46 protein-coding genes (1 of these 46 cut by a window edge) are annotated in these 56,359 nt (G+C 71.9%); 17 read left to right on the forward strand and 29 right to left on the reverse strand.

Features of this window, described 5'->3' with window-relative positions; all coding sequences use genetic code 11:
• Positions 1–31 precede the first annotated feature (31 nt).
• Positions 32–640 carry a pyridoxamine 5'-phosphate oxidase family protein gene (locus tag OV207_RS06435; protein WP_267553506.1) on the reverse strand — a complete coding sequence of 203 codons (609 nt, stop codon included), beginning with the start codon at positions 638–640 and terminating at the stop codon, positions 32–34.
• A 132-nt stretch (positions 641–772) separates the two neighbouring features.
• On the opposite strand from OV207_RS06435, the gene OV207_RS06440 reads away from it, so the two are divergent.
• Positions 773–1,675 (forward strand): LysR family transcriptional regulator, encoded by a 903-nt coding sequence (locus tag OV207_RS06440; RefSeq protein ID WP_267553509.1) that lies wholly within the window; start codon positions 773–775, stop codon positions 1,673–1,675.
• Positions 1,676–1,738: 63 nt separating this feature from the next.
• On the opposite strand, the gene OV207_RS06445 is transcribed toward OV207_RS06440, so the two are convergent.
• The 5 genes from OV207_RS06445 to galU form a co-directional block, all read right to left on the reverse strand.
• On the reverse strand, positions 1,739–1,906 hold the full coding sequence (locus OV207_RS06445) for a hypothetical protein (RefSeq protein ID WP_267553511.1): 168 nt from the start codon (positions 1,904–1,906) through the stop codon (positions 1,739–1,741).
• A gap of 18 nt (positions 1,907–1,924) precedes the next feature.
• A complete protein-coding gene (locus OV207_RS06450; protein ID WP_267553513.1) occupies positions 1,925–2,845 on the reverse strand; it encodes a universal stress protein in 921 nt (306 codons plus the stop codon).
• Positions 2,846–3,032: 187 nt separating this feature from the next.
• Positions 3,033–3,641: a glutathione S-transferase family protein gene (locus OV207_RS06455; protein ID WP_267553515.1), complete on the reverse strand. Its 609-nt coding sequence runs from the start codon at positions 3,639–3,641 to the stop codon at positions 3,033–3,035.
• A gap of 102 nt (positions 3,642–3,743) precedes the next feature.
• Complete coding sequence (locus OV207_RS06460; RefSeq protein WP_193347068.1) at positions 3,744–4,499, reverse strand: hypothetical protein; 756 nt, start codon at positions 4,497–4,499, stop codon at positions 3,744–3,746.
• Positions 4,496–5,398 (reverse strand): UTP--glucose-1-phosphate uridylyltransferase GalU, encoded by a 903-nt coding sequence (galU, locus tag OV207_RS06465; RefSeq protein WP_267553517.1) that lies wholly within the window; start codon positions 5,396–5,398, stop codon positions 4,496–4,498. The genes OV207_RS06460 and galU overlap by 4 nt, the downstream gene beginning before the upstream one ends.
• 60 nt (positions 5,399–5,458) lie before the next feature.
• On the opposite strand from galU, the gene OV207_RS06470 reads away from it, so the two are divergent.
• Positions 5,459–6,322 (forward strand): hypothetical protein, encoded by an 864-nt coding sequence (locus tag OV207_RS06470; protein ID WP_267553519.1) that lies wholly within the window; start codon positions 5,459–5,461, stop codon positions 6,320–6,322.
• Positions 6,323–6,335: 13 nt separating this feature from the next.
• Here the strand turns inward: OV207_RS06470 and OV207_RS06475 are convergent, their stop codons facing one another.
• Positions 6,336–12,479: a hypothetical protein gene (locus tag OV207_RS06475; protein ID WP_267553521.1), complete on the reverse strand. Its 6,144-nt coding sequence runs from the start codon at positions 12,477–12,479 to the stop codon at positions 6,336–6,338.
• Positions 12,480–12,642: 163 nt separating this feature from the next.
• Positions 12,643–13,575, reverse strand: coding sequence for an RluA family pseudouridine synthase (locus OV207_RS06480; RefSeq protein WP_267553523.1), 933 nt, complete (start codon positions 13,573–13,575; stop codon positions 12,643–12,645).
• A gap of 204 nt (positions 13,576–13,779) precedes the next feature.
• Here OV207_RS06480 and OV207_RS06485 point away from each other — a divergent pair, with 204 nt between their 5' ends.
• On the forward strand, positions 13,780–15,300 hold the full coding sequence (locus OV207_RS06485) for a peptidase M3 (protein WP_267553525.1): 1,521 nt from the start codon (positions 13,780–13,782) through the stop codon (positions 15,298–15,300).
• Positions 15,301–15,335: 35 nt separating this feature from the next.
• Here OV207_RS06485 and OV207_RS06490 read toward each other — a convergent pair whose 3' ends face one another.
• The 3 genes from OV207_RS06490 to OV207_RS06500 all read right to left on the reverse strand — a co-directional run bounded on the left by OV207_RS06490 (position 15,336) and on the right by OV207_RS06500 (position 17,617).
• Complete coding sequence (locus tag OV207_RS06490; RefSeq protein WP_193347062.1) at positions 15,336–15,692, reverse strand: hypothetical protein; 357 nt, start codon at positions 15,690–15,692, stop codon at positions 15,336–15,338.
• A 148-nt stretch (positions 15,693–15,840) separates the two neighbouring features.
• Entirely contained in the window at positions 15,841–16,383 is a 543-nt protein-coding gene (locus tag OV207_RS06495) for a hypothetical protein (protein ID WP_267553528.1), read from the reverse strand.
• A 187-nt stretch (positions 16,384–16,570) separates the two neighbouring features.
• A complete protein-coding gene (locus OV207_RS06500) occupies positions 16,571–17,617 on the reverse strand; it encodes a hypothetical protein (RefSeq protein WP_193347060.1) in 1,047 nt (348 codons plus the stop codon).
• 105 nt (positions 17,618–17,722) lie between these two features.
• Here OV207_RS06500 and OV207_RS06505 point away from each other — a divergent pair, with 105 nt between their 5' ends.
• Positions 17,723–18,625, forward strand: coding sequence for a DUF2058 family protein (locus OV207_RS06505; RefSeq protein ID WP_193347059.1), 903 nt, complete (start codon positions 17,723–17,725; stop codon positions 18,623–18,625).
• Positions 18,626–18,698: 73 nt separating this feature from the next.
• Here the strand turns inward: OV207_RS06505 and OV207_RS06510 are convergent, their stop codons facing one another.
• Together OV207_RS06510 and OV207_RS06515 are read right to left on the reverse strand one after the other, a co-directional pair.
• A complete protein-coding gene (locus OV207_RS06510) occupies positions 18,699–19,880 on the reverse strand; it encodes an acyl-CoA dehydrogenase family protein (RefSeq protein WP_267553532.1) in 1,182 nt (393 codons plus the stop codon).
• Positions 19,881–19,933: 53 nt separating this feature from the next.
• Positions 19,934–20,944, reverse strand: a complete 1,011-nt coding sequence (locus OV207_RS06515) for a DUF1028 domain-containing protein (RefSeq protein WP_267553534.1) — start codon at positions 20,942–20,944, stop codon at positions 19,934–19,936.
• Between the two features lie 269 nt (positions 20,945–21,213).
• Between OV207_RS06515 and OV207_RS06520 the strand changes: the two genes are divergently transcribed.
• Positions 21,214–21,978: an SDR family NAD(P)-dependent oxidoreductase gene (locus OV207_RS06520; protein ID WP_193347057.1), complete on the forward strand. Its 765-nt coding sequence runs from the start codon at positions 21,214–21,216 to the stop codon at positions 21,976–21,978.
• Between the two features lie 57 nt (positions 21,979–22,035).
• On the opposite strand, the gene OV207_RS06525 is transcribed toward OV207_RS06520, so the two are convergent.
• Together OV207_RS06525 and OV207_RS06530 are read right to left on the reverse strand one after the other, a co-directional pair.
• A complete protein-coding gene (locus OV207_RS06525) occupies positions 22,036–23,865 on the reverse strand; it encodes a methyl-accepting chemotaxis protein (RefSeq protein ID WP_267553536.1) in 1,830 nt (609 codons plus the stop codon).
• 194 nt (positions 23,866–24,059) lie between these two features.
• Positions 24,060–24,803 (reverse strand): PP2C family protein-serine/threonine phosphatase, encoded by a 744-nt coding sequence (locus tag OV207_RS06530; protein WP_267553538.1) that lies wholly within the window; start codon positions 24,801–24,803, stop codon positions 24,060–24,062.
• Positions 24,804–25,038: 235 nt separating this feature from the next.
• Here OV207_RS06530 and OV207_RS06535 point away from each other — a divergent pair, with 235 nt between their 5' ends.
• Positions 25,039–25,203: a hypothetical protein gene (locus tag OV207_RS06535; protein ID WP_267553540.1), complete on the forward strand. Its 165-nt coding sequence runs from the start codon at positions 25,039–25,041 to the stop codon at positions 25,201–25,203.
• 69 nt (positions 25,204–25,272) lie between these two features.
• Entirely contained in the window at positions 25,273–26,340 is a 1,068-nt protein-coding gene (locus tag OV207_RS06540) for a hypothetical protein (RefSeq protein WP_267553541.1), read from the forward strand.
• A 52-nt stretch (positions 26,341–26,392) separates the two neighbouring features.
• Here OV207_RS06540 and OV207_RS06545 read toward each other — a convergent pair whose 3' ends face one another.
• From OV207_RS06545 to OV207_RS06555, 3 genes are all read right to left on the reverse strand, one after another.
• Positions 26,393–27,691 carry a hypothetical protein gene (locus OV207_RS06545; RefSeq protein WP_267553543.1) on the reverse strand — a complete coding sequence of 433 codons (1,299 nt, stop codon included), beginning with the start codon at positions 27,689–27,691 and terminating at the stop codon, positions 26,393–26,395.
• Between the two features lie 39 nt (positions 27,692–27,730).
• The gene (locus OV207_RS06550; RefSeq protein WP_267553545.1) at positions 27,731–28,615 is read right to left on the reverse strand and encodes a hypothetical protein; all 885 of its coding nucleotides are present in this window, start codon (positions 28,613–28,615) and stop codon (positions 27,731–27,733) included.
• Between the two features lie 161 nt (positions 28,616–28,776).
• Positions 28,777–29,910 (reverse strand): aminotransferase class I/II-fold pyridoxal phosphate-dependent enzyme, encoded by a 1,134-nt coding sequence (locus OV207_RS06555; protein WP_267553547.1) that lies wholly within the window; start codon positions 29,908–29,910, stop codon positions 28,777–28,779.
• Between the two features lie 159 nt (positions 29,911–30,069).
• Here OV207_RS06555 and OV207_RS06560 point away from each other — a divergent pair, with 159 nt between their 5' ends.
• Positions 30,070–30,573, forward strand: a complete 504-nt coding sequence (locus OV207_RS06560) for a peroxiredoxin family protein (RefSeq protein WP_267553549.1) — start codon at positions 30,070–30,072, stop codon at positions 30,571–30,573.
• 43 nt (positions 30,574–30,616) lie between these two features.
• Positions 30,617–31,657 (forward strand): SDR family NAD(P)-dependent oxidoreductase, encoded by a 1,041-nt coding sequence (locus tag OV207_RS06565; RefSeq protein WP_193347048.1) that lies wholly within the window; start codon positions 30,617–30,619, stop codon positions 31,655–31,657.
• Positions 31,658–31,679: 22 nt separating this feature from the next.
• On the opposite strand, the gene OV207_RS06570 is transcribed toward OV207_RS06565, so the two are convergent.
• Positions 31,680–32,789, reverse strand: coding sequence for an MJ1255/VC2487 family glycosyltransferase (locus OV207_RS06570; protein WP_267553550.1), 1,110 nt, complete (start codon positions 32,787–32,789; stop codon positions 31,680–31,682).
• Between the two features lie 71 nt (positions 32,790–32,860).
• On the opposite strand from OV207_RS06570, the gene OV207_RS06575 reads away from it, so the two are divergent.
• On the forward strand, positions 32,861–33,151 hold the full coding sequence (locus OV207_RS06575) for a hypothetical protein (RefSeq protein ID WP_267553552.1): 291 nt from the start codon (positions 32,861–32,863) through the stop codon (positions 33,149–33,151).
• A 125-nt stretch (positions 33,152–33,276) separates the two neighbouring features.
• Positions 33,277–34,176, forward strand: coding sequence for a LysR family transcriptional regulator (locus OV207_RS06580; RefSeq protein WP_267553554.1), 900 nt, complete (start codon positions 33,277–33,279; stop codon positions 34,174–34,176).
• 34 nt (positions 34,177–34,210) lie between these two features.
• Here OV207_RS06580 and rsmB read toward each other — a convergent pair whose 3' ends face one another.
• The 4 genes from rsmB to OV207_RS06600 all read right to left on the reverse strand — a co-directional run bounded on the left by rsmB (position 34,211) and on the right by OV207_RS06600 (position 38,127).
• Positions 34,211–35,527: a 16S rRNA (cytosine(967)-C(5))-methyltransferase RsmB gene (gene rsmB / locus OV207_RS06585; protein ID WP_267553556.1), complete on the reverse strand. Its 1,317-nt coding sequence runs from the start codon at positions 35,525–35,527 to the stop codon at positions 34,211–34,213.
• On the reverse strand, positions 35,524–36,489 hold the full coding sequence (locus OV207_RS06590) for a type II 3-dehydroquinate dehydratase (protein ID WP_267553557.1): 966 nt from the start codon (positions 36,487–36,489) through the stop codon (positions 35,524–35,526). The genes rsmB and OV207_RS06590 overlap by 4 nt, the downstream gene beginning before the upstream one ends.
• A 68-nt stretch (positions 36,490–36,557) precedes the next feature.
• A complete protein-coding gene (gene fmt, locus OV207_RS06595; RefSeq protein ID WP_267553559.1) occupies positions 36,558–37,493 on the reverse strand; it encodes a methionyl-tRNA formyltransferase in 936 nt (311 codons plus the stop codon).
• Positions 37,494–37,536: 43 nt separating this feature from the next.
• The gene (locus OV207_RS06600) at positions 37,537–38,127 is read right to left on the reverse strand and encodes a signal protein (protein WP_193347041.1); all 591 of its coding nucleotides are present in this window, start codon (positions 38,125–38,127) and stop codon (positions 37,537–37,539) included.
• Positions 38,128–38,230: 103 nt separating this feature from the next.
• Between OV207_RS06600 and OV207_RS06605 the strand changes: the two genes are divergently transcribed.
• Positions 38,231–39,826, forward strand: a complete 1,596-nt coding sequence (locus OV207_RS06605; RefSeq protein WP_267553562.1) for a HEAT repeat domain-containing protein — start codon at positions 38,231–38,233, stop codon at positions 39,824–39,826.
• Between the two features lie 24 nt (positions 39,827–39,850).
• Here the strand turns inward: OV207_RS06605 and OV207_RS06610 are convergent, their stop codons facing one another.
• Both OV207_RS06610 and rpsD read right to left on the reverse strand, forming a co-directional pair.
• Entirely contained in the window at positions 39,851–42,049 is a 2,199-nt protein-coding gene (locus OV207_RS06610) for an FUSC family protein (RefSeq protein ID WP_267553563.1), read from the reverse strand.
• A gap of 112 nt (positions 42,050–42,161) precedes the next feature.
• A complete protein-coding gene (gene rpsD, locus OV207_RS06615; protein WP_193347038.1) occupies positions 42,162–42,794 on the reverse strand; it encodes a 30S ribosomal protein S4 in 633 nt (210 codons plus the stop codon).
• Positions 42,795–43,136: 342 nt separating this feature from the next.
• Between rpsD and OV207_RS06620 the strand changes: the two genes are divergently transcribed.
• Entirely contained in the window at positions 43,137–44,945 is a 1,809-nt protein-coding gene (locus OV207_RS06620; RefSeq protein ID WP_267553564.1) for a M4 family metallopeptidase, read from the forward strand.
• 62 nt (positions 44,946–45,007) lie between these two features.
• On the opposite strand, the gene OV207_RS06625 is transcribed toward OV207_RS06620, so the two are convergent.
• Positions 45,008–47,362: an arylsulfatase gene (locus OV207_RS06625; RefSeq protein ID WP_267553566.1), complete on the reverse strand. Its 2,355-nt coding sequence runs from the start codon at positions 47,360–47,362 to the stop codon at positions 45,008–45,010.
• 203 nt (positions 47,363–47,565) lie between these two features.
• On the reverse strand, positions 47,566–48,600 hold the full coding sequence (locus OV207_RS06630) for an aldo/keto reductase (protein ID WP_267553568.1): 1,035 nt from the start codon (positions 48,598–48,600) through the stop codon (positions 47,566–47,568).
• A gap of 175 nt (positions 48,601–48,775) precedes the next feature.
• Between OV207_RS06630 and OV207_RS06635 the strand changes: the two genes are divergently transcribed.
• From OV207_RS06635 to OV207_RS06650, 4 genes are all read left to right on the forward strand, one after another.
• Complete coding sequence (locus OV207_RS06635; RefSeq protein WP_267553569.1) at positions 48,776–50,572, forward strand: ABC transporter ATP-binding protein; 1,797 nt, start codon at positions 48,776–48,778, stop codon at positions 50,570–50,572.
• On the forward strand, positions 50,569–52,380 hold the full coding sequence (locus OV207_RS06640) for an ABC transporter ATP-binding protein (protein ID WP_267553571.1): 1,812 nt from the start codon (positions 50,569–50,571) through the stop codon (positions 52,378–52,380). Before OV207_RS06635 ends, OV207_RS06640 begins: the two co-directional genes overlap by 4 nt.
• A 288-nt stretch (positions 52,381–52,668) precedes the next feature.
• On the forward strand, positions 52,669–53,457 hold the full coding sequence (locus OV207_RS06645) for an SDR family NAD(P)-dependent oxidoreductase (protein ID WP_193347032.1): 789 nt from the start codon (positions 52,669–52,671) through the stop codon (positions 53,455–53,457).
• Between the two features lie 56 nt (positions 53,458–53,513).
• On the forward strand, positions 53,514–54,392 hold the full coding sequence (locus OV207_RS06650; protein ID WP_267553573.1) for an aldo/keto reductase: 879 nt from the start codon (positions 53,514–53,516) through the stop codon (positions 54,390–54,392).
• A gap of 83 nt (positions 54,393–54,475) precedes the next feature.
• Here the strand turns inward: OV207_RS06650 and OV207_RS06655 are convergent, their stop codons facing one another.
• Together OV207_RS06655 and OV207_RS06660 are read right to left on the reverse strand one after the other, a co-directional pair.
• Entirely contained in the window at positions 54,476–54,970 is a 495-nt protein-coding gene (locus OV207_RS06655; protein WP_193347030.1) for a nuclear transport factor 2 family protein, read from the reverse strand.
• A 101-nt stretch (positions 54,971–55,071) separates the two neighbouring features.
• On the reverse strand, positions 55,072–56,359 hold the 3' portion of the coding sequence (locus OV207_RS06660) for an LETM1 domain-containing protein (protein WP_193347029.1). It continues 113 nt past the right edge of the window; the window shows 1,288 of its 1,401 coding nt (coding positions 114–1,401); its start codon lies beyond the right edge, outside the window; it ends in the stop codon at positions 55,072–55,074.

Below are 56,359 nucleotides of genomic sequence, written 5' to 3' on the forward strand. Positions count from 1 at the left end.
GAAGCCGTGCTGCTGGCTTCACATCACTGCGCTAGAGCGTCGCCTTGAGGTCGCGGTTCTCGGCTTCCAGCTCCGCGATGCGCTTCTCCAGCCGCTGAAGCGCCTGGGCCACCTCGGAGGCATCAAGCTTCTGGGGAATGTGCTTCGGGCAGTTCACGTCCCAGGCGCTCACCGTGATGAGGATGATCTGCTCGGGGCGCGCCCGGGGCTCCGTGGGGGTGAACCGGGACAGCAGTGCGTCCGTCGCGGGGACGACGCGCGCCGCGCCCCAAACCTTGACGCGGCGCTGGTGCGCGTAGTCGATGAGGAACAGACATACCCGATCATTCTCCGACAGGTTGCCCGTCGAGACGAACTGGCGGTTGCCCACGAAATCGACGAACCCGAGCGTGTGCTCGTCGAGCGCCTGGATGAAGCCTCGGAGGCCCCCTCGATGCTGGACGTAGGGCTGTCCCTCCGCGCTCGCGGTCGCCAGGAACCCCGTGTCCACCTGCGCCAGGAACGCGCGCAGGCTCTCCGTCACCTCGGTCTCGAAGCCCCCGGCGCGCTCCATCCGGGCATACGCCGCCCTGGAGCCGCGCTCGCCCTGCACCTGCTTCACCGCCGGGGAGAAGGCCACATCACTTGAGCTGGGTTTCATTGACACGAACCTCCAGGCGTCCTGCCGGTGGGGTGGCGGTCGCCAGCACCGTGACCGTGAACCCAAGGTACGGACCTCCCGTTCCGTCAACAATGGCGCATCCGTGGTAACAGTATTCCAGGAGGTGGAACAATGGATCGAGTCGGGGAGTGGCGCCTCTTCGTGTCCGTCGCGAGCCTGGGGAGCTTCATCGAGGCCGCGCACGCCCACTCACGTTCCCCGCAGAGCGTCACCCGCGCCGTCGCCGCGCTGGAGAAGCGGCTGGGCACGCGCCTGCTGAACCGGACCACCCGGTCCGTCTCGCTCACGGGGGAAGGCGAGCGCTACCTTGAGCGCAGCCGCCGGGCGCTGGCGGAGTTCGACCTCCTGGAAGCGCCTTCGGACGCCCGTGCGGAGTTGCACGGCACGCTGTCCGTGACGGCGTCGGTGCTGTTCGGCCAGCTTCACCTCGTGCCCGTGGTGGCGGAGTTCCTGGAGGCCCACCCCCAACTGGACCTGCGACTCACCCTGCTTGATCGCGTGGTGTCACTGGCGGAGGAGGGCATCGACCTGGGCGTGCGCATCGGCGCGCTCTCCGACTCGGCACTGCGGGCCCGCGGGGTCGGCCACGTGCGATCCATCCTCTGCGCGAGTCCGGCGTACCTGAAGCGCGCGGGCGTGCCGAAGGACCCGGAGGCGCTGGCCCGCCACGCCTGCATCGCGTTCACGACCACGACCCCCATCGCGGATCGCTGGTCCTTCCCGAGCGGCGGGAGGCGGGAGCGAGGCGTCGTCGTGCGTCCACGGCTGATCGTCAACACGGCCCAGGCGGCCATCGAAGCCGCGCTGGCCGGCGTGGGGCTCGTGCGGGTCCTGTCCTACCAGGTGGACTCGCTGCTCGCGGACAAGCGGCTGCGCGTGGTGCTTGAGCCGTTCGAGCCACAGCCCGTCCCGGTGCACCTGGTCCACCTGCCGGGCCCCCAGCGTCGGGCAGCGGCGGCCTTCCTGGAGTTCGCGGCCGAGCGACTGCGCAAGCGCATCCACTCGCGAGCATGACGCCCCCACGCCCGCGCTGGATGCCTCCAGGGGCCTGGGGGCTGCGCGTGAAGCCGTGGCGCGTCAGCCTGACGCCGTGATGCCGGGTCGTGCCTTCTGTTCGGTGACGCAGACGCGGGATGCGACGCCGGATACCGCGACGGACTGCCTCGGGGGCGAAGCCACCGTCGCGCCGATGAAGGCCGTGACCCGCGCGGACATGAGGTGGAAGAAGAGGCTGCCTTCAGGCATGGCCGCGGCCTCCCTGCCTCATGGCGGTCCGCCATTTTCCGTGACGGGGGGCCGGACCACGAGGATGTCGCAGCCGGCTTCGCGAACCACGTCCGCCGCCACGCTCCCCAGCAGGACGCGCGACAAGCCGGAGCGGGCCTGGGTGCCGAGCGCGAGCAGGTCCGCCCGGCACCGGCTCGCTTCCTTCAGGATGGTGGAGTACGGGCTGCCGTGCTTGAGGACCTGACGGTAGCGCAGGCCCATGGCGTCCAGGTGCCGGTGAAGCGGACGCAGCTTGCGCAGCGCGGTCTCCTTGAACCGTGCCCGATACCGCGCGCGCTCATCGAGCGTCAGTCCGGAGAGGAACATGTATTCCAGCGGCGACTCGTACGCGTGGATGAGCCGCAGCGAGGTGCGCGGCTCCAGCAGGGCGGCCACGAAACTCGCGGCGTGCAACGACGTCTCCTCGGCATCCACGGCCACCAGGGGACGGCGGTACCTGTCCTCCACGAGCCCGTGGACCACGAGCACCGGAGACAGGCCGTAGCGGATGACGTGCTCGGCGGTGGAGCCCAGGAACAGGTCCCGGAGGGGTCGGCGGCCATGCCGGCCCAGCACGACCAGGTCCGCGCCCATGGACTGGGCCTGGCTCACGAGCGTGGGGGCCGGCTTCCCGAACACGAGCCGCGCCTCGACGGAGGCGCTGGAGCCGGCGGCGTGAAGCGAGGCGTGGAGTTCGTGCGCGACGACCGCCAGTATCCTGCCGGCCCGCTCCCGGGCCTGCTCCACGAACTCCCTGGGCGCCCGTCCCGGAAGCGAGTGCAGCAGGACGACGGCGGCCCCCGGGGCGAGCGGCAGGCGGGCGGTCCGCTCCACGGCGCGCGCCGCGGCAGGCGAAAAGTCGGTGGCAACGAGCACCGTCCGGAGGAGCGACGGGGGCGGCCTTCGCGTGAGGGTCATCCCGTAGGATAGGCCACCGCTGTCCGAACGGCGCCAGGTCGCGTGCCCATCTCCGGGGGGCCTGACGGCCGCTTGTCAGCGCGACCCTCCGGAAGGCAGCAGGGCCCCTTCCACCGCCTGGAGGCGCGCGGAAGAGGCCCTGACGCTGCATTCGGACGACGCGGAGGAAGGGGCCTGCGTGGACGGATTAGCGGCCGGTGGCCTTCTTGAACGAGGGCCGGCTGGACACGCGGTCCCACCAGGCCATCACGTTCTTGTGCTCGGCGAGGGCGGGCTGCTCACCCATGGCGAGGAGGTAGTCCACGTACGGGGCCCAGGTGACCTCCGCGAGCGTGAAGTCGTTGCCCGCGAGGAAGGGCTGCTTCGCCAGCACCGCGTCGATGACCTCCAGCGGCTTCTTCATGCCCTCGCGGCCCTTGGCGACGTTGGCCTCGTCGTTGGTGCCCCGGAAGCGCTCCATGACGATCTTCATCGCGGGGCCGGAGAAGTAGGACTGCTCCACGCCCATGAACTGCTCCATGAGCGCGTAGGCCTTGGCGTCCGTCGGGGTCAGCGACGTGCCCGGCAGGGTGCGGTCCAGGTAGCGGATGATGGCGCGCGACTCGTACATCATGAAGCCGTCGTCCGTCTCCAGCGCGGGCACCACGCCGAAGGGCTGACGCGCGAGGTGCGCGGGCGTCTTCTGCTCGCCCTTCGTGAGGTCGATGTTGATGAACTCGACCTCCCGGTTCTTCTCCGCCAGGACCATCATGACCTTGCGGCTACACGTGCTCATCGGGTTGCCGTAGACCTTCATGTGAATCGCCTCCGCGCAGGGGCCGGGTTCATCCCGGCCCTGGAATGGGCGGGACTCTCACCGCGAGCCCCGCCCTCCGCAAGCGATTCAGCAGGTGACGCGCTACGGCGTGAAGAGCTTGTCCGACACGGCGGAGCGGTTGTCGGCCTTCAGCGCCGTGAAGCGCACCACGCGCTGGCCGGCCCGCCACACCTCCACCGTGCGGGGCATCCAGTCGCCGGTGGCCGGCGCCGTGTAGTCCACGAAGCGCACGTCCCAGGCGGTGCCGGCGGAGTCGGTGTAGCGCACGCGCGCGGGACGGAAGGCGTCCTTGTAGACCCAGAACTGGGGCTTGCCCTCCGTGGGGTCGCCCAGCACGTACGTCACCTCACCGCCGAAGCGCGCCAGCGAGGTCCGCTTCGTGTCCACGCCCAGGCCCTGGAGATAGGCCTCCATCGCGAGCTTGGTGTCCTGCACGCTGCCCGCGTCCTGCGCGAGGATGGCGCACACCTGCGCGACGAGCACGGAGACGGCGGGCAGCTCCTTGCCCTCCACGCGCTTGCGGCCAGAGACCTGCACCGTGGAGACCTTGTTGCTGCTCTCGGGCGTGCTGGCGTCGAAGCGGCAGCGGCCCGGGATCTTCACCGACAGCACGCCGTCGCCCTGGAGGTCCGGGCGTTCGGTGGGGACGTTGAGGGCGGCCCCCGCCTCCGCCACGGCGGTGGAGGAGAAGATGACGGAGCCTTCCACGCGGAAGGCCGACAGGCGCTTCTCCTCACGCGCGGCGGACATGCGCCGCAGGATGGAGCCGCCGGGCAGCACATACGCGCCGGCGGTGAGGGAGGCGAGGACCACGGACACTGCGATGAGACGCTTCACGGCTTCTCCGTCTTGACGACCTCGCGCATGTACTCCAGGAGTCCTCCGCGCAGGTCGGGGCGCTTGAGCGCATAGGCGATGTTCGCCTTCAGGTAACCCAGCTTGTCACCGGCGTCGTAGCGCTGGCCCTGGAACTTGTAGCCCAGCAGACCTTCGGTCCTCTGGAGGGTGGCCAGGCCGTCGGTGAGCTGGATCTCCCCGCCCACGCCGGTGGTCTGCGTCTCCAGGATGGGGAAGATGGACGGCGGCAGCACGTAGCGGCCAATCACGGCCAGGTTCGACGGCGCGGTGCCCTTCTTGGGCTTCTCCACGATGTGGTCGATCTGGATGACGCCGTTGCCCAGGTCCTTGCCCGCGGCGATGCCGTACATGTGCGTCTCGCTGTCGGGCACCTCCATGAGCGCGATGACGGCCTTCTGGTGCTGCTGGTAGACGCGCGCGAGCTGCCCGATGCCGGGATCCTCGGAGTCGATCATGTCGTCGCCCAGCAGGACGCCGAAGGGCTCGTTGCCGATGACGCTCTTGGCGCACAGCACCGCGTGGCCCAGGCCCAGCGGCTCCTTCTGACGGACGCTGACGATGCGCACGAGGTTCGCGATGGCGCGCAGCTTGTCGGCCTCCGCCGTCTTGCCGCGCGCGCGCATCGTGGTCTCCAACTCGAAGCCGATGTCGAAGTGGTCCTCGATGGCGGACTTGCCCCGGCCGTTGATGACGACGACGTCCTCGATGCCGGCGGCGACGGCCTCCTCCACGATGTACTGGAGGGTGGGCGTGTCGACGATGGGCAGCATCTCCTTGGGCACGGCCTTGGTGGCCGGAAGGAAACGGGTGCCCAGGCCAGCGGCGGGGATGACGCACTTGCGGATGAGCTTCGCGGCCTTCGTGTCGGGAGAGGACATGGGGCGGGGAATCTATTGGTGGCCCAGAACCCCAGCAAGCCGGATAGATTCCCCACCGCCATGCCGCTCCGTGCCATCGTCGCCGCCCTGATTTTGACGCTGCCCCTGGTCCCCGCCGTCGTCCGGGCCGCTGAACCGGCGGAGGAGCTGCGCAACCTGGCCAACGCCCGGGCCCTGGGCATGGGCAGCGCCTTCCGGGCCGTGGGACTGGGTGCGGATGCACTCCAGGGCAACCCGGCCGCCATGGCGCTGTTCCCGGCCTACCGCATCGAAGGGACGGGGGCGTACGACCCGCGCAACAAGGAGGGCTTCCTGGGCATCAGCCTGGCGGACTCCAGCAGCGGACGGCTGGCGCTGGGGGTGGACTACCACTGGCTGAGCCTGGGGCGTGGGGGCAGCCGGACGTCGGCGAACCTGAGCTCGCTGGGCGGCGCGATTCCGCTGAGCCAGTCGCTGCTCATCGGCCTGTCGGGGAAGTACCTGCGGCTCAATGGCCAGTCGCGCTTCGCCAACTCCATCACGCTGGACGCGGGCCTGCTGGTGCGGCTGGGCGAACAGGTGACGGTGGGCGTGTCGGGGCACAACCTCATCGACACGCAGAACGTGGAGCTGACGCGCTACTACTCCGGGCACCTGGGCTACGTGGGTCAGGCGCTGGTGCTGGCGGCGGACGTGCGCGCGGACTTCGAGACGCGCGATTCGACGGTGCTCACGTACAACGCCGGCGCGGAGTACATCCTCAACCAGGTGCTGCCGGTGCGCGTGGGCTACACGTACGACGGCTTCCAGGAGATTTCGCGGGTGACGGCGGGCCTGGGCTTCATGTCGCCCGGTGGCGGCGGCGTGGACCTGGCGTACCAGCACGACCTGGGCGGGGTGAACGGGCGCCTGCTGGTGCTCACCCTGCGCGTGTCGGTGAACTGAAGCGCGGCGCGCCTCAGCGTCCGGCGCGGCCCGCTTCGGTGGGGGCGCGCAGGGCGAGGTAGCGCTCGGAGGCGGCGAAGCGGACCAGCTCCTCCAGCTCCGAGTCATGGGGCCTGCGGGCCCTCAGCGCGATGAGCGCGGGGCCGGGGCCTCCGCAGGCGACGAGGCCCGCGCGGTTGGCGGAGTCCCTCGCGGCGGCGGACAGCAGGCTCGCGTCGAAGTCGCGGGTGCCGGGCTCCATCAGGGCGGAGGCGCGCTCCAGGGCCTTGGGGGACAGCGCTTCGCGCACCACGCGGGCATCGTCGCCAGCGCCCCGGGGGTCCTTGAGCACGGAGGACAGGAGCGCGAGCGCGCGCAGCAGGTGGTCCTTGCGCAGGGCGCGCAGGGCGAGCAGGTCCGGCGACATGGAGAACAGGGCGCGTCCGGCGTGGAAGCGCAGCTCCGCGACGGACGGGGGCTGCTGGACGAGCTGCCGGCCCACGACGAGGCGCGGGACGGTGATGTGCACCGGGGTGATGTTCGCGGTGTCGTCGTCTCCCGCGATGAGCTCCGGCAGGGGCACGCCGAGCAGCCGCGCGACGGTGTGCAGCGCGTCCAGGATGGCGGGGGCACCGGGGCCGGCGGTGGCGCGCAGGGGCTCCGAGGTGCTGGCGATGCGCGCCGGGGACGGGAACAGGCGGCACAGCGCGATGCCCACGCAGGCGAGCAGCTCACCGGCCGGGGTGCGCAGGCCCGGGTGGCGCAGGCCCGCACGCTCCTGGCTGGTGAGCGGGCCGCGCTGGACGCGGGGGGCGGAGACGTCGCGGCCTTCGAGCGCGTCCGCCAGCTCGCGCATCAGCGCGGCGCGGGTGACGTCCTTGCGCTGGTCGAAGTGTTCGACGAGGCCCCGGTAGGGCTTCGGGTCGAGCGGACGCTCGCGCACGAGCTTGAAGACGATGGGTTCGGCGGAGGTGGCTTCGGCGGGGGGCGCGGCGTCCGGGACGAGCGGCGTCTCCCGCGTCTCCGCGCCGCCGACGGTGGTGCGTGACGGGCCGGTGGCGCGCACCGGGGCCGGGCCGGACATGGTGCCTTCGGGGCGGCCCGCGCGGTGGATGCGGCGCACGGGGTCCATGCGGCCCGGCGGCGCTTCCCACGCGATGACGCTCGTGGCCTCCACGGGCCCGCCGCCAAGCTCCTCCGAGTCCTCATCCTCGTCCGGAATCTGGTCCAGCGTGGGCCCGGTGGGCGGAGCATCGAAGACACCGCGCGGGCGGGCGGGCGGAGGGACGGGGCGGGAGGAAGCCGCTGGCGCACGGGGCGAGGAGGGAGGCTCCACGCCGCTGGCGGACAGCGGAGCCCGGGCGGAGGCGGCCGGGGGCTCCACGCCGCTGGCGGACAGCGGGGCCCGGGGGGCGTGACCGGCCCGGGGAGCGCGCTCCGGGCGGGCGGAGGGGGCGGCTTCGCGAACCTGGGTGCCTCCGGGACTGGCGGCGTCGGCGCCCGAGCCGCGAGGAGGCCGGGCGTTGGTCGCGCCTTCAGGGGCCGCGCTCCGGGCCTGCGCGGAGGGGGCGGACGCTTCGGCGGGGGCGCTTCGGGGGGGCACGGGTGAAGGGGCGGCGGTGGCGTCCTCCTCCTCGTCGTCCCAGGGATGCGAGGCAGCCGGGGCCGGAGGTGGCCGGGCGCTGTCGGCGCGGGGGGACGAGGACGCACGGGCCTTGGGCGGCGGCTCGCGCGAGGCGGCCGGGGTCGCGGGTGCGGCCTTGCGCGAAATGGAGGAAGGCGTTGGGGGCGCGACCAACGCTGGCGAGGGCACGGGCTCGGATGCGATGGGCGCACCGAAGGCCGTCGTCCGCTCCCGGGGCGGGGGGGCGGGGGCGCGCGGATTGCGACCCGTGGCGGCAACCTCTTCGGGAGCGGCCTCCCGCTTCGGCGCGACGGCATCCGACGTGCTTCCGCGCGCGGGCTTCGCGGAGGAGGCACGCGCCGTGGTGCTCGGTCCCGGTGCGGCATCCGCGAGCGACGGAGGGCCTTCAGGCGGAGCCTTCACGGAGGCGGACTTGCGCGCTCCTGGCTCGGCGTCCTTGACCGATGCATGACTCCCCGAGGGCGCCTTCACGGAGGCAGCCCTGCGGGGGGACTCGATGTCTGGGGAAGTGCTCGCGACCGGGGCGTGACTTCCCGACGGGGCCTTCACGGCCACTGCCGCGCGGGATGCCTCCTCGGCCTCGGGGGATCCTCGTCCCGACTTCAGGGAGGACGGCTTCGCGGCCGTGGATGCCCGAGCCCCACCGTCCTTCGCCTGCTGGACCGGGGGCTTCTCGGACGTGGCCGGTGAGGGCTCCCCGACGGCTCCCAGCGACCCGAGGTCCGTGTTGGCCGTCACCTCGTCGGACAGGTCCTTGTTCCTGACGGGGACGCGTCCCGTGGGAACCGGAGGCGACACGAGCACGGAGGGCGGTGCCACCCCGGGCGCGGGCGCGGGCGCGGTGCGCGGAGGCTCGGGCGGACGGACGCGCGCTTCGCGGGACTTGCGCAGGCTCTCGGCGCGGCGCGCGTAGGTGCGGGCCCGCTCCGTGTTGTGCAGCACCTCGCGGCAGAAGAGCGCGAGCCGCTCCCACATGCGCTGGCGCTCCTCGTCGTCCTCCGTCGCGGTGGCCGCGTTCTCCATCGCCCAGGCGGCTTCGCCCATCTGCTCGCGTTCGGTGCAGCGGTCCGCGAGCAACAGCCACGCTTCCTTGTGCCCCGGCTCGAAGCGCACCGCCTGGCGAAGCTCCGCCAGCGCCGCGCCCGCGTCGCCCATGGCCTCCAGCGTGGCCACGCGCTCCAGGTGTGCCTTGCGAGCCTCGGGCCCCCGGGGTTCGCGGGCGAGCTGCGCGTGCAGGAGCTGGCTGAGCGCGGGCAGGTCTCCCAACCGGCGCGCGAGCGCCAACAGGTGCTCCCGGGGCTGGTCGCTGTCCGGACTCTCCGCGAGCACTTCGGCCCAGGCCCACTGCGCGACGCGCAGATCGCCGAGCGACTCCTCCGCCGTCTGCGCGAGCACCCGCAGCGCATCCAGGCGATCCGGAGCGCGGCGCGGCGCGGCGGCACAGGCGGCGCGCAGTCGCTCGGCGTGGGCGGGGCGCTCCTCGTCGGAGACACAGCGCACGAGCCCCGCGAGCACCGGCAGCAGGCCCGGCACGAGCGCCTCCGCCGCCTCCAGGTCCTCGCGCGCCTTCGCGGGAGCTCCCATGTTCAACTGCCGCTCTCCCCGCGTGAGCAGGGCGATGGCCCGGGCGCGGGACGTCCTCGCCCGCTTGATCGCGTCGTCGAGCGCACGGCGCACGAGCGACGCGTCCTCGCGAAGGGACAGCAGCCGCACCTGTTCGCGCAAGGCGGTGCGCTCGCCGGTCAGCTCGACGATCTCCCGGTACATGCGCGCCGCGCCCGCGGAGTCCTGGAGTTCGTTCTCCATCACCTCCGCGAGCCGCGTCAGGGCTTCGGCGCGCGCGGGAGCGTCCTTCGCGCGGTCGGCACGCTTGAGGTAGAGCTGGGCCAGCTCGCGCCACGCACGGCGCGCGATGAGCTGGGACTCCTCGCGCTGTGAGCGGGCCAGCTCCGCGCCGTCCTCCTGCGAGGGCACGGAGGAAGCCGCGTCGCTCCCCTTCCCGGAAGGCGTCACCGAGGGGAACCGGCCGGAGTCGCGCGTCGTGGAGGGCGTGGCCCGCGAGGCAGCCGCCTCCGGAGGCAGGACCATCTCCGAGGTCGACTCCTCCTCGGCGAAAGCGGGGTTCGCGGCGGCGGGCACCAACACGGTGGTCCGTCGATGCGAAGAGGCTGGCGGCGGCGCGTGCGACTTCTCGTCACGCGCCTGGGCTGACGAAACGTCCTTCGCCGCGTCACCCGGTGCCGGAGGAATGATCTCCGAGGTCGGCTCCTCCTCGTCGAACGACATCGCCGGGGCGCCGGCCACCAGCACCGCGCTCAGCGGACGTGGCTCCGACCTGGACGTGTCCGCAGCGGTCGTCTTCGGGGGCGCACCGGCCACGACCGGTTCGGGCGGACTCGGAGGGCTCATCTCCGATGTTGACTCGTCCGCGTCGAAGGCAGTCGAGGGAGCGCCCGGAACCAGCACTGCGTCGAGCACCCGCGCAGCCTTGCGCTCACCCGAGGAGTCCTTGTCGGTGGTCGTCTTCTGGGCGGACGGCTTTCCTTCCGAGTCCTTCGATGACGTGGGTTCGGAGGGCGTCGCAGTCGGCCTGGCTGCGTCCTCGTGCATCGGACGCGGCTCCATCGAAGGCGCATCCGGTTCCTTCGGATGCCCCGCCACCGTCCGTGGCGTTTCGACTGGAGCCGGTACGTCGGGCACCACCTTCGACAGTTCGGCAGGGCCCTGCGTGACGCCGGGCGACGATGTGCTCTGGGTCGCGGAGGCATCGAGCACCTGCGCCGGGTCGATTGGCGAAGCGGTGCTCGACGTCGCGGACTTCTCATCAAGTGCGCCTGCCGCATCGACTGGCGAAGAGGTGCTCGACGCCGCGGACTTCTCGTCAACGACGATTGCCACATCGACTGGCGGAGAGGTGCTCGCCCCGGTGGACCGCACATCCATCGTCGGCGTCACATCGACTGCCGCCGACGGGCTTGATGCGTCGACCGGCTGAACCCCATCCACCAGGGACACCGTGCCGGCTCCAGCAGGTCTTTCATCAAGCGCCTGCGCGGAATCGACTGGCGAAGGCGCGCTGGATGCGTCGACTGCCCCATCCACCAGGGACGGCGTGCTCGACATTGTAGCCAGCTCGCCAGCCGCTGGCTCCTCATCCACACGCGATGAAGCAGCAACTCCTGCATCGGACGCCTGCGCAACATCCACTCGCTGCGACACGTCCAACGTCGTGGGCTTCGCGTCGGACGCGTGCTGGGAGCCTTCCACCGCGAGCGGGACATCCGCCTGCACCTGCGATGACTCCACGCCATCGGATGCCGTTCGCGCGCTTGCCCCAGGCACATCCGGCGACACCGCCGCGCCTTCAATGATGGAACGAAGCGACTCCGCCGCAGGCCCTGCTCCAGCCTCCGTCGCGGCGCCGTCTTCGGTCCCCGCACGCGAAGCATCCGACGTCGGCCCGGCTTCCAGCTCCGCGTTCGCGGCGAGGACCGGCGACGAAACCGCCAGCGCCACATCTCCCTCTCGGGGCTCCAGCGACGCTTCAGCCTGCGCCGCCTCCGACAGCTCCGAAGCAGGCTTCATGCCTTCGGGAACATCCACCGCGCCACCAGCCCGGCCTCCGAGCACGGGCCTGAGGGTGTCTCCCATCACGAACGGAAGATCCGTCGAACGGAACGACATCGCCTCGTCCGCACCCTCGGGCTCCAAAGCCTCCTCCGGCTCCGAAGCCTCCGCCTCCCCAGGCGCGGCCCCCGAACCACCGCCCCCGGGATGGCCCCCAGGCGAAGACACCCGCACCGGATCGGGCGTCCTGCCGGCATCGCCCACCCCGGCAGGCTGACTCTTGGGCGCGGTCGCCGGCATCCGAGCTTCAGACGACGGCGTCACCACGCGGGCCTTGCCCGGGCCCTCGTCCTCCCAGGGGAACTCCGGTCCTCGCGCCGGTGCCCGCCCCAGACCTGCCCACTCGCCCAGGGGCACCTGCACCGTGTCCGCTCGCGCGGCCCTCACCGAGGCGCCCTGCGGTGCAACGGAAGCCGTGGGCATCTCCACCACGGTGTTCCCACGCTCTGGATCCGACAGCGCCAGCGCGGACACCTCCACGGTCTTCGTCCGGGACTCTTCGTCCTCCTCGGCCGTCCGCCGCGCCGTCGCGGCCTTCGCCTGCCGCTCGCGCAGCACGTCCAGCACGAACCGGGCCCGGGCGTCGTCGGGCGCATCCATCAGCAGCCCGTTGAGCACGGCCGCGGCGCGGGCCTCCTGCCCCGTGCGGCGCAGCACCCTCGACAACTGGCGGCGCACCTCGCGGCGCACCACGCCCCGCTCGGCCACCATCGCCGCGTCCAGCAGGGTGATGACGGCGCGCTCGGCGCCCGCCTTCAGCGCGCACCGCACCAGCACGGCCGCCAACCTGGGCGTCATCGGCAGCGAACGGCTGGCGGCGGCCAGCCCGGAGTACGCCCGGGCCGCCTGCCCCTCACGGAGCAGCCGGACGGCTTCCTGGCAGACCGGGCCCACCGCGCCGTGCACGTCCTCTCCTCGCGGGACCCGTCCCGGTCCACGAGGAGAAGGATCCGGCGTCCCAGGACCCTTGCCGTTTCTACCGCCACCCATTGAGGTTCCCAGTCTACACACGATGCGCCGTGCGAGGGGACCCCGTGCGCCCCCTCGCCCGGGCATTCCGGGCCCGGACTCAGGCGGCGTCCCCGAAGGGCCCCTCCGGCATCCGCACCCCCGCCGCGACGAAGAAGGCCCGCAGGTCCTCCGGCGCCGTGGCCTCCAGGCGCAGCGGCTGGCCCGTGCGCGGATGGCCCAGCTCCAGCGCCTGCGCATGCAACAGGCACCGCGGCGCCAGAAGCCCTCCGGCGCTGCCCGCCCCGCCATAGCGCGCGTCCCCGAGGATGGGCGTCCCCAGCGCGGTCAGGTGCGCCCGGAGCTGGTGCGTGCGGCCCGTGCGGGGCAGCAGCTCCACCAGACAGAACGCGTCGCTCGCGAACAGCCTGCGGTAGTCCGTCCACGCGGGCACGCCGTTGGCCGCGCGGGTCGCCCGCCAGCGCCCGGGGCGCGACGGGTCCTTCGACAGGGGCAGGTCCACCGTGCCGTCCTCCGGCAGTCCCGGCCCCGTCGCCGCGAGGTAGCGCTTGCGCGCGGTGCCTTCCCGGAACGCCTCCGCCAGCGCGGACGTGGCCTGCGCCGACTTGCCGAACACCGTCACCCCGGACGTCTCCCGGTCCAGCCGATGCACCAGCCCCGCCTGACGCCCCAGGTGCGCGCCCACGACGTCCACGAGGCTTGCGCCCACGCGCCCCTCGGTGGGCTGCGCGTTCAGGCCCGCGGGCTTGTCCACCGCGAGCACGTCCTCGTCCTCGAAGAGCACGCGCAAGGGCGCCGCCGGCCCGGAGGCCTCCAGCGGACTCTGGCCCGCCTCCTCCAGCACCACCGTCACCACCTGCGCGGACTGGAGGCGCACGGCCCCGTCGCGCGCACGGCGCCCCGCCACGTACACCGCGCCCACCTCCACCAGCCGCCGCGCATCCGCCACCGGCAGCCCCAGCTCCGCCGCCACCGCCTCCGCCAGCGCGCGGCCCACGTGCGCGCCTTCGCTCCGGAACGTCCGACGCTTCATCGCGAGCCCCCTCCCGCCACCCGCGCACGGCCCGCGTGCGCCCCCCGGAACGTCCGCGTCCGTCGCCTCATCGCGCGCCCTCCCCTGCCGTCAGGGGCGTGAGGACGGCGTGCAGGCAGGCGGCGGGCTGGGAGGACATGGCGCGACACTCTATGCGCGCGGTCCCTGCCGTGACGCGGGCTTCCTGTTACCTTCCGCGCCGCCATGGACCGTCCCCTGCATACCGTCCGGTCGCGGCTCGAGGATTTCCTCGCCGAGCTGGCCACCCTCCAATATCGCTACGGCGCCGGGCTCGCCCCGGACCTCCCCGTCGCGCGCCTCCACGCCTCGTTCCCGGAGCTGTCCTCGCCGGAGACCTTCGCCGCCGCCAACGAGGCGCTCGCCAAGGCCCGCCTCCGCGACGACACCCTGGCGGTGCGCCGCATCACGCTCGTGCGGGAGCTCATCGCCACCCAGGTGGAGGAGTCCCTCGCCGCCCGGGCCGGGGAGGCCGTCGTCGCGGCGGAGGCGCATTCGCACATCCCCGCCGACGACCAGACGCTGTCGCTGGCCCAGGCGCTGGCCCAGCTTCCCCGCGAATCCAACCGCGCCCGCCGCGCCCTCCTGGAGAGCGGCGCCGGCAACTTCCTGTGGGACCACCGGGGCGCCTATGGCGACCGGCGCGACGCCGCCCTCCAGACCGCGGAGCTGCTCGGCTTCCCGAACTACCCCGCCCTGCGCCAGGACGTCACCGGCATCGACGCGGGGAAGCTCGCGGAGGCCGCCGAGGAGACCCTCCGGCGCACCGAGGACGCCTACCGCGACGTGCTGGGCTACGTGCTGCGCAAGCTGGAGCCAGACCTGCGCGCCCTGCCCGGCGGCGAGGCCCGGCGCCACGACGTGCAGGCCGCCCTGCGCGCGCCGTGGATGGACGCGCACTTCCGCCGCGAGGACACCCTGCCCGCCGTGATGCGCTGGCTGTCCGACTGGGGCCTGCGCCCCGACGCGGGGGGACGCATCCGCCTGGACGACGAGGCCCGGCCGGGCAAGGCATCGCGCCCCTTCGTCGCCGCCGTCCGCGTGCCGGATGAGATCCGGCTCGTCCTCCAGCCCCGGAGCGGCATGGACGCGCTGGGCGACCTGCTCCACGAACTGGGCCACGCCTGGCACCTGGCCCACGTGGACGAGGACGCCCCCACGGAGCTGCGCCGGCTGGGGGACGCCTCCGTCACGGAGGCCTACGCGGCCACCTTCGAGCGGCTGCTGCTGTCCCCCCCCTGGCTCAAGCGCTACCTGCACCTGCCGTCCGGCACGGTGAAGGACGTCATCCGGCTGTCCGCGTTCCAGGCCCTGGCCGTGCTGCGCCGCCACTGCGCGAAGCTGTCCTACGAGCTGTCCCTGTCCACGAAGGGCGCCTCCGCCGAGCGCGCGGACGAATACGCCGACGGCCAGCGCCGCGCCCTCTTCGCGCAGCCGCACCCGGGCTTCTTCCTGCATGACGTGGACTCGCAGCTCTACGTCACCCGCTACCTGCGGGCCTGGGCCCTGGAGACCCGGCTCACCGCGCACCTCCTGGAGCGGTTCAACGAGGACTTCTGGCGCAACCCCGCCGCGTTCGCCTGGCTCAAGGGCCAGTTCGCGCGGGGCGGCGCCACCGACGCGGAGGGACTGGCCACGGAGGTCTCGGGCACGCCGTTGGCGTTGCCCGAGGCGGGAGCGCGCCTCGTGGCCATCCTCAACCAGTAGGGGCTTCACGCCCCCTGTACACAACGCCTGCGCGCCTACTTCTTCTTGGTGCGCAGCGCGCGGACGATCTTGTCCTTCGTCGCGTTGGCCGGAGCCTCGCGCGTCCGGACCGCCGCGGCGGCGGGCGCCTTGGAGGCGTTGGCCGCCGTGCGCGTCTGGCCGGTGCGCGCGCGCATCGCCTTCATGAGCTGCATCTCGATGACGAGCAGCTCGTCGGCCAGCTCCGCGTTGGCACCCGCGGCGCGGGGCAGCGGCGCGCTCGGGCTGGAAGCACCCGCGCCATGCCGCATGCGCAGGGCCTTCTCCTCCTCGGCCGTCAGCGTGGTGGACTTCTCCAGCGCCGCCTTGACCTCTTTCGCGGTCAACGTGCTACTTCCGACCTTGCGCTCCATCTCCGCTCCCTTCGTTGTGCACGCCTGAACACCCGAGCATGTCAGATGCGTCTGGGCCGCAACCGACGAGGATTGTAGGGGACGCAAGAGGGCCGTCAAAATTTCTTCCAACAGGTCGCTGCCAATCTGTAGCGACCCACCCCACCTGCTACAGCCGCATCCCCATCCCCAGGAACAGGGACGTGAGGGTCTGCCGGTCGCCGGAGAAGGGGTCGCCGTCCGCCGCGAAGTTCTGGTAGCGGGCCTCGGCGGAGAGGAAGAGGTCCTGGCCCAGCTCCAGCCCCACGCCGCCGGAGAACTCCAGCCCCACCTGGAGGACGCGGCTGCCCAGGGCGTCCGGGGCCGCGGGCTGGGGCCTCGCGTGGGGCACCAGCAGGCTGGCCCCCATGCCCAGGAAGGGCCGCACCCGGGTGTCCCCCAGCGGCACGTAGCGCACCGACATGGGCGTCACCTCCGTCAGGTGCCGGCTGGACGCCAGGTGTCCGCCCACCTCCAGCACCGCCCCCGCCTTGCGGTACGCCCAGCCCAGGCCCGCGCTGTACCCCATGGTGCGCCCCACCTCCTCGCCCTTGAGGACGTAGGCCCCCAGCGGGGCCACGGTGATGCCCAGGCTGCGGGGAGGTTCAGCGGGCGCCGGGGCCGCGAACAGCACGGCCGCGCAGCACGCCAGGAGGGGGGCGGAGCGGGACATGCCCACCCCCAGAGCAAGGCCAGGGCCAGGGGGGACCCCCAGCCGCATCAGGCACTTGCGGGAGAGGCACCCTCCGGGGGACGGCCCGCCAGGACATGGCCGTCACAGCCGGGATGGCGCGATGCGTCCAGGCAGGAAGCCGTGGGGCTTCCAACGGCCTGGAGCACAGGGAGGCTTCAGGAGGACCTCAGTTGCCTTCGCCCTCGTCCTCGGGCTCCGGGGCGGCGCTCGCGGGGGTCGTCCCGGGGGTGGAGGGCGAATCACCGGCCTTGCCGCGCGGGATGCCGAAGGCGTCCAGCGCGTCCGCGATGCCCTGGGGCTTGTCCGCGTCCGGCAGGAAGTCCTGGGGCGGCGCGAGCTTCGGGTCCTTGCCAATCTCCGTCAGGCTGGACTCCAGCGTCATGCGCAGCTCGGCCGCCTCCGGGGTCTTCTCCTGGGGCACGCCGATCCGGCCGTCCAGCCGGGCCTTGAGGACCACGGACGTGTCCGCGTCCACCAGCACCTCGCCCTCCAGCGTGCGGGGCATCCGGTGGGTGAAGAAGTTGGCGCGGCGCTTCGTCGTCTCGTCGGCGTTCTTGGGCACGAACGCGGCGGGCATCTTCTGGGGGGCGACGCCCTCCTGGACGGGGCCCAGGGACACGGCGTACTTCCACGCGGTGCGGCCCTCGTGGGTGACGGTGCCGGCCGGGGTCAGCTTGATGCGGCCCTGGAAGAGGCTGTCGAAGTCGCGGATGGCGCCGGTGAGCTCCGTGCGGGTGCGCTCGGCCATGCCCCGGTCGCGCAGCCGCTGGCGGTAGGGGCCGTAGCGGTTGCGCGCGAACACCTGGCCCTGCACGCGCATGACCTCCAGGCCCTGGTCCCGGGAGTTCTCCAGGATGCCGTGGAAGTCGCCGTTGACGCCCCCGGGGCCGGCGCGGAAGGAGCGCGTCTCCGTGAGCTTCACGGGGGTGTTGCCGTTGGGGCCGGCCCACTCGTAGCCCAGGGTGGACTGGAAGAAGTGCGGGCCCAGCCGCTCGGTGACCTCCGCGGCGTCCATGCCCAGGATGCGGCGCGACACCTGGGGGTTGTCCGCGACGTCCTCCGGCGGCAGCTTCTGCTTCGCGGAGGCGACGACCTTCGGCGGGTCCTCCGGAGAGAAGATGCGGGCCTTGGCCGCCTTGTCCACCGGGTCCGAGCAGCCGGTGGCGGCCAGGACCAGGGCGAGGGCGGCGGCGGACTTCGTCAGACTTCTCACGGAACCTCCACAACAGGACGGCGGGGGCGGCAAGTTACGTGGGCCCCACAAGAGCGGCAAGCGGTGGCTTGCGTGCAGCCGTGCAAGGGATAGAACGCCCAACCCATGCAGAACCTGCGAGACAAGTTGTTGAAAGCGGGCCTCGTCTCCGAGGAGCAGGCCAAGAAGACCGAGTCTTCTCCTGCGCCTCCGCGACGCCCGGCCTCTTCCCCCGAGGACAGCCGGGGGAGCGCTCCACGCGCCCCCGCCCACCGGGGACGTGATGAGAACCGGACATCGGGAGGCCCGCCGCGTCGAGACGACCGCGGAGGTCCGCCGCGCCAGGGTGCGGGAGGCCCGCCGCGCCGTGAGGGCGGTGGAGCTCCTCCGCGCCAGGGCGCGGGAGGCCCGCCGCGCCGCGAGGGTGGAGGCTTCCGGGGACCGCAGGGCGGGTTCGCCGCCTCCGGCCGTCCGGGCGCGACCACCGACAAGCCCATCCCCAAGCTGCCGCCCCTGCCGGGGTCCAAGGCCTACCAGCGCGCCGAGTCCAAGAAGCAGGTGGAGTTGGATCGGGCCCTGCGCGAGCTGGTGCTGGGCTCCCAGGTGCCCCAGGAGCCCGGGGAGACGACGTTCTACTTCATGACGCGCAAGGGGAAGCTGCGCCGCATGGACCTGTCCCCCACCCAGGCCAAGCAGTTGGAGGAAGGCGAGCTGGGCGTGGTGGAGCGCCCGGAGCCCGCGCAGATCGAGCACTCGCTCGTGCCCGCCGCAGCGGCCGAGCAGATGTTCCAGCTGTCCGCCAAGGCCGTGCGCTTCTTCAACCGCAAGGAGAGCCCCGTCGGCTTCATGAACGACGAGCAGCTCAAGGCGCAGCAGGCCGCCGAGGCCGCTGGCACCGCGCCCGAAATCCCCGACGAGCCGGAGGCCGCCGCGGCCGACGACGCGTCCGAGGACGACGAGGCCCCCGCCGAAGCCGAGTCCACGCCCTCCGAGCCAGACACCGGCTCCGAAGGCGGCACGCAGTCCTGAGTCCCTTCCCGCGCCCTCCCCTCCTCCCGTCCGGGAGCGGGGGGAGGGGCGGCCCCCGCACCGCCGGCGCCGCTCAGCCGAACGCGTCGATGCCGGTGATGGCCTTGCCCAGCACCAGCGTGTGCACCTCGTGGGTGCCCTCGTAGGTGAAGACGCTCTCCAGGTTGAGCATGTGGCGCACCGGCGGGTAGTCGTCCGTGATGCCGTTGGCGCCGTAGATGCTCCGGGCCACGCGGGCGATCTCCAGCGCGCTCTTCACGTTGTTGCGCTTGGCCAGGCTCACCATCACGGGGGTGCTCTTCCCCTCGTCCTTGAGGCGCGCGAGCCGCAAGCCCAGCAACTGCGCCTTGACGATCTCCTGGAGCATGTCCGCCAGCTTCTCCTGCGTGAGCTGGTAGCCGGCGATGGACTTGCCGTCGAACTGCGCGCGGGACAGCGCGTACTCACGCGCGCCCTCGAAGCAGGCGATGGCCGCGCCCGTCACCGCGAACGCGATGCCGGCCCGGGCGTTGTTGAGGCACGACAGCGGCCCCTTCAGGCCCACGACGCCGGGCAGCACGTTGCGCTCGGGCACGCGCACGTCCTGGAAGGACAGCTCGCTCGTGAGCGACGCGCGCAGGGAGAACTTGCCGGGAATCTCCCGGGCGCTGAAGCCCGGCGTGCCCTTCTCCACCAGGAAGCCGCGCACGGACTCCGCGCCGCCGTCCTCCGTCTTCGCCCACACCACCGCGACGTCCGCGATGGAGCCGTTGGTGATCCACGCCTTGGTGCCGTTGAGCACCCAGGTGTCTCCGTCCTTGCGGGCGCGGGCGCGCATGCCGCCGGGGTTGGAGCCGAAGTCCGGCTCCGTGAGGCCGAAGCAGCCGATGAGCCTCCCCTTCGCCATGTCCGGAAGGAAGCGCGCCTTCTGCTCCTCGCTGCCGAACGCGTGGATGGGGAACATGCACAGCGAGCCCTGCACGGACGCGAAGCTGCGCAGGCCGGAGTCCCCCCGCTCCAGCTCCTGGAGGATGAGCCCGTAGCTGACGGTGTTCATCCCCGCGCAGCCATACCCCTGGAGGTTCGCGCCCAGCACGCCCAGCTCCGCGAGCCCCGGCACCAGGTGCGCGGGGAAGGTGCCGTCCCGGAAGTGCCGCCCGATGATGGGCAGCACCTCCGAGTCCACGAAGCGGGCCACGGAGTCGCGGGCGGCCTTCTCGTCGGCGGACAGCAGGTCGTCGATGCGGAACAGGTCGGTGATGTCGGCGCGGGGCATGCCGGGGTGCTTAACGTCGCACTCCCGGAGCCGTCAAACCCGCGCGCGCTGCGTCACTCGCCCCCGGCCATGAGCGCCTTCGGGTCCACGTCGCGCAGGAAGTTGACCAGCGGACCATCGATCTTCCGCTGGCCGCCCACCACCACCGTGGGCTTGAGGAAGAAGAGGGTGCTCCAGTTGAAGTCAGACAGCGCCTGCTCGGCGGCGTCGCTCCAGGTCCCGTCCACGACACCGGTGTAGTACCCCATCTTGTTCAGCGCGGACTTCACGCTCTTCGCGGTCGCCGCGTCGAGCGGGATGAGGTCCGACGCGTACGGCGCGGCGATGCCCGCCTGGTAGCGGTTCATCTCCACGTCCAGGTCATGCAGCGCGGTCCTGCTGTTGTGCACGACGGCGTCCGCCAGCACCTTCGTGTAGAAGGTCGATTCGTTCTCCGAGGTCCAGACGCGGATGACGCCGGAGCGCTCGCCGTTGCGATCCCTCCCCTCGCGGGCCCCCAACTTGAGCGACGCGAGCAGCCGCTGCGGCAGGCTTCCCTTGGCATTCTTGAAGCCCAAGGCCATCGCGTCGCAGATGAGAGGGGAGGTCTGGTTGTTGGCCTGCACCACGAAGGTGGCGCCCTTCACGGCGCAGCGTTCCGGGGCGTTCTCCGCGCCGGTCTTCTGGCCCACCGTGATGGTGCCGTTGGGGTTGAGCTTCACCGCGGCGAGCTGGCGGTAGTCCGCGTACGGATCCACGGTGAACACGTAGTCCACGGCGGTCTGGGCCGTGTCGCCCGCGTCCGTGCGGGCGATGATGGCCTCCGCGTCATCCACCGAGGGGTAGAACATGGTGGCCACCGCGATGTCCGGGCGGCCGTAGGGCACCAGGCCGCTGATGCCCGCGGGGAAGGAGATGCTGGCCACGCCGCAGGACTTCTCCACGGCGTCGCACGCGACGATGGCGCGCGTGCCCAGGACGCGCGGGTTGACGGTGGCCCCGGTGGGCGGCGCCGCGAAGGACTGGGTGGACGCCAGCAGGGATGCAACGACCAACAGGCCACGCTCAAGGGACTTCACGCTCATGGTGCCTCGGGCAAAGCGCTCCCGTCGTCATGCGTTGGGCGCATGGAGGCGGGAACCCTTTCGTCAGGGGGGGACTGAGGAAACCGCCGGCCACGAACTTCCCTGGGACCGGCGGGCGCTGCTGCTTGAGGAAACGCCCGGCCGGCCCGCGCATATCGCGAGCGGCGGAATATCCGGGTCGGCGCGAGGACTGCGGGGAATGGGACAGGGCCGCTGGCGACGCGAACGCGCGTCAACGCAGGGCGGGCGCGGGGCTATGCTGCCGGCCCATGGCAAGCGAGACGAAGAAGACGGTGGTGGTGACGGGCGCCAGCCGGGGCATTGGCCGCGCGGTGTCCCTGGCGTTCGCGCGCGAGGGCCATGACGTGTGGGCGCTGGCGCGCTCCGAGGCGTCGCTGGAGGCCCTGCGCAAGGAGGGCGGCGAGCGCATCCGCACGCACGCGGTGGACGTGGCGGACGAGTCCGCGCTGCTCGCGGCGTGCAAGGTCATCCTGGCGGACGGCGCGCCCCGGGTGCTGGTGAACAACGCGGGCATCACGGTGTCCGCGCCGCTGACGAAGACGAGCACGGCGGACCTGGCGAAGGTGATGGCGGTGAACGTGACGGCGCCGTTCATCCTGTGCCGGGAGCTGATGCCGGCGATGGTGGCGGCGGGCGGCGGGCGGGTCATCAACATCGGGTCCATCACCGCGACGCGTGGGGCGAAGTACACGTCCGCGTACTGCGCGTCCAAGCACGCGCTGCTGGGCCTGACGCGCGCGCTGGCGGTGGAGTACGCGCGCAAGAACGTCACGGTGAACAACGTGAACCCGGGCTGGGTGGAGACGGACATGTTCGCCGGCGCCACCGCCGCCATCTCCAAGACGACGGGCCGCAGCGAGGAGCAGGCGCGCGAGGCCCTGGCGGCGATGAACGCGATGGGCCGCATCATCCAGCCGGAGGAGGTCGCGGCGGTGTGCCTCTTCCTCGCCTCGGAGGCGGCGGGCGCCATCACCGGCGCGGCCTACGCCATCGACGGCGGCGAAGCCGGGTAGCGGGCCGCCACGGCACGTCGGGGCGGTGGGACGCGCGCGCCCCGCCCCGGCCGGGCGTCACACCCGGTACTGCCCCACGATGGTGCTCACCTCGTGGGACGCGGTGGTCAGGCGCGCGGCGGCCACGGCGCTCGTGGCCACGCGCTCCACCGTCTCATCCGCCAGGCGCGTCAGGTCGCTCAGCGCGGCGAACAGCTCCGCGATGCCCGCGTCCTGCTGGCTCACCATGTCCGCGATGCTCTTCACGGACTCGCTGTTGTTCTGGATGACCGTGGCCAGCGCGCGCAGGCTCTCGCCCGCCGCCCTCGCCTGGTCCAGGCCGCCCTCCACCTCGCGCGAGCCGCCCTCGCTCGTCTTCACCGCTTCGGAGATGGCCCGGCCGATGTCGCCGAGGATGGACTGCACGCGCGACGTCGCCGTCGCGGACTGGTCCGCCAGCGAACGCATCTGCCGCGCCACCACCGCGAACGCCCGCCCCGACTCGCCGCTGCGCGCCGCCTCGATGGCCGCGTTGAGCGCCAGCACGTTGGACTGGTCCGCCAGGTCCTTCACCGTGCCGGTGATGTCCCCCACCTGCCGCGTGCGCTGGCGCAGCTCCGACACCGTGCTGGAGATGCGCTCCACCTGGGAGCGGATGTGCGTCAGGCCCCCGACGCTGCCCGCCACCGCGGACTCGCCCGCCTGGCCCACCGCGCCCGCCTTCTCCGCCTCGCGCAGCACGCCCGTGGCCCGCTGCGCCGCCGCCCGGGAGCTCTCCTGGAGCTGCCGCGCGGCGATCTGCGTCTGGTGCAGCGCCGCCGCCTGCCGCGTCACCGCCAGGTTCTGGTCCGACGCGGACGTGGCCAGCTCCAGCGCCGTCGCCTCCAGCTCCTGCGCGGAGTTCTTGAGCGCCAGCAGCACCGCGCGCAGCCGCGCCATCATGTCCCCGAAGGACGTGGCCAGCTGTCCAATCTCATCCTTGGAGTGGACCTCCAGCGTGCCGCTGAAGTCCCCTTCCGCCACCACCCGGGCCGCCGCCGCCGTCAGCGCGTTCAGGGGCGCCATCATCCGCCGCACCAGCAGGAAGACGCCCCCGCCCGCCAGCAGCGCCACCAGCAACCCGATGCCGAACACGCCCATCAGCGAGGAGCGCATCCGCGCCCACTCCGCCGCCGCGCTGCGCGCGAGCACCAGCTCCACCCCGCTCCCCACGTCCACCCGCGCCAGGTGCAGGGCCACGTCGCCCACGTCCACCGCGCCGCCGTTCGTCACGCCCGAGGCCGCCGCGGACAGCAGCGCCGGCGCCGTCACCGCGTGCACCGACTGCGCCACCAGCCGCGAGCCCACGTGCAGCAGCGACTCCAGCCGCTCGCCGCCCACGCCCAGGAGCCCCAGGTCGTCCGCGCCCAGCTCCGAGCCCACCACGAGGTGGCCCACCGTGGCGCCGTTGGACCGCAGCGGCCAGGCCGCCGCCAGCAGGGGCGCGCCATCGCCCGGCAGCAGCACCTGCGCCTGCTGCCGCACCACCGCCTCCAGCCCCGACAGGCTCCCTTCCCGCGTGGACGTGACGAGCGCACCGTCCGGCCCCGTGAGCACCAGCAGGTCCACGCCCAGCAGCGCGCGTTGATCCGCCAGCAGCCCCGCCTCCGGTCCGCCCGGGGAAGCGCGCCGCGCCTCGCTGGCGAAGGCCGGGTTGGCCACCGCCACGCGGGCCAGCTCCTTGAGGACCCGCAGCTCCTGGTCCTTCAACGACTGCCAGCGCATGGCGTCCCGCCCCAGCGCGGAGACCATCTCGGCCTCCACCCGCGAGCGCAGCGACCAGCCCATCAGCGACACGGTGCCAAGGGTGAGGGCAATCACCACGGCGGAGAGCGCCGCGGTCAAGCGCGCGGCAAGGCTGAGCGTCATACGCAACGGGTACTCGGTCGAGGGAGGGGGGTGACGCAGGGGGGCTCCAGAATATCCTGGAAATGACGAAGGATTGAAGTCCCTGTGTCTGACGACTCCCCCTCCGTCCGCGCGGACCCGCCCGTATGGGTCGGCAATGCCCTCCGACCCGACAGGTCCACCGCCTGCCGCCTGCCCTCACCGCGAGTGGGGGCTCAGGCCGCGGCGACGCGCAGCACGACGGCGGTGATGTTGTCGCGGCCCCCCGCCTCGTAGGCGGCGGAGACGAGCGAGTCACACGCGGCCTGCGCGGACGAGGCCTGCAAGCGCTCCGTCAGCACCTCCGGCCCCAACGGCTCGTAGAGGCCATCCGAGCACAGCAGGAAGACGTCCCCGGGCTGCGCCTCCAGCCGCTGCACGGTGGGCTCCGCGTTCTCGGTGCCCAGGGCGCGGGTGATGAGGTGGCGCAGGTTGGCCGGGTTGCCGGGAGGCTCACGGCCGGCGGCGCGCAGTTCCTCGATGAGCGAGTGGTCGCGCGTGAGCGACTCCAGGCGGCCCTCGCGCAGGCGGTACAGGCGGCTGTCGCCCACGTGGGCCACCGCCGCGCCCCTGTCCCCCACCGCGAGCGCCACCACCGTGGAGGCCATCTCCTTGAGCTTGCCCACGCGGCGCACACGCAGGGTGCGCTGGGCCAGCGCGGTGCAGGCCGCCAGGTAGTTCTCCTCCCGGCTCTTGGCGGGATCCACCGCGTCCGGCCAGGTGCCGTCCCGGTCCCGGTCCAGCCGGTCGCTGAAGCCCGCGAAGGTGTCCACCACGCACTGGCTGGCCACCTCGCCGCCCTCCTGGCCCCCCAACCCGTCCGCCACCACGAACAGCCCACGCTCGGGCAGGACGCAGTACGCATCTTCGTTGTGCGGTCGCCGCCCGATATGGGTCTGCCCCGCGCTCTCGAATCTCATGACTGCCGCCTCCTGGCTGGGCTCCCGTACAGCAAGCGGGAGGCCAGCGGCCATGTCTCTTCGCGCCCGGGGCGCCCCCGCCGGGTTTTCTCCTGAGAAAGACGCGCGGAGGCGCTTTCACTGGGCCTCATGCGCTCCCCCTGTCCGCCGACCGACGTTGCGCCGGTCCCGGCCGTGCCTGGCTTCGCAGGAGGAAACTGAACAGAAATCCAGTCCCGCGAGAAGGGTGGACGCCATGGCAATCGACGACTTGAGGGCAAACGGGATGATGTCGCACCTGCTCACATCGCTGGAGGCAGGAGAAGATATCGGGCATTACGGCCGATTGTTGTTCGCGATGGTCGCGCGGCACTTCGTTGACGCGGCGAGCGAGGAGGCGGATTCCACGGGGGCCCCCTAGCAACTCCTCCCGGGCCCGGCGGACAATCTGGAGGCTGCCCGACGTGCGGGCCATCACCCGAGGAGAACCATGACCTCCATCCGCCGCGTGGGTTCTGGCATCTCGACATCGCGGGCCTACTCCATCTCCTCCGAGCTGGAGGTGACCGCCCCGGTGCGCAAGGAGCCCCTGGCGCCGGTGGATCCGGTGCGGCGGGGCTTCTCCGACGACAGCGACTTCCAGGCGGACGCCGAGGGCGACCTGAACGGCGCGCTCTTCGCGGACCTGGGGCCCGGTGAGGTCGCCCCGCACATGGCGCGCGAGCGCGCGGGCCTGGAGGCCTCGGAGCCCCGGGCCGCCCTGCTGGAGAACTCGCAGCTGCGCGCCTTCGCGGGCGTGAGCGAGTTCGAGGCGTCCGCGCCCTCGTACGCGCAGCGGCTGGGCATGCCCACGTCGACGCCGCTCATGCAGGCGCGGCTGGCCAACCCCCAGCGCGGCACGGAGGAGGTGGAGACGGATCCCTCCCTGGACCCGTCCGACATCCTGTCGCCCGACGCGGCCGCGTGGGAGCTCCAGAACCTGGACACCATGCCCCGCACCGTCTCCGCGCAGGAGGCGGAGGACCTGCTGTTCCTCCTGGAGTCGGGGGACCTGTCCAGCCTGAGCGACGAGGAGCTGCGCGCGCTGAGCGAGGACATGGGCGCCGACGACGCGGAGGTCGACCCCCACGGGATGGACGCCTCCGAGGTCACGGCGGGCGCGGACGACTTCCTGGCCACGCTGGACGACAGCGCGCCGGACGTCGCCTTCCCCGAAGGGTCGATGAACGTCACGCCGCCAGATGACTTCCTGGCGGACGTGAACGACTTCACGCTGGAGGCGCCCGAGGCCCAGGTCGAAGCCCAGGCACAGGCCGAGGCCCCCCCGCCCTTCACGCCCGAGGACAGCGTCGTGGTGGCACCGGAGCTGGCCGCGACCGCGCAGGACGCCTCGACGGAGGCCCCCGCGAGCAGCGAGTCCCCGGTGGACGCCGCCGTGCGCGCCAGCGCCGCGGCCGACGTCAGCGCCGCGGCCGACATCGAGGACGTGCAGGACGCCGACCTCGTGGAGGCGGAGGCGAACGCCACGCCTCCGGCGTTCCACCCACCCGAGTCCTGAAGGCCCGTCGCCCCGGGCGCCGCTCCGCCCCCGGGCCCCGGCGCGCGTGCGCTCAGGGCTCGGGCGTGTCCGCGAGCGCGGCGTCCAGCTGCGTCTGCGCCTCCACGACGTCCTTGTGCAGCTCGTTCGTGTAGCGGTCGCGCTCCGGGCTCCTCCACTCGGCGGTGGAGAACTGGTGGGGCGGGTACACGCGCGTGGTGTGCACCGGCCCCCGCAGGGAGACCATCAGCTCGCGGTCCGGGTCCCCCGCCTCCTTGAGCAGGAAGCCCTCCACGTCGCGCAGGGTCAGCGGGAAGGTGGGGGCTTCGTCGCGGATGAGCTTGCCGAAGACGTTGAACCGCACCTCCTGCACGCCCACGGTCAGCTCCTCGTTGAACGACGTGGACGCGAACGGCATGCCCCCTTCGTCGTCCAGGCGCGCGGACACCACGTACCGGCCCGCCTTGCGCACCTGGACCGTCAGGTACAGGTCCAGCGAGCCTGCCTCGACCACCTCGCGCACCCGGCGCGTGAACGTGGCCGGCGGCGCGGGCGTGTAGAGCACGTCGAAGAACGTCGCGTCCTCCAGGGAGCCGGAGCGCACGCGCATGTCCACGCGCAGCGTGCCGGAGAACATCGCGAAGCCCTGCCTGGACGGCTGGAAGCGCCCGGTGTGAATCCCGTCCCCCGCCACCGCGTCGCCGTCACGACCGCCGTCCCCGAAGGCGATGGGCACGCCGGCCACGCCCCCCGGGCCCAGCAGGTGGTCCGCCTCGTGCGCCACCGCGGACAACACCTCGCACGGGCGCGGCTCGCGGCGCGAGTCCTCGCACCCCACGGTGAACAGCACCGACTCGTCACCGACGACGAACACCTTGTCCTGCTTGAGCCGCAGCTGCACGTCGGAGGTGCCGTCCTGCGCGGCCCTCGGGCTCAACGGCCGCGTGCGCTCCGGCTCCGCCAGCTCCATCTGGTCCGGATGCTCGCGGCTGGGCCGGGACTCGGGCGGATAGCGCGTGGCCGCCACGTAGGCCTCCAGCGAGCGCTTCGCGCGCTCCAGGCGCTTCTGCCACAGCTCGCGCCGGGCCTCGCGCTCGCGGGCCTCCGGGCTGAGCAGCGACGGGGGCGCCGGCTCACCGGCCCCGGAGCCGGGCGGGGTGCCCATGCGCCGCTCCGGAGCCCGCGCGGCCTCTCGCGGGTCGGACTCCGGGCCGGGGGCCGCCTCCGGGGAGGCCCCGGAGAGCTCCGCCCCCTCGCTGGAATGCCACCACAACAAACCACCGACCCCGAGCAGCAGCGGCACGAGGGCAAGGAGCCACCGGCCGTGACGCAGCCAGGAAGGGGCGGAGACGGGACCGTCGTCGGAGGTCATGGGCGGGCTTCGCCGGAAGGGGCGGGGGAAGCCTCCAGTCTAGTACGCGTACTTCACGACGTCCTCGCGCACCTTGGAGACGATGCCGCCCCAGCTGCCATTGGCGTGGTGGTTGTACGACTCGCCGTCGTCACGCAGGGACACGGAGTGGAAGCTCCACTTCGCGCGGCCGTCGCTGCACGCCGCCGTGCCCGTGTTCAGCGTGCCGCCGCAGAACCAGTCGCCGGGGTTGCAGTAGGACCCGTTTCCACTGCCGGACACTCCGCCGGTCGAGTGGTAGGCCACCGCCTCGTCGTCCTGGCCCGGGAGGATGCCGGAGTACGCCGTGCCCTTGGCACCCGCGAACATGTAGAACCACACGTTGCGCGTGACGTTGTGGTTGTACATGGCGCGCGCCGTCGTGGTGACCAGGTCGCTCACCAGCGGGTCGCTCACCGCCCAGTCGCCGTGGTCCGCCAGCTCGCTGCCGCCGGCCGCGCCGGACGCGATGTCCACCCACTTGATGTTCCAGCCCGTCTGCGTGGTGCCGTCGGTGTTGCCGCACTCGCCGTTGGCGTTGGGCTTGGCGTCCTTCTTCGCGCGCGCGCTGCCACCGTACAGCGACAGGGCGTAGCCGATCTGCAGGTCACCCGCGCTGTGCGCGGCGACGTAGCACCAGTTGCTGCCCGTGCAGAAGCAGTCCAGCGCGTTGCGGATCCGGTAGTTCTCCGTCCCGATGCGCTGCGTGCCATTCCAGTTGACCGCCTTCTTGTTCACCCCCGCCGCCGTGTTCGCCGGCCCCCAGTAGCTGAAGTCCCCGTAGTTGCCCGCCTTCGTGCTGTTGCCGTTCTTGCCGTGGATCCACAGCGTGTAGTTGGTCGCGGCGGCTTCGGTGCTCACCAGCAGCGTCGCGGCGGCCACGGCCGCGCCAATCAGCGTCTTCATGGGGGTGTGTCTCCTGGCCTCTCCAGAGGGGTGAGAGGGCTTCCGCACGGCCGCAGGCCGAGCGAGGGGACGACCACTCTAGGGGGTGTCTTCCATGAATGCGATGAGCCGCCCGTCGCACATTGAGACAAAAAGCTGACGCATCGCGCCGGCCGCCACCGTCAGGCCGGGGTATCAAGGACCCCGCTGTTCACGAAGCGCTCCAGTCGCATCAACGCTTCCGGCAGGTTGGCGCGCCCCAGGCCCAGGCGGAAGTGATTGCCTTCAAAGGCATACACATCTCCAGGCAACAGCAGCACGCCCTCCCGGGCGATGAGGGCCTCGGTGAAACGCGCCACCGGGATGTTTCGCGACAACCGCGGGAAGGCCACGCTGCCCGCGCGCGGGCGCACCCAGCGGAAGGTGTCCGGGTGCCGGGCGAAGAAGGCGTCCAGCAGCGCCAGGTTGCGCGTGAGCAGGCCGCGGCTGCGCGCCAGCACCTGCTCCCGGGCCTTGAGGGCGATGAGGGCCAGCAGCTCGCTGGGGGCGCTGTTGCAGAGCGACGTGTAGTCCTTGAAGGCCCGGCAGCGCGCCAGCAGGTCCGCGTCCCGGCACGCGAGCCAGCCCACGCGCAGCCCCGCCAGGCCAAACGCCTTGGACATCACGCCCAGGCTCGCGCCCTTGGGGAAGCACGACGCCGCGGGCGGCAGCGTGTCCCCCGCGTCGTACTCCAGCAGGCGATACACCTCGTCGGAGAAGAGGTGGATGCCGCGCGCCTCGCACAGCGCGCACAGGGCCTGGAAGGTGGCGCGGTCCGGCAGCGAGCCCGTGGGGTTGTGGGGGAAGTTCACCACCACCACGCGCGTGTCCGGGCGCAGCGCGGCCTCCAGCGCGCCCAGGTCCAGCGCCCAGCCTTCCTCCTCGCGCAGGCGCAGCAGCGTCACGTCCGCGCCAGTGGCGCGCGCCACCTCGTACAGGGACTGGTAGCCCGGCCAGGTGACGACGGCGTGCGTGCCCGGCCCCAGCAGGACGTTCATCGTCACGAAGAGGGCCTCCTGCGCGCCCGCGAAGGTGAGCACGTCGTCGGGCGTGAGGCCCGGGTACATCCCGGCGATGGCCTCGCGCAGCAGGGGCAGCCCCGGCGTCTCGGTGTAGCCCAGCGTCAGGGCCTCCCAGCGCGCGGAGTCCTCCGGCGAGGCGAGCGCCAGCAGGTCCGCCATGCGCCAGCCCTCCACGTCGGAGGCGCACAGCAGGTAGGGCGCGGAGAACTCCCAGCGCGCGAAGTACCGCTCCAGCTCGAAGTCGGGGATGTGCATGGCGTCCTCACGTGCCGCCCGCCTGCCCGCCCGGTGGCGGAGCGGGCCCGGAAGCCTTGCCGGACGGGCGAGCGGACGGGCGCGCCGCCGGGAGCAACCGGAGGCGCATGCATACCTTGAGTCGCGACCCGTTGAAGCGCTTTCCCATAGGGAGTTCGCATGGCCTCGACGAAGATCCCCCTCACGCTCCTGGACCCGGATGGCGGCTGGGTGAATGCCCCCGTGCACGTCTCGGAGCTCGATGGACTGCCGGTCCTCCTGCACTTCTGGACCATGGACTGCGAGGACTGCGCCGCGCAGTTCGAGGCCGTGAACCAGTGGGTCGTGGACTACGGGCCGCGCGGCCTGAAGGTCATTGGCGTGGACGTCACCCATTCGGAGACGGAGCTGCGCGACACCAACAAGGTGGAGGGCTTCGCGCGCGAGCACGCCCTGCGCTACCCCATCGCGGTGGATGACGGCTCCATGGCGAAGTCCTACGGCGTGGACAAGCACCCGTCCTTCCTCCTCTTCGGGCCGGATGGCCGGCTGAGCAACCGCATTGGCGGCAAGGACGCCCTGCGCCGGGTCCGCGCCCTGCTCAAGGACCTGCCCCAGGCGGACCGGGAGCTGTCGGGCGAGGTGTCCGACGCCGAAGAGGCCCAGGTCCCGGCCAGTCCCTAGTCTTTCAAGGGTGTCACCTTCCTCCCCTTCCTGGAGTCGCACCATGGCGCAACGAACTCACACCGAGCGAAAGGGCCTGTCCCTGGGCGCGCTGGCCGCGGGCGTGGGCGCGGCGATGGGGCTGGGCCGCGCGCTGCGGTCGCGCTTCAGCTTCAAGGACCGCACGGTCATCATCACCGGCGGTTCGCGGGGCCTGGGGCTGGTGATGGCGCGCCTGCTCGTGAAGGAGGGCGCGCGCGTGGCCATCTGCGGCCGCGACAACGAAACGCTCCAGCGGGCCCGCGCGGAGCTGGAGCGCGACGGGGGCCAGGTGCTGGCCATCCGGTGCGACGTGCGCGACCAGGTGCAGGTGGACGCCCTGGTGGGCGCGGTGCACGAGCGCTGGGGCGCGGTGGACGTGCTCATCAACAACGCGGGCATCATCATGGTGGGCCCGCTGGAGTCCATGACCCTGGCGGACTTCGAGGAGGCCATTGACATCCACCTGTGGGGCCCGCTGTACACGACGCTCGCGGTGGTGCCGGACATGAAGCGGCGCGGCGAGGGCCGCATCCTCAACATCTCCTCCATTGGCGGGAAGGTCAGCGTGCCGCACCTGGTGCCGTACTCCGCCAGCAAGTTCGCGCTGGTGGGCCTGTCGGACGGCCTGCGCACGGAGCTGGCCCAGGACGGCATCAAGGTGACGACGGCGTGCCCCGGCCTCATGCGCACCGGCAGCCCGCGCAACGCGTCCTTCAAGGGCGACCATGAGAAGGAGTACGCGTGGTTCCATGTCAGTGATTCGACGATGGGCGTGTCCATGGGCGCCGAACGCGCGGCGCGGAAGATCATCGAGGCGTGCCGACGAGGCGACGCGGAGGCCCTGGTGGGCCTGCCCGCGAAGCTCGCCACGGTGGGCCGCGCCCTGGCGCCCAACCTCACCGCGCGCGTGCTGGACGCCGTCAACCGCCTGCTGCCCCAGGACAGCAACCCGGACCGCCACCGGGGCAGCGAGAGCGAGACGCCCCTCACCCGCTCCTGGCTCACGGAGATGAGCCGCCGCGCGGCGGAGCGCAACAACGAGAACGAGGTGTCCCTGCACTGAGGCCGGGACACCCGGGCGGCGCCTACGCCTTGCCGTCCATCTGCGCCAGCTCCATGCGCCAGTGGCCCCGGTGCTCGTACGCCTGGGCCAATTGGTCGTTGAGCGCGGCGAGCATCTTCACGTTCCCGTCCTGCTCGTAGCCCTTGAGGGCCTCCTCGCAGGCGGGCACGCGCTGGAGGAACGCCTTCAACGCATCCAGGCTCAATTCCTTCACATACATGCCGTACCCCAGCTTCTCCAGGTACAGGGCATTGAGCACCTGCTCGAACTGGCCCCCCACGGGGATGCTCAGCAGCGGCTTGTGCAGGTAGACGGCCTCGCTCATCAGCGTGTAGCCGCCGCCGGCCACCACCGCGCGGGCGGTGCGCAGGTCGTCGATGAAGCCCGCCTCGCTGAAGGGGCGGTAGGTGAGGTTGCCATCCACCAGGTCCTCCTTGAGGTCGCGGCGCAGGCCATACACGCGGCACGGGACGCCGGACTGCTTGAGGATCTCCGGCAGGTGCGTGTTCGTCGTCGCCGTCTGGTACACGAGCAGGTGTTCACCCGGCTCCGACTTCGCCGTGAGGATCTCCGGCCGGAGGATGGACGGCGCCAGCGTGGTGCGGCGCTTGCGCAGGGGCGGGTAGAAGAACGTCGTCGTCAGGTAGTGGAAGGCCCCGGGCAGCTTCGCCTTCACGATGGCGCGCGAGGCCTCGAAGCCCTCCTCGTGCCCCGCCAGCAGGGACGGCTCGTGCTGGCAGCGGTTGATGACCTGCATGTTGTCCACGCTGATGACGGGCAGCCGGTGGTTCTTCGCGAACAGGTAGCTGAACGTCTCGAAGTCGCTCACCACCACGTCCGGCTTGAAGCCCTCCACCAGGTCGAAGTACTGGCGCACGTTCTGCGGCCAACCCTTCACGGCGCCCTGCAGGTTCTGCAGCACCGTCTGCCACTTCTTCACCGAGTTCCCCTCGTAGGCGATGGTCAGGCCCCAGATGCCGTGCACGTTCTGGAAGCGCTGGGACAGGTAGCTCTGCGCCCGCCCCGACACCACGATGTGGACCTCGTGTTCCTTCGTCAGCGCTTCGAGCAGCACGCGCGAGCGCGTCGCATGGCCCATCCCCTCGCCGACGACCCCGTACAGGATTCGCATGGTCCGGAAGCATACGCGCCAGCGGCCTTCACCGCCCCACCCCACCCGCGTCGGTGCTACGCCTCGCGTCCATGACCTCCCTGCCCTCCTCCCGGGGTGCCGCCCTCCTGCGCGCCGCGTCGCTCGGGTTGGTCGCGGGCCTGCTGCTGGGCGGGCTCATCCTGCTCGGCCGGGGCGTGAAGGGGGTCTTCGTCCCCTCGGACTGCGCGGGCCTGTCCGCCCCCGAGTGCCAGCTCACCCGGGAGACGGAGCGGGACCTGGGCCGGGTGCAGACCCTCTCCGGCGGCGCGCTCGTCGCCCTGGGCGCCGCCCTCTTCGCCCTCACCCGCCCCCGGCCGCCCGCCCCCCCGGAAGGCCCATGACGCCAGCCTTTGAAATGGGGGGATGGGGCCTTTCGGATTTCGACTTCAGGTCATTTTCGCTCAGTGGGTAGACCTACTAATTACTACTGGCCCAGCCATTAGGTTTGGGGGTAGGAGACGGCCTTATGCAGCTCGAATCATTGAAGATGTTCTGTGACGTGGTCGAGACGGGCTCGTTCTCGCGCGCGGCGCAGCTCAATCACGTCACGCAGTCGGCGGTGAGCCAGCAGATCCGCGCGCTGGAGAACCGCTACGAGCAGAAGCTGCTGTCGCGCAGCGCGCGTCAGGTGACGCCCACGCCGGCGGGCGAGCGGCTGTTCCGGGGCTGCAAGGAGATATTGGCGCGCTTCGCGGAGGTGGAGCAGGAGATCCGCGAGCAGGCCACGGAGGTGCAGGGCGCCACCACGGTGTCCACCATCTATTCGGTGGGTCTGCACGAGCTGAACGCGGTGCAGAAGCAGCTGTTGAAGACGCACCCCAAGGTGAACATGCGCCTGAACTACCGGCGCAATGATCAGGTCTACGACGACGTCATCCTTGGCGCGGCGGAGATTGGCATCGTGGCCTATCCGCAGCCGCGCGCGGGCGTGGACATCCTGCCGTTCCGCGACGACAAGCTGGCGGTGGTGTGCGCGCCCAACCACGCGTTCGCCACCAAGGCGAAGGTGAGCGTCACGGCGCTGTCGGGCGTGCCCTTCATCGCCTTTGATCGGGAGGCGCCCACGCGCAAGGCATTGGACCGCCTGTTCCGCGAGAAGAACATCGACATCAATCCGGTGATGGAGATGGACAACGTGGAGACCATCAAGCGCGCGGTGGAGATGGGCCTGGGCGTGGCCATCCTCCCGCTCGCCACGGCGCACGCGGAGATCAAGGCGAGCACGCTCGTCGCGAAGCCCTTCGCCGAAGGGCCGGTGTCGCGCCCCATCGGCCTGCTCATCCGCAAGGGCAAGTACCTGGACCGCGCGTCCGCCGCCGTGCTGGAGGCCTTCAAGCAGGCCGCCCTGATTCCGCACGACGACTGACGCCCCCGCGTCGCGAAGTCCCCGCCCGGCGCCTTCAGTACATCTTGCGCAGCCGGGCGGCGAAGAAGCCGTCGTAGCCCTCCGGCCCCGGCAGCGTGCGCAGCCACGCCTGGGCGAGCGGCAGCTTGAGGCCGGGCAGGACGGGCGGCTCCGCCGTCCAGTCCGGGTGGCTGCGCAGGAACATGTCCACCTGGTCCTGGCCCTCCTGCGGCTCCGGCGTGCACACCGCGTACACCAGCAGGCCGCCGGGCGGCACCGCTTCCTGGCAGTTCTCCAGGATGCGCCGCTGGAGCGCGGCCAGCCGCGACACGTCCTCCTCCTTGCGGCGGTATCGCAGCTCCGGGTGCCGGCGCAGCGTCCCCAGCCCGGAGCACGGCGCGTCCACCACCACCGCGTGAAATTCGCCCCAGGCCTCCGGGAAGGGCTCCGCGGCGTCGTGCGCGAAGGCCTTCAGCCGGGCGGACAGCCCCAGCCGCTGGGCCTCCGCGTCAATCTTGCGCAGCTTGTTGGCGTGCAGGTCCACCGCCACCACGTCGTGCGTCTCCGCCTGATGACAGGCCTTGCCGCCCGGCGCGGCGCACGCGTCCAGCACGCGCGCGGACTCCGGAATCTGGCCGTAGACGCCCACCAGCTGCGCGGCCTCGTCCTGCACCTGCCACAGCCCTTCCGCGTAGCCGTACAGGTCCTCCACCCGGCCCACCGGGGGCAGGATGATGCCCACGGGCGAGGCCTCCGTGGGGCGGGCGTCCACGCCCACCTCCTTCAGCTGGGCGAGCAGCGCGTCGCGCGTCACCTTGGACGTGTTGGCGCGCACCACCACCGCGGGCGGCAGGTTGTTGGCCACGAGCATGGCCTCCGCGCGCTCGCGGCCGAACTGGCGGATCCACCGCTCCACCAGCCAGCGCGGGTGGCTTTCGCGCACGGACAGGTACTCCACCGCGTCCTTCTGGGAGGGCAGCGGCGCGGAGGGCAGCTCCGACAGCTTGCGCAGGATGGCGTTGGTGAAGCCCGCCGCGCGCGCCAGGCCCACGTCCTTCAGGGCCTGCACCGTCTCCGCCACGGCGGCCCGCGCGGGCACGCGGGTGTGGAAGAGCTGGTAGGCGCCGACGCGCAGCGCCGCCAGCACCTTGTCCTCCAGCGCGTCCAGCTTGCGGTCCGCGAAGCGGGTGATGGCGTAGTCCAGCGCCATCTGCCGGCGGGTGGCGCCGTAGGTCAGCTCGGTGACGAGCGCCGCGTCGCGCGGGTCCTTGGGGGGGTGCTCCGACAGCGCCGTGTCCAGCACGACGTTGAGGTAGGCGTCCGTGGCGCGCACGCGCGCGAGGATGTTGATGGCGAGGGTACGGGCGTTCATCCTTCTTCCAGCCGGGTCATCAAATCCACCAGTTGCTCGTCCGACATCCGCGTCGCGGGCAGATGGGACAGGGTGAGGCTCTGGAGGCTTTCCTCCAGGAGGTCGCGGTGGCCACTCTCCGCGGGTTCGCCACGCTGGACCTGCTGATACTTCGCGCGTGCCCAGGTGGCCAGTTCCGCCTCACTGAGTCTTCCGGCCAGCCGGTCCGCGATCTTCTGGCGCACCAGCGCCCGGGTGAGCAGGTCCGACGCGGGCGTGGCCCCCGCCTTCGCCGCGCGGCCCAGCGTCTTGCCCGCCCGGCCCTCCGACTTCGCGTCGGAGGACGTCGTCGACTTGCGGCCCAGCGTCTTCAGGTGCCCGCCCGCCTCCGCCGTGCGCGCCAGCGAGCGCGCGGAGGTCGCCAGGGGCAGCGGGGCCGCCGGGCCGCCCTTGAGCGGATGCACCTTGCCCACCAGCCGGGGCGCTGGCCGGGAGGCGCCGGCCTCCGGCGAGGCCGCGCCCTTGCCCTTGCGGCGCCCCAGCGTCTTCACCGGCCCGGGGATTGCGGGGTGGAAGATGCCGCTGGCGAACGTCTCCAGCGCCTGGAAGTAGGGGTCGAAGCCGTGCAGCCCCAGCACCTGCATCGCGCACGCCTCCGCGACCACGGACTCGCGCGCGGGGGGCTTGAGCAGCACTTCGATGGCGGGCAGCCCCACCGCCTCCAGCGCCTCCTTCAGCGCGTAGGACGTGAAGAGGCCCGCCGGGTTGATGACGATGCCCTCCACGCCCTTGCGCTCGGCGTGCAGCGTGTCGATGAGCACGCCCTCGTGGTTGGACTGGACGATCTTCAGCTCCAGGCCCAGCGCCTTCGCCTTCGCGCGCAGGGCCGCGTCGAGGTCCGACAGGCGGCCCCCGGCGGTGTCCTCGCGCTCGCCCAGGAGGTTGAGGTTCGGTCCGTGCAACACCAGCAGCTTCATGCCCATCGACAAGACTCCCAGGGACGCCCGGCTTCAAGGCGCGAAGATTCCACGTGGCGCTCGGGGGCGCACACTCAAGACATGAACGGCTGACTGCCCGGCGGTAGTTTGTGGCCGGAGAGGAAGTCGGACGCGCGCATCACCCGCTTGCCCTCTGGCTGGACGTCCAGGAAGACGAGCGACCCTTCGCCGCACGCCACCTCGATGCCCTCCGGCCCCGCCGACAACACCGTGCCGGGCGCGCCCTTTCCCGAGGCAGGGCGCATGCGGTGCACCTTGAAGACCTTGCCTGACAGCAAGGTGTACGCGCCGGGCCACGGCGTGAAGGCGCGCAGGCGCCGGTCCAGCTCCACCGCGGACTTCGTGAAGTCCAGCTTCGCGTCCTCCTTGTCGATGATGGGCGCCAGCACCATGCCCTCGGACGGCTGGGGCGTGGGCGCCAGCTCCCCGCGCAGGTAGCGCGGCAGGGATTCACGCAGCAGGTCCCCGCCCAGCGCGGCCAGCTTCGTGTGCAGCGTGGCGCTCGTCTCGTCCGGGGCGATGGGCAGCCGCTTCGTCGCCAGCATGGGGCCCGTGTCCAGGCCCTCGTCCATCACCATCAGCGTCACGCCCGTCTGGGCATCGCCGTGCGCGATGGCCCACTGGATGGGCGCCGCGCCCCGGAAGCGCGGCAGCAGCGACGCGTGCACGTTGACGCAGCCCTTCACCGGCAGGGCCAGCAAATCCTTGGGGAGGATCTTCCCGTAGGCCGTCACCACGCAGACGTCGGGGGCGTACTGGCGCAGCTCCTCTACAAAGGGCGGCGTGCGCAGCTTCTGCGGCTGGAGCACCGGCAGGCCCCTCTCCAGCGCGCGCTCCTTCACCGGGGGCGCGGTGGGGGCGCCGCTGCGGCCCTTGGGCTTGTCCGGCTGGGTGACGACGGCCACGACGTCACCCACGTCGAAGCAGGCCTCCAGCGAGGCCACGGCGAACTCGGGCGTGCCCATGAAGACGATGCGGGGGCGGCTCATGTGAGGGGAGTCCCTTCGAGGGAAGTGGAGGGGGGCCCGGGCCTCAGGCCACGGACTTGAAGGAGGCGGACGGGGCGGAGGTGTCCACCGCCTGCCGCTTGCGCGCACGCAGGGACTCCAGCGTGGCCAGGGCTTCGCGCGCTTCGGGGGTGGTGCCCAGCGCCTTGAGCACCGACAACGCCTGCTCCAGCGCCAGGGCCTCGTCGGCCTCGCGCTGACGGATGCGGTCCACCGCCTCGCTGAAGCGCCCGAAGAAGGCGCGCAGCTCGTCCTTGCGCCGCAGGGGGCGCAGGCGCGGGTAGCGGCCGGCCGCGAGCGCCGCGACGTAGAGGCTCATCACGTGGACGGGGCCCGCCACACGGTGCGTGAAGAGCAGCCCGAACAGGCCCAGCGCGATGCCCATGCCCACGGTGGCGGCGCCGGTGAGCCACCAGAGCGTCTCCTCGCCCGACAGCCCGCCTTCGGTGGACATCCGCAGCCCCTGGTGCGCGAGCACGCCGAACAGCAGCATGCTCCCCGCCCCCATCCCCGTGAGCAGCAGGATGTATTTGAGCTGGAACTCCCGGTCGAGCAGGTACGTCCGACGCAGGATGTTCGGACGCGACGCGTTACGACTGTCTTCGGCGAGGGCCATGTCGTTGACCAGCGTACCCCAGGAGTCGGTGGAGGTTTGCGTCCTTCGACACGTCAGGTCTACACCCGACGGCAGCGCAGACTTTTGGACGCAAAGGAGCCCCATGTCCCGCTCATTCGTCGCCCTGTCCCTGGCGGTGTCCTGCCTCACGCTCGGTGGATGCAAGAAGGAGGACCCGAAGACGCCGGAGTACTGGCAGTCCAGTCTGGAGGGGGCCCGCCGCGCGGACGACCGCGTGCGAGTCATTGAGTCGCTGCGCACGTCCGGCAACGTGAACGAGGCGTTCCTGCCCTTCCTGCACGCGCGGCTGACCTCGGAGCGCAAGCCGGAGGTGAAGGCGGCGGTGGCGCGGACGCTGGGGGACCTGCACCACCCGTCCTCGCTGGAGCCGCTGACGGCGGCGTTGGACCCCTCCGCGAGCGACTCCTCCGAGCAGCAGGTGAACAAGGCCATCGTCGGCGCGCTGGGGAAGATTGGGGATGCGCGCGCGGTGCCTTCGCTGGTGCCGCTGCTGCGCAGCAAGGACAACTACACGCGCATCGAGGCCGTCCAGGTGCTGGGCGCGCTGAAGGCGAAGCCGGCGGTGGACACGCTCATCCAGCTGGCGACGGATGAGGCCGCGGAGCCCTTCCTCAACAAGAAGGCGATTGAGGCGCTGGGGCATATTGGCGACCCGCGCGCCATCCCCGCCCTGCTGCGCACGCTGACGAAGGAGCGCCGGGGCGTGTCCTTCTACGTGGAGAGCAGCTTCGCGCTGTACCAGATGGGCGCGCCCGCGGCGGACGCGCTCCTGCCGGCGCTGGAGGGCAAGGACCCGGAGCTGCTCACGTGGGCGAAGGCCCAGGGCGTCAACCCGGCCAGCTACCCGATGAAGGTGGCGCAGGTGCTGGGCGACTTGAAGGACAAGCGCGCGGTGGCGCCGCTGGTGAAGCAGCTGTCGTTCACGCACTCGGATCCGCAGATTCAGGCGCTGGTGCGGATGCAGGCCGCGGATTCGCTCGGGCGGATGAGGGCCCCGGAGGCGGTGAAGCCGCTGTCGGCGCTCGTGTCGGAGCCGGACCCCACGGTGCGGGACGTCTACGTGCGCGCCCTGACGCTCGTGGGCAGCCGGGATGCGCTCCCCGCGCTGGAGAAGGCGGCGGGCAGCCCGGACTGGTACGCGCGGGAGGTGGCGCTGAAGGGCATCGCGCTGCTCGGGGACGCGCGGGAGCAGCCGATGCTGGCGAAGCTGGCCGCCGCGGAGCCCGGGCGCACCGCGGCGGACTGCAAGGTGACGGGCGAGGAGGGCTGCGAGGACGCGGCGGCGCTGGGCAAGAAGCGCGCGGACCTGGTGCTGGGCCACGGCGCGGTGCTGGAAGCGGCCCAGGCGTGCACCGGCGACGCGGCCTGCTGGTCGCAGCGGCTGGCCAAGGCGGACGCGGTGCTGCTGGAGCGCGCGGCGCTGGAGCTGGGGCGCTCGGGCGCGGCGGACCAGGGCCCGACGCTGGCCACGCGGCTCACGGAGAAGAACACCGAGGCGCGCGCCACGGTCATCCAGGCGGTGGACTGGCTGACGGACGAGCCCGCCGCCGCGAAGAAGCTGCGCGAGGCGTCCCTGCCCGCCATGCGCAAGCAGCTGGAGGACGAGAAGGGCAACACCAACTTCGTGCGCGTCAACGAGGACCTGCGCCGGCTGCTCATCAAGCTGGAGCGGGCCTGACGCGGACCGGGTAGCGCGCGCGCCTCAAGCGGGGACGGGCCGGGCCCCGCCGTCCTCCGCCGCGCGCAGGGCCGGCGGCATGCGCTCCACCGCGCGGTGGAGCACGCCCAGCTGGCGCACCAGCCGTGACACCTGCGTGCGCTCCAGCGCGTCCGTACCCTCCAGGGAGGGCGCCTCGCGCTTGAGTCCGCTCGGCACGCGGCGCGCCACCAGCGCCGCGGCCAGCTCCTCCAGCGCGTCCGAGGCGTAGCGCACCACCGGCCCCAGGTCGGACGTCGGGTGCCAGGCCCGGCTCGCGGCCAGGGCCGTCACCGCCGCCGTGAAGCGCCGGGCGAAGGTGATGAGCGCCATGCCCGGCTCCAGCTCCTTCGCGGGGCCCTTCCATTCGCTGAGCATCCGCTGGAAGGACGCCTCCGCGGACAACAGCGCCACGCCCACCCTGCGCCGCGCCGCGCGCAGCTCCGGCTCCGCGGGCACCGGCGTCCGCGCCACCTCCCGCAGGTAGTCCCGGCCCGCCCGCAGCACGGAGGCCACCTCCTCCGGGAAGCGCGCGTGTTCGGGGCTGGGCCACAGCAGCCGGATGCCCAGCAGCGCCAGAGCGCCCCCCAGCAGCGTGTTGAGGATGCGCACGCCCGCGAGCTGCCAGTCCCCCGTCTGGATTTCGGCGAGCAGCACCAGTGCGGGCGCCAGCAGCACCTGGAAGACGGTGAAGTTGAGCGGCCGCACGCTCACCGACACGCAGATGAGCCCGACGATGACCGCGAGCATCATCCACCGCGCCGGCAGCACGTACACGAGCCCCATCGCCAGCACGCTGCCCACCAGCGTCCCCGCCACGCGTTGCAGCCCCTTCTCCATCGTGAGGCCCGCGTAGGGTTGCAGCACGACGATGACGGTGATGGTCACCCAGTACCAGTGATTGAGCCCCAGCCCTTCCGCGAGCGCCGTCGCCACCGTCGCGGTGAGCCCCAGCCGCAGCGCGTGCCGGAAGACCACGGACTGCGGCGTCAGGTGGTCGCGCAGCACCGCCCACGCGCCCCGCTCCTGGCCCGGGGCCGCGGAGAAGGACATCGTGTCGCGCTCGGGGAGCGGCCTTCCCCCCTCCAGCCGGGAGGCCTCGTCCACCGCCACGGCGCCGTGCTCGCGCAGACGCCCCAGCAGGCCCGCGACGTGCGCGTACTGCGAGCGCGCTGGCTCCGGGAGCCCCCCGTCCGCGTGGACCACCCGCGTCACCGCCTCCGCGTCCCAGGCGGTCGGCACCGGCGCCGTGCCCCGCACCAGGCCGCCCACCACGCCCCGCAGGTCCACCGACAGCGACCGCAGCGCGCGCTGGGCCTCCGCGCGGGCCACGCGGCAGGCCCCGCCGCGCGGCGCCTCGTCCAGGGACTCCGACATCGCGGTGAGCAGCAGCGACATTGCGTCCGCGTCCTCCAGCAACACCAGCAGGTGCTCGCCGCGCCCGCTCTCCTCCTGCCGCCCCTGGCGCGTGGCCCCCAGCGTGTCGCGCGCCGTCTCCAGCGACTGGCGCATGCGCGCGGCCCGCTGCACCGCCTCCCACGTCCCCACGCGGGAGGGCCCCTCCAGGGGCCAGCCCGCCACCGCGTCCGCGACGTTCGCCAGTTCCTCGTAGCAGGTGGCGATGGCGAGCCGCGCCGGGCGGTAGGGCCGCAGCGGCCACAGCACCAGCGCCAGGAACATGGACCACGCGCCGCCCGCCACGAAGTACGCGGCCTGCATCAGCGCCGCCCCCGGCCCGTGCGACGGCAGGGCCAGCGACACCACGAACAGGTTCGCCAGCAGGATGCCCAGGATGCCCGGCGTGTCGCCGTAGCTGCGCGCGAAGCCGCACGCCGTCACCCAGAGGAGCGTCAGCGCCACGTCCACCCAGAAGGGGCTGGGCAGCGCGATGATGAGCCCCACCAGCGCGCCCAGCACCGTCATCGCGCCCATGGCCCAGGCCCGCGTGCGGTACGGCCCGCCCTTGTCCACCAGCGCCACGAACAGCCCCGCCATGCCCGCCCACGCCGCCTGCGGCAGCTGCAGGAGCGCGGACACCAGCAGGGGGACGCCCAACGCCAGCGCCGTCCTCAGCCCCGCCGCCACCGCGGGCCGGCCCGGCTGGAAGCGGAAGAGGCCGGCCACGTGACGGGGCAGGTGTCCCCGGGCCGCCACCCCGCGCGGCGCCACCCACCCCTCCGCCGGCTCCGCCCCGTCCCCGCGCATCCCGCTGCTCCTCCCTCAAGAAGGTCCTTGAGGAAGATGGGGTGCGCGGGCGCCCCGGACCTCCCCTGCCTGCCCGCATGCCTCGCGGACGGACGGCAGGGGGGCCGGTGGCTCAGCTGCGCTGCGCGTAGTACTCGACGATGAAGGGCTCGTTCACGTCCACGGGGATCTCCTCGCGCTCGGGCAGGCGCACGAAGCGCATGCCCTCCCCCGCGCCCAGCACCTGCACGTAGGCGGGCACCTGCCGGGACTTCATCCGGCCAAAGGCGTCCTGCACCGCCGCCAGCTTCAGGTGCGCGGGGTGGAAGCGCACCTCGTTGCCCGGCTTCAGGCGGATGCTCGGGATGTCCGCGTTGCGCCCATCCACCTGGAAGTAGCCGTGGCGCACGAACTGCCGCGCCTGGCGGATGCTCGTCGCCAGGCCCGCGCGCAGCACCAGCGCATCCAGCCGGCTCTCCAACAGCTGCATCAGCACCTTGCCGGTGTTGCCCGGCGACCGGCGCGCCTCCAGGAAGGCGCTGCGGCACTGCTTCTCCAGCAGCCCGTAGTACAGCTTCAGCTTCTGCTTCTCCCGCAGCCGCTGCGCGAAGTCGCTCACCGACGTGCGCGCCGTCGCGCCGTGCTGCCCGGGCGGATACGGCCGGCGCAACACCGGGTCCTTGTCGGGATCCTTCGCGCTGATGCGCGACAGCGGGATGCCCAACCGACGACACATCTTCCCTCGCGGTCCCAGTTCTCGTGCCACGGCGTGTCCCTCCGTCCTACGGGTTGGCCTGGGCCAACTTGAAATTGATAATCACTATCAATTTCAATACCTGCAAAGAGAGCGGGCGGTCAAGCTTCCAGCCACCGGGCGTGGGTGGACGGCGGGCCAGGGAGGGCTCGAAAATGCTTCGAAATACAGCCCGCCCGGTCACCTCCCTACCGGTCGGAAGGTTTATTTGCGGGAAATGTAGGCCGAACACTTCACCAACAAAATCATGAGGTTGAGCGACAAATCCCCCTGTCGGAATTCAACCCACACGCAACCTTCGGGCGGCTGACCCGAGAATCAATTTGTCCGTCCCCTTCCCCCGAGAAAACCACCATGGCCCTTCGCACCGACCTCTCGAAGCCCGCCGTCATCCCCTCCCAGCGCACCGACACCAAGGCGACGAACACCGTCGCGAAGCCCGCGGGCCCGGTGGGGATGAGCTCCCAGTCCAGCTTCAGCGCCGGCGCGCCCTCCAAGGCGAAGGCGGCGGTGGCGCTGAACGGCGTGGGCACGAAGGTGACGCCGGGTCCGGTGAGCCTGAGCAGCCCCCAGGCGCAGCAGGCCGTGCAGCAGACGGTGTCGTACGTGAACCAGAAGCACCCGCAGCTGGGCGGCATCACCGGCGGCGCGGCGTTCTCCCCCCGTTCGGTGGAGCGGGACCAGCTGGGCATGACGCACGTGCGCCTGGACCGCATGCACGAGGGCGTGAAGGTCTCCGGTGAGCAGGTCATCGGCCACCTGGACGCGAAGGGCCAGTTCGACAGCCTGACGGGCAACGTGTCCGACATCCCGGCGGGCCTGGGCAAGGCGCCCACGAAGCTGACGGCGAAGGACGCGCTGGCGACGGCGCAGAAGGACTTCAACGGCAGCACGTCGCGCGCGCCCACCGTGGAGCGCGAAATCGTGAAGGGCCCGGACGGCCAGTACCGCGCGGCCTTCCACGTGACGCTGACGGACACGTCGGTGAACGGCGGCAAGCAGCCCCGCTCGATGAACTACTTCATCGACGCGAACACCGGCGAGTCCATCAAGCAGTTCAACACCATCAGCCAGTGCTGCGCCGGTGGCTCCGCGCACGCCGCCCACTCGGGTGGCGCCGCGGCCCGGCCGCCGTCCACCGCCGCCACCCCGGGCGCGACCCCGGCCACGGGCGGCGCCGCGGCGGACCGCGTGGCGGACGACCAGACGATGTACAGCGGCAAGGTGGACCTGCAGACCACGCAGGGCAAGGACGGCACGTACGCGCTGGAGGACAAGACGCGCGGCAAGGGCATCGTGACGTACGACGCGAAGAACCGCCCGGAGGCGTCCGGCACCACCGCCATCACCGACAAGAACGACGTCTGGGGTGAGAAGACGGACCCGGCGCGCGCCCACGCGGGCGTGGACGCGCACTACGGCGCCGCGATGACCTACGACTTCATGAAGGACGTCCTGGGCCGCGACTCCATCGACGGCAAGGGTGAGAAGCTCATCTCCTACGTGCACACCGACAACAACCTGGTGAACGCGTTCTGGGACGGCGAGAAGATGCAGTACGGCGACGGCGACGGGAAGGACGCCGGCCCGCTCACCACGCTGGACATCGCCGGCCATGAAATCGCGCACGGCCTCACCCAGCGCACCGCCGACCTGGAGTACTCGGGTGAGTCCGGCGGCCTCAACGAGTCCTTCAGCGACATCATCGGGACGGGCGTGGAGTGGTACGCCAGCCAGAAGAACGGCGCGGTGAAGTTCGACTGGGCCGTGGGCGAGGACGCGTGGACGCCCAAGAACGGCGACAGCACGGACGCCCTCCGCTACATGAACGACCCGACGGCGGACGGGTACTCCATCGACAACTACAAGAACTACCCGAAGATGACGGAGGTGCACGGCTCCAGCGGCATCGCCAACAACGCCTTCTACCTGCTGACGGAGGGCGGCAAGAACAGGACGTCCGGCCTGGAGGTGAAGGACGGCATCGGCATGGACAAGAGCCTGAAGATCTTCGGCCGCGCCCTCACCACGTACATGACGCCGCAGACGACCTTCTCCGAGGCCCGCGCCGCCACCGTGAAGTCCGCCACCGACCTGTACGGCAAGGACTCCGTCGAAGTGAAGAAGGTGCAGGACGCCTGGACCGCCGTCGGCGTGAAGTAGTCGCTTTCGCTTCAGGGCCCGGGCGGGCGTTCCCCCTCCCGTCCGGGCCTGTCGTCCAGCCGTTACTGCCTCGCCATGGCCGCGTTCTGCTCCGACTTCGCGTCGCGGACGTGCTCACCGGAGACGTCCACCGTCACCTGGAAGAGCGTGCCGGTGAACTCGAAGGGCGCGGTGTAGAGCTGGCTCACGGCGGAGCTCTCGTCCCGGCCACACGTCAGCCCCTCCCCCAGGCTGAGGATGAGCGGCATGGTGGCGGAGATGTCGCTCTGGGCCACCAGGTCCCCGTTGATGTAGAGCCGGCCGCGTCCGGGCGCGCCCCGCCCCGCCTTCGGGTCGGGCTTGCCGGTGGGCTCGAAGGAGAACTTCAACTCCGAGCGCCCCTGTGGCACCTCCACCGCCGACTCGATGTGGAACTCCTGTTCGCCGACGAAGTTGTAGACGTAGTGCAGCTTCCGGTCCTGGACGAACAGGGTGTAGCCGCCGGTGAGGCCGCCGTGGCACAGGAGCACCCCTTCCGCCTCGCCGCGCAGGTCCACCTCCGCGGTGATGGTGTGCGGGCGGTTGAGCACGTGCACGGCCGCGTTCTCCGGTGTGGGCGAGGTGCGCGGGCGGTACACGTAGCGCTTGCGGTCCCGGGTAAGCTGCGGGCGCTCCATGGCGAGCACGGAGAGGGTCGGCGACGCGAGCGGCAGCACCTGGTAGCGCCCGGCCTCGGCGTACCAGAGGGCGATCATCTCGATGAGCTTGCCCCGCTCCTCCTGCGCCACGTTCCTCGTCTCGGAGGCGTCCTCGGAGACGTGGTACAGCTCCCACCCGCTCGCATCCAGCTCACGCAGCCGGTCCTCGTCGAGCATCGACTGGCCGAACTCTTCCCCCGACTCCGCGAAGGACGGCCCGGGGAACGGGCACACCGCGCGCCAGCCGTCGTGGTAGAGCGCGCGGTTGCTGAACATCTCGAAGTACTGCGTGTGGTGGTGGCTCTCCACGTTCCCGTCGTTGAACGTGTGCTTGAAGCTGACGCCCTCGATGGGGGACTGCGTGACGCCCCGGATTGCCTCCGGCGGCTCCAGCCCCAGGCAGTCCAGCACGGTGGGCACCATGTCGATGGCGTGCGCGTACTGCGTGCGCACCTCACCCTTCGCCTGGATGCCCTTGGGCCAGTGGACGAGGAACGGGTCGGTGGTGCCGCCCCGGTACACCTCGCGCTTCCAGCGGCGGAACGGCGTGTCCCCCGCCCAGGCCCAGCCCCACGGGTAGTGGTTGAAGTGCTTCGGCCCGCCCAGGTCGTCCAGCGCCGCCAGGTTCTGCTCCAGCGACTCTGGCGTGTTGTTGAAGAACTTCAGCTCGTTCACGGAGCCGTGCGGCCCGCCCTCCGCGCTGGCCCCGTTGTCGGACAGCACCATGATGAGCGTGTTGTCCAGCTCGCCCGTGTCCTCCAGGAACTTCAGCAACCGGCCGATGTGATGGTCCGTGTGCTCCAGGAAGCCCGCGAACACCTCCATCATCCGGGCGTAGAGGCGCTTCTCCTCCGCGGGCAGCGCGTCCCAGTCCTGCACGTCGGGGTCATGGCGGGACAGCTGCGTGCCCGGAGGCAGCACGCCCAGCTCCAGCTGCTTCTGGAACACCCGCTGCCGGTACGCGTCCCAGCCGTCGTCGAACTGGCCCTGGTAGTGGTCCGCCCATTCCTTGGGGACGTGGTGGGGGGCGTGCATGGCGCCCGTGGCGAAGTAGAGGAAGAAGGGCTTGTCGGGCGCGACCTGCTTGGTGTCCGCGATGCAGTCGATGGCCTTGTCCACCAGGTCCGGCGTGAGGTGGTAGCCCTCCTCTGGCGTCGCGGGCGGGCGGATGGCGTGGTTGTCGTGGATGAGGTCCGGGTAGTACTGGTGCGTGTCCCCGCCCAGGAAGCCATAGAAGCGCTCGAAGCCGCGTCCCAACGGCCAGCGCGAGTACGGCCCGGCGGCGCTCGTCTGCTCCGCGGGGGTCAGGTGCCACTTGCCCACGGCATACGTGTTGTAGCCCGCCTCCATGAGCATCTCGGAGAGCAGGCCATTCTCGAAGGGGATGATGCCGTTGTAGCCGGGGTAGCCGAGCGACGTCTCCGTGATGGTGGCCATCCCGTTGGAGTGGTGGTTGCGCCCGGTGAGGACGCACGAGCGCGTGGGCGAGCACAGCGCGGTGGTGTGCATGTTGTTGTAGAGCAGCCCTCCCCGGGCCAGCCGGTCCAGGTTCGGCGTGCGGATGGGCGAGCCATAGCAGCCCAGGTGCCCGAACCCCGTGTCGTCCAGGATGATGAACAGGACGTTGGGGGCGCCGGGCCTCGAGCGCAGCGGCGAGGGCCAGGCGGGAGAGGACTGTCCCCACGTGCGGCCGATGACACCGGGAAAGGGTCTGCCAGGCTTGTATTCCTTGAGGGACATGAGCGGGCGCGCCTCCACGCGAAGCGAAGCCCCGCCTGGCGGCCCGGGACCTGCGGGCACGCCGACAGTGACTCCGTGAACGTGAAGTGCTCAGCCCCGGGGGGCGGCGGCACCTGCCCTCCAGGCGGAGCCGGGCGGACCCGGGCCCCGTCCGCCCCCTTCCGTCACGACGGGCGCGCGATGCCCATCGTGGCGGGGCCGGCTCAGGTCACCGGGAAGGGATTGCGCTCGCTGAACTGACGCTGGTGGAAGTACGGGTACGGCCAGGGAGTGGTGCTGGCGGCGTCCAGCGTGGCCACCTGCGCGGGCGTGAGGTTCCAGCCGATGGCGCCCAGGTTCTGGCGGAGCTGCTCCTCCGTGCGCGCGCCGATGATGACGTTGGCCACCGTGGGCCGCTGGATCACCCAGTTGAGCGCCACCTGCGGCACCGTCTTGCCCGTCTCCTTCGCGACGACGTCGAGCGCGTCCACGACCTTGAACAGGTACTCCTCCGGCACCTGCGGGCCGCCGGCCGCCGTGGTGGCGTTGTTCAAGCGGCTGGTCTCCGGACGCGGCTGGCCCCGGCGCAGCTTGCCCGTCAGCCGGCCCCAGCCCAGCGGGCTCCACACCACCGCGCCCACCTTCTGGTCCTGCGCGAGCGGCATCAGCTCCCACTCGTAGTCGCGGCCGACGAGCGAGTAGTACGCCTGGTGCGCCACGTACCGGGCCAGGTTGTAGCGCTCCGACACCGCCAGCGACTTCATCAGGTGCCAGCCGGAGAAGTTGGAGCAGCCGATGTAGCGGATCTTCCCCGCGCGCACGAGGTCGTCCAGCGTGTTGAGCACCTCCTCCACCGGCGTCATCGCGTCGAAGGCGTGGAGCTGGAACAGGTCGATGTAGTCCGTCTTCAGCCGGCGCAGGGCGGCCTCCACCGCGCGGGTGATGTGGAAGCGCGAGGAGCCCACGTCGTTGGGGCCGGTGCCCGCGCGGAACGTGGCCTTGGTGGAGATGATGGCCTGGTCGCGCCGCCCCTCCAGCGCCTTGCCGAGGATCTCCTCCGCGAGCCCGGCGGAGTAGCCGTCCGCGGAGTCGAACATGTTCACGCCCGCCTCCATCGCGATGTCCACCAGCCGCGTCGCCTCCTTCACGTCGCTGGAGCCGAAGCCCTTGAAGAACTCGCCGGAGCCCCCGAACGTGCCCGTGCCCAGACTGAGAATGGGGACCTTGAAACCCGAACCACCCAGCTGCCGGTACTCCATGACGTTCACCTCGTGACGAACCGAAATCCGGCCGGCGACCTAACGGGGGCTGGCGCCTGGCGCAACCCTGTTCGCGCGGCCCCACGTCGCGCGTGTCGTGCTTGAAGCGGAGCAGGGGCCCGCCCATCATGCGCGCGCCCCCCGTGCCCTCGGCGGGGAGGCGGGGTCCCACCACGTGAGCACGTCCGCAGCACCCGCATCCGGCCGCCCCGCGGGAGGCCTCGCCGCCATCCTCCGGGCCCTGCGCTACCTGCGCCGCTACCGGCTGGAGTCGCTGGGGGCGCTGCTGTCGCTGCTGGTGGTGTCGGTGGCGAACCTGGGCGCCCCGCAGATGATCCGCATCGCCATCGACCAGGGGCTCGCGCGCGGGGAGCAGCGGCCGGTGTGGCTGGCGGTGGGGGGGCTCGTCGCCATCGCGCTGGGGCGGGGCCTGTTCAACTTCCTCCAGGGCTACCTGGCCGAGCGCGCGTCGCAGGGCGTGGCGTTCGACCTGCGCGACGCGCTCTTCGCGCGCATCCAGCGGCTCTCCTTCAGCTACTACGACCAGGCGCAGACGGGGCAGCTGCTCACGCGGCTGACCAGCGACGTGGAGGCGGTGCGCACCTTCGTGGGCAGCGGCGTGGTGCAGTTCGTGGCGTCGGCGGCGATGCTGGTGGGCTGCGCGGGGCTGCTGCTCTGGTTGGATCCGGTGCTGGCGCTGGCGGCGCTCGCGGCCGTGGCGCCCATCCTCTTCGTGCTGCGCTCGTTCGTGACGAAGATGCGGCCGCTGTTCGGCCAGCTCCAGGCGCTGCTGGGCACGCTCAACACCACGCTCCAGGAGGACCTGCGCGGGCTGCGCGTGGTGCGCGCCTTCTCCGCCGAGGCGCGGGAGCTGGCGCGCTACGGGGAGACGAACGCGAAGCTCCAGGCGCAGAACCTCAAGCTGGTGGACGCGGTGGCCAACAACTTCCCCTTCGTCACCTTCTTCTCCAACCTGGGGACGCTGATGGTGGTGGGCGTGGGCGGCTGGCGCATCTTCCACCAGCGGCTCACGCTGGGGGAGCTGGTGGCCTTCAACAGCTACCTGGCCTTCCTGTTGATGCCGCTGATGACGCTGGGCTTCCTCGCGTCCAGCCTGTCGCGGGCCAGCGCCTCCGCGCTGCGCGTCTTCGAGCTGCTCGACACGGCGGTGGAGGTGGCGGACCGCCCGGGCGCTGTGCCCCTGCCGCCGCTCCAGGGCCACATCGAGCTGCGCGACGTGCGCTTCCGCTACGCGGGCAGCGAGCGGGAGATCCTCCGCGGGGTGAGCGTGACGCTGGAGCCCGGGCAGCTCGTGGCGGTGCTGGGGACGACAGGCTCCGGCAAGAGCACGCTCATCAACCTGCTGCCGCGCTTCTACGACGTCACCGGGGGCGCGGTGCTGCTGGACGGGCACGACGTGCGGGACGTGACGCTCGCGAGCCTGCGCTCGCAGATGGGCGTGGTGTTGCAGGACGCGCTGCTGTTCTCCGGCACGGTGCGCGACAACATCGCCTACGGCCACCCGGACGCGACGCAGGCGCAGGTGGAGGCCGCGGCGGAGGCGGCGCAGGCGGCGGAGTTCATCCGCGCGCTGCCCCAGGGCTACGACACGGTGGTGGGCGAGCGGGGCGTGGGGCTGTCCGGCGGCCAGCGGCAGCGGCTGGCCATCGCGAGGGCGCTGCTCACGGACCCGCGCCTGCTCATCCTGGACGACAGCACGTCGGCGGTGGACGCGCGGACGGAGGAGGCCATCCAGGGCGCGCTGGACACGCTGATGCGGGACAAGCGCAGGACGGCGCTGGTCATCGCCCAGCGCATCAGCACCGTGCGGGACGCGGACCTGGTCCTCGTGCTGGACGAGGGGCGCATCGTCGCGAAGGGGCGGCATGAGGAGCTGAGGGCCTCAAGCGAGCTGTACAACGACATCCTCGGCTCGCAGCTCCAGCCCGCGTCCCAGGAAGGTGCCGCGTGAGGCGGCCGGGAGGCACCGGGTCGCTGGCGGAGCTGGAGGCCGGGCGGGCCCAGCAGCGCGGGAGGGTGTTGCGGCGGCTGCTGGGGGAGCTGCGTCCGCACGCGCGCCTGATGGGCGTGGCGCTGGGGTTCATCCTGGTGGGCGCGGTGTGCCAGGCGGTGGGGCCGTACCTGGTGAGCCGGGCCATCGACCACGACATCGGTTCGGGGGATGGGCGCGGGCTCGCCCAGACGCTGGCGGCGCTGCTCGTCGTCTACGCGGTGGGCGCGCTGGTGCAGCGGGCGCAGACGTGGCGCGTGGGCCACACCGGGCAGAAGGTGCTGGCGGAGCTGAGGCGGCGCCTCTTCGAGCGGCTCCAGCACCTGCCGCTGTCCTGGTTCGACCGCCGGCCCCTGGGCGACCTGATGAGCCGCCTGCTCAGCGACGTGGACACGCTCAACCAGCTCTTCGCGCAGGGGCTGACGCAGTTGCTGGGGGCGGTGCTGGGGCTCGTGGGCGTGCTCACCGCGATGCTGGTGCTCAACGCGCGGCTCGCGCTGGCGTGCTTCTCCCTCATCCCCGTCATCGTGGTGACGACGTGGTTCTTCGCGTCGCGGGCGCGCGAGGCCTACCGCAAGACGCGCCAGACGGTGGGCGACGTGACGGCCAACCTCCAGGAGGAGATTGGAGGCGTGCGGCAGGCGCAGGCGTTCAACCGCACGGAGAAGAACATCGAGCGCTTCCGGGACCGCAACGCGGCCAACCGCGACGCGAACGTGGCGGCGGTGGGCATCACCTCCGCGTTCTCACCGGCCATCGACCTGCTGTCCACGCTCTCCACCGCGCTGGTCATCGGCTACGGCGGCGCGCTGGTGCTGGACGGGCGGCTCACGGTGGGGGGCGTGGCCGCGTTCCTCATCTACGTGCAGCAGTTCTTCCGGCCGGTGCAGCTGGCCGCGTCGGTGGCCACGCTGATGCAGTCCGCGCTGGCGGGGGCGGAGCGCATCTTCGGCATCCTGGACGAGCCCCCGGAGCCGCCGGACGCGGCGGGGGCGGTGGAGCTGGGGCCGCTCAAGGGCCAGGTGGTGTTCGAGGGGGTCTCCTTCGGCTACGACCCGGAGCGCCCCGTGCTGCGCGACGTGTCCTTCCGCCTGGAGCCCGGCCAGACGCTGGCGCTGGTGGGCCGCACGGGCGCGGGCAAGACGACGGTGGCGAGCCTGGTCCCCCGCTTCTACGACGCGACGGGGGGCACGGTGCGCGTCGACGGAGAGGACGTGCGGCAGGTGACGCGCGCGAGCCTCCGCCGGCAGATGGCCATGGTGCTCCAGGAGCCCTTCCTCTTCAGCGGGAAGGTGGCGGACAACATCGCCTATGGAAAGCCGGGCGCCACCCGCGAGGACGTGGAGGCCGCGGCGAAGGCGGTGCACGCGCACGACTTCATCACCCGGCTGCCGCAGGGCTACGACAGCGTGATTGGCGAAGGCGGCGCGACGCTCAGCCAGGGCCAGCGACAGCTGCTCGCGTTCGCGCGCGCGGTCATCGCGGAGCCCCGGGTGCTCATCCTCGACGAGGCGACGGCCAACATCGACACGCGCACGGAGGCGCTCATCCAGCTCGCGCTGGGGCGGCTGCTGTCGGGCAGGACGAGCATCGTCATCGCGCACCGGCTCAACACCATCCGCCACGCGGACCTCATCCTGGTGCTGGAGCATGGAGCGGTCGTCGAGCGGGGCACCCATGAGGAGCTGCTCGCGAAGGGGGGCCTGTACGCGGACCTCCACCAGCAGCAGTTCCGCGACACGCCCGGGCCGACCCAGGCGATGGGCTGAAGCCGCGCGGGCCTCTCATCCAGCGGCCCCACGGCATGCGGGGCCGTCCGGGGCGACATGCCGCTGTGCTGCCCCCCGCCAATGGGTTGGCGCTGCGTGGTGAAGCCGACGCATGTGCGCGGAGAAGACACGGGCGGGTTGCGCGCACGCCCTGCCTCCGTTACCTGGCGGGCAGGGGTGCGGCCCCGGGAGCACCGGGGCCCGTGCGCTTCGCGGAGGCGGTCGCCGTCTCCAGCATTCATCTCAGCGGGGGCGCGGCTTCCGCCTCCACTTCCCCAGGGAGCAGGCATGGCAGGCAGTCGAGGGACCGCGTTGGTGACGGGCACGTCCGCGGGAATCGGAGAGGTGTACGCGCGGCGGCTGGCGGCGCTGGGGCATGACCTGGTCCTCGTCGCCCGTCGGGAGGAGCGGCTTCAAGCGCTCGCGGAGAAACTCACGGCGGCGCACGGCATCCGAGCGGAGGTGCTGCGAGCGGACCTCACGAAGGATGCGGACATCCACCGGGTGGCCGGGCGCGCGGCGGGCGAGGACATCTCGCTCGTCATCAACAACGCGGGCGTGGGTGGCTACGGCCCCTTCGCGCAGGTGGAGCCCGCGGTGCTGGAGGGCCTCACGCAGCTGCACATCCTGGCGCCCCTGCTGGCCACCCGGGCGGCGCTGCCGGGCATGCTGGCGCGAGGCCGGGGCGCGGTCATCAACGTCGCCTCCCTGCTCGCCTTCTCCGGCGCCCTGCCTCCGGTCCCCCTGCCCCACCGGGCCACGTATGCGGGAGCGAAGGCGTTCCTCGTCCACTTCACGCGCACGCTCGCGGGGGAGCTGCGCGGCACGCCGGTGCGCGCGCAGGTCGTCTGCCCGGGAATGACCTCCACCGAATTCAACGGCGGCTATGTCGGCGCGATGCCGCCGGAGGACGTCGTCACCGCCTCGCTGCTGGCGCTGGAGCGCGGTGAGACGGTCTGCGTGCCCGGACTGGAGGCCGAGGAGGCGCTCGCGGTCCTGGAGCAGGCCGAGGCTGGCATGTTCCGAGGCAACAAGAACACCCTCGCCGGGCGCTACCGGGTCCCCGGCGGGAGCTGACGCAGCCCCGCTTCATTTCACCGAAGAACAACGAGCACCCGTCAGGAGGAAGCACCATGAGCGGCACTTCAACGCGTCCCGTGGAGAAGAGTGGCACCTTCAAGCTGGGCGGCGACCTGCCCGTCCACCGCCTGGGCTACGGCGCCATGCAGCTCACCGGCCCCGGCATCTGGGGCCCGCCCAAGGACCGGGCGGAGGCGGTGCGCGTGCTGCGGCGCGCGCTGGAGCTGGGCGTGGACTTCATCGACACGGCGGACTCCTACGGGCCCTACTACAGCGAGGAGATCATCGCGGAGGCCCTGCACCCGTACGCGAAGGGCGTGGTGGTGGCGACCAAGGCGGGCCTGGTGCGCACGGGCCCCAATGAGTGGCACCCGGTGGGCGCGCCCAAGTACCTGCGCCAGGAGCTTGAGCTGTCGCTGCGCCGGCTGAAGCTGGAGCGCATCGACCTGTACCAGTTGCACCGCATCGACCCGAAGGTCCCGGTGGAGGAGTCGCTGGGCGAGCTGAAGGCGCTCCAGAAGGAAGGGAAGATTCGCCACATCGGCCTGTCGGAGGTGTCGGTCGCGGAGATTGAGCAGGCGCGCAAGGTGGTGGACATCGTGTCGGTGCAGAACCGCTACAACCTGACCGACCGCGTGCACGAGAAGGTGCTGGACTACTGCGAGAAGGAGAAGCTGGGCTTCATCCCCTGGTTCCCCCTGGCGACGGGTGGGCTGGCGAAGCCGGGCGGGACGCTCGACTCGGTGGCGAAGAAGCACAACGCCACGCCCTCCCAGATTGCCCTCGCGTGGCTGCTGGAGCGCTCGCCGGTGATGCTGCCCATCCCGGGCACGTCCTCCGTGAAGCACCTGGAGGAGAACCTGGCCGGCGCGGAGCTGAAGCTCGGCAAGGAAGAGCTGGCCGCCGTGGACGCGCAGGCGTCGGGCCGCTGACGCCTGAGCGCGCCACGCCGCACCCCAGTGGCTCCTGCGCGCTTGCGGGAGCCACCAGGGGCGCTGGCGCCATTCCCGCCGCTTCAGCCCAGCCGCTTGCCCTTCAACAACTCCAGCCCCAGGGCGTTGCCGCGGTGGTGGATGGGGTCCAGCGAGTACCGGGCGATCTTCCACCCCTCGTCCGTCTTCACCATCCCGAAGGTGTTGCGCGCGACGAGGGTCCACTCCTGCGTGGCCCCGCCCAGCGTGAAGTAGTGGGACACCTCCGAGTACGCCAGCGCCGTCGCCTGCGTCTCACCCTCGAAGCGGATGCGCACCGTCGTCGCCGTGGCGTGCTGCGTCCGCTGGAACGGGAGCAGTGAGCCCCGGGCGAACTCCGCCAGGTGCTCGCGCGGCAGCGTGATGGGCTCGCCGCCCATCACGCGCGTGAGGTCCGCCGTCACTTCCGGCGCGAAGATGCTCGCCCAGTGGCTCCAGTCCCCGGAGTCCCGGCAGGCGTCGAGCGACTGCCCGTACTCCGCCACCAGGTCCTGGATGGCAATCCAATCCGACATCCGCCGCGTGTCCATGTCTGTCATGGCCCGCACCCTTCCACCCTCCGCGTCACTCCCGCAAGACGCGGCCTCCCTTCCTCCGACGGAAGGTCCCGGGAGCGCGCCAGCTCCGCGCGCGAGGCGCCCTACCCCACCTCGCGCTCGGCGGTGTCCTCGCCGTCGGTGTCCATGTCCACCACGGCGGGGACCTCCTGGAAGGCGCTGGGCAGCAGGCTGAAGGGCAGCACCTTCGCCAGGGCCGCCAGCAGCAGGATGCCTCCGGGCGCGGCGAAGATGGCGAGCGCGGGGATGGCCTTCGCCACGTCGATGAGCTGGGCGCGCATGCGCTGGCGCTCGTCGGCGGTGAGCTTCTGGCGCCGCGCCGCCTTGGTGAGCAGCACCGCCAGGTCGCCCGTCTCGCGGGCCTCCTGCATCAGCCGGTGGAAGTTCTTCTCCAGCGTCTCCTGCATGCCGGTGATGAGGTCCTCGCCCATGGCGCCCGCCGCGTCCGACACGGTGAAGACATCCACCAGCGAGCGGTGCCGCGCGTAGAACTCCGCCATCTCCAATTCCAGACGCCGCAGCTCCGCCTGGGGCACGTGCAGCGCGCCCGCCAGCGTGTCGATGAAGGCCCGCTCCCGCCGCGTCCGCCGGCCGTCCACCAGGGCCGCCAGCAGCGTCTGCTCCAGCAGCAGGTGGCGCATGTCCACGCTGCGCACCTTGCGCACCACGTCCCGCACGTCGCGCTTGCGCTCGAAGGACTGCCGCACCGCGGCCTTCACCTCGCCCTCCAGCGCGTGCGGCAGACGAAGCCCCTCCACCTGCCGGAGGATGGCGCGGCGCGCGGGGAGCCCCGGCTCGCGGTCCACGCACGCCAGCGCGGTGAGCACGTCCACCAGCAGCGCCTTCTGCCGCGCCGCGAAGTCCAGCCGCCGCTCCGCCACCACCCGCGACAGCCGTCCCCGGGAGAACAGGTCGATGGCCTGCCGGCAGAACAACTGCGCGTCCGCGTACTGCGCGCCGTTGTGCAGCACCAGGCCGTACACCGGATCCCCGGCCAGCGACGGCGCCCGCTTGTCGAGCGCGTCCTCCACGCGCCCCACCAGCCGCCGGGGCACTGGCAGCCCGGCCGCCAGCCGCGCGTCCAGCGCCTGCGCCAGGTCCAGCTCGCCCGCGAGCACCGCGAAGAGCACCAGCAGCTGCTCCGCGCGGGGGCCCTCCGGCGCGTCCATCACCCGCGCCAGGTCCAGCGCCATGCGCGCCAGCGTGCGCACCACGGCGTGGAACAGCTCGTGCTCCACCGCGCGCGCCGGGACGTCGAAGGGCTCCACCCCATCCACCGGCGAAGGCAGCGGCACGGGCGTGCCGTAGACCAGACCGGAGGCCCGCAGCGTGCGGCGCAGCAAGGCCCGGCCCCGGGCGCGGCCGGACGCG

The organism is Corallococcus sp. BB11-1 (assembly GCF_026626625.1).
GTDB classification, from domain to species: Bacteria; Myxococcota; Myxococcia; order Myxococcales; family Myxococcaceae; genus Corallococcus; species Corallococcus soli.

Excerpts from the sequence above, each read along its gene's own strand:
- OV207_RS06435 (WP_267553506.1), bottom strand. The coding sequence starts at position 640 with ATGAAACCCAGCTCAAGTGATGTGGCCTTCTCCCCGGCGGTGAAGCAG.
- OV207_RS06440 (WP_267553509.1), top strand. The coding sequence starts at position 773 with ATGGATCGAGTCGGGGAGTGGCGCCTCTTCGTGTCCGTCGCGAGCCTG.
- OV207_RS06445 (WP_267553511.1), bottom strand. The coding sequence starts at position 1,906 with ATGCCTGAAGGCAGCCTCTTCTTCCACCTCATGTCCGCGCGGGTCACG.
- OV207_RS06450 (WP_267553513.1), bottom strand. The coding sequence starts at position 2,845 with ATGACCCTCACGCGAAGGCCGCCCCCGTCGCTCCTCCGGACGGTGCTC.
- OV207_RS06455 (WP_267553515.1), bottom strand. The coding sequence starts at position 3,641 with ATGAAGGTCTACGGCAACCCGATGAGCACGTGTAGCCGCAAGGTCATG.
- galU (WP_267553517.1), bottom strand. The coding sequence starts at position 5,398 with ATGTCCTCTCCCGACACGAAGGCCGCGAAGCTCATCCGCAAGTGCGTC.
- OV207_RS06470 (WP_267553519.1), top strand. The coding sequence starts at position 5,459 with ATGCCGCTCCGTGCCATCGTCGCCGCCCTGATTTTGACGCTGCCCCTG.
- OV207_RS06480 (WP_267553523.1), bottom strand. The coding sequence starts at position 13,575 with ATGAAGCGTCGGACGTTCCGGAGCGAAGGCGCGCACGTGGGCCGCGCG.
- OV207_RS06485 (WP_267553525.1), top strand. The coding sequence starts at position 13,780 with ATGGACCGTCCCCTGCATACCGTCCGGTCGCGGCTCGAGGATTTCCTC.
- OV207_RS06490 (WP_193347062.1), bottom strand. The coding sequence starts at position 15,692 with ATGGAGCGCAAGGTCGGAAGTAGCACGTTGACCGCGAAAGAGGTCAAG.
- OV207_RS06495 (WP_267553528.1), bottom strand. The coding sequence starts at position 16,383 with ATGTCCCGCTCCGCCCCCCTCCTGGCGTGCTGCGCGGCCGTGCTGTTC.
- OV207_RS06505 (WP_193347059.1), top strand. The coding sequence starts at position 17,723 with ATGCAGAACCTGCGAGACAAGTTGTTGAAAGCGGGCCTCGTCTCCGAG.
- OV207_RS06510 (WP_267553532.1), bottom strand. The coding sequence starts at position 19,880 with ATGCCCCGCGCCGACATCACCGACCTGTTCCGCATCGACGACCTGCTG.
- OV207_RS06515 (WP_267553534.1), bottom strand. The coding sequence starts at position 20,944 with ATGAGCGTGAAGTCCCTTGAGCGTGGCCTGTTGGTCGTTGCATCCCTG.
- OV207_RS06520 (WP_193347057.1), top strand. The coding sequence starts at position 21,214 with ATGGCAAGCGAGACGAAGAAGACGGTGGTGGTGACGGGCGCCAGCCGG.
- OV207_RS06525 (WP_267553536.1), bottom strand. The coding sequence starts at position 23,865 with ATGACGCTCAGCCTTGCCGCGCGCTTGACCGCGGCGCTCTCCGCCGTG.
- OV207_RS06530 (WP_267553538.1), bottom strand. The coding sequence starts at position 24,803 with ATGAGATTCGAGAGCGCGGGGCAGACCCATATCGGGCGGCGACCGCAC.
- OV207_RS06535 (WP_267553540.1), top strand. The coding sequence starts at position 25,039 with ATGGCAATCGACGACTTGAGGGCAAACGGGATGATGTCGCACCTGCTC.
- OV207_RS06540 (WP_267553541.1), top strand. The coding sequence starts at position 25,273 with ATGACCTCCATCCGCCGCGTGGGTTCTGGCATCTCGACATCGCGGGCC.
- OV207_RS06545 (WP_267553543.1), bottom strand. The coding sequence starts at position 27,691 with ATGACCTCCGACGACGGTCCCGTCTCCGCCCCTTCCTGGCTGCGTCAC.
- OV207_RS06550 (WP_267553545.1), bottom strand. The coding sequence starts at position 28,615 with ATGAAGACGCTGATTGGCGCGGCCGTGGCCGCCGCGACGCTGCTGGTG.
- OV207_RS06555 (WP_267553547.1), bottom strand. The coding sequence starts at position 29,910 with ATGCACATCCCCGACTTCGAGCTGGAGCGGTACTTCGCGCGCTGGGAG.
- OV207_RS06560 (WP_267553549.1), top strand. The coding sequence starts at position 30,070 with ATGGCCTCGACGAAGATCCCCCTCACGCTCCTGGACCCGGATGGCGGC.
- OV207_RS06565 (WP_193347048.1), top strand. The coding sequence starts at position 30,617 with ATGGCGCAACGAACTCACACCGAGCGAAAGGGCCTGTCCCTGGGCGCG.
- OV207_RS06570 (WP_267553550.1), bottom strand. The coding sequence starts at position 32,789 with ATGCGAATCCTGTACGGGGTCGTCGGCGAGGGGATGGGCCATGCGACG.
- OV207_RS06575 (WP_267553552.1), top strand. The coding sequence starts at position 32,861 with ATGACCTCCCTGCCCTCCTCCCGGGGTGCCGCCCTCCTGCGCGCCGCG.
- OV207_RS06580 (WP_267553554.1), top strand. The coding sequence starts at position 33,277 with ATGCAGCTCGAATCATTGAAGATGTTCTGTGACGTGGTCGAGACGGGC.
- rsmB (WP_267553556.1), bottom strand. The coding sequence starts at position 35,527 with ATGAACGCCCGTACCCTCGCCATCAACATCCTCGCGCGCGTGCGCGCC.
- OV207_RS06590 (WP_267553557.1), bottom strand. The coding sequence starts at position 36,489 with ATGGGCATGAAGCTGCTGGTGTTGCACGGACCGAACCTCAACCTCCTG.
- fmt (WP_267553559.1), bottom strand. The coding sequence starts at position 37,493 with ATGAGCCGCCCCCGCATCGTCTTCATGGGCACGCCCGAGTTCGCCGTG.
- OV207_RS06600 (WP_193347041.1), bottom strand. The coding sequence starts at position 38,127 with ATGGCCCTCGCCGAAGACAGTCGTAACGCGTCGCGTCCGAACATCCTG.
- OV207_RS06605 (WP_267553562.1), top strand. The coding sequence starts at position 38,231 with ATGTCCCGCTCATTCGTCGCCCTGTCCCTGGCGGTGTCCTGCCTCACG.
- OV207_RS06610 (WP_267553563.1), bottom strand. The coding sequence starts at position 42,049 with ATGCGCGGGGACGGGGCGGAGCCGGCGGAGGGGTGGGTGGCGCCGCGC.
- OV207_RS06620 (WP_267553564.1), top strand. The coding sequence starts at position 43,137 with ATGGCCCTTCGCACCGACCTCTCGAAGCCCGCCGTCATCCCCTCCCAG.
- OV207_RS06625 (WP_267553566.1), bottom strand. The coding sequence starts at position 47,362 with ATGTCCCTCAAGGAATACAAGCCTGGCAGACCCTTTCCCGGTGTCATC.
- OV207_RS06630 (WP_267553568.1), bottom strand. The coding sequence starts at position 48,600 with ATGGAGTACCGGCAGCTGGGTGGTTCGGGTTTCAAGGTCCCCATTCTC.
- OV207_RS06645 (WP_193347032.1), top strand. The coding sequence starts at position 52,669 with ATGGCAGGCAGTCGAGGGACCGCGTTGGTGACGGGCACGTCCGCGGGA.
- OV207_RS06650 (WP_267553573.1), top strand. The coding sequence starts at position 53,514 with ATGAGCGGCACTTCAACGCGTCCCGTGGAGAAGAGTGGCACCTTCAAG.
- OV207_RS06655 (WP_193347030.1), bottom strand. The coding sequence starts at position 54,970 with ATGACAGACATGGACACGCGGCGGATGTCGGATTGGATTGCCATCCAG.